The sequence below is a fragment of the Chitinimonas taiwanensis DSM 18899 genome, assembly GCF_900119825.1.
Lineage (GTDB): Bacteria > Pseudomonadota > Gammaproteobacteria > Burkholderiales > Chitinimonadaceae > Chitinimonas > Chitinimonas taiwanensis.
On sequence record NZ_FPKR01000013.1, the window covers coordinates 1,061 to 58,081 of the forward strand.

Annotated in this window: 54 protein-coding genes and 1 tRNA gene; 26 read left to right on the top strand and 29 right to left on the bottom strand. The window is 62.1% G+C overall.

The genetic code is table 11. The annotated features are described in order from the left end of the window. The 6 genes from BT173_RS15510 to BT173_RS15535 all read right to left on the bottom strand — a co-directional run. Positions 1–1,496: retention module-containing protein (locus BT173_RS15510; RefSeq protein ID WP_175545621.1), on the bottom strand; the 1,496-nt coding region annotated here is incomplete at its 3' end. A gap of 153 nt (positions 1,497–1,649) precedes the next feature. Continuing rightward, positions 1,650–2,276 carry a response regulator transcription factor gene (locus BT173_RS15515; RefSeq protein ID WP_072429588.1) on the bottom strand — a complete coding sequence of 209 codons (627 nt, stop codon included), beginning with the start codon at positions 2,274–2,276 and terminating at the stop codon, positions 1,650–1,652. Further along, a complete protein-coding gene (locus BT173_RS15520) occupies positions 2,273–3,682 on the bottom strand; it encodes an HlyD family type I secretion periplasmic adaptor subunit (protein WP_084658696.1) in 1,410 nt (469 codons plus the stop codon). The genes BT173_RS15515 and BT173_RS15520 overlap by 4 nt, the downstream gene beginning before the upstream one ends. After that, positions 3,682–5,874 carry a type I secretion system permease/ATPase gene (locus BT173_RS15525; protein WP_072429590.1) on the bottom strand — a complete coding sequence of 731 codons (2,193 nt, stop codon included), beginning with the start codon at positions 5,872–5,874 and terminating at the stop codon, positions 3,682–3,684. Before BT173_RS15525 ends, BT173_RS15520 begins: the two co-directional genes overlap by 1 nt. A 215-nt stretch (positions 5,875–6,089) precedes the next feature. Further along, on the bottom strand, positions 6,090–6,413 hold the full coding sequence (locus BT173_RS15530) for a hypothetical protein (RefSeq protein WP_072429591.1): 324 nt from the start codon (positions 6,411–6,413) through the stop codon (positions 6,090–6,092). A gap of 160 nt (positions 6,414–6,573) precedes the next feature. Then, positions 6,574–6,649 (bottom strand) — tRNA-Thr (locus tag BT173_RS15535). Between the two features lie 202 nt (positions 6,650–6,851). On the opposite strand from BT173_RS15535, the gene BT173_RS15540 reads away from it, so the two are divergent. From BT173_RS15540 to BT173_RS15560, 5 genes are all read left to right on the top strand, one after another. Next, a complete protein-coding gene (locus BT173_RS15540; RefSeq protein ID WP_308417587.1) occupies positions 6,852–8,942 on the top strand; it encodes a PhoX family protein in 2,091 nt (696 codons plus the stop codon). 165 nt (positions 8,943–9,107) lie between these two features. Next, positions 9,108–9,434 carry an FKBP-type peptidyl-prolyl cis-trans isomerase gene (locus BT173_RS15545; protein WP_072429592.1) on the top strand — a complete coding sequence of 109 codons (327 nt, stop codon included), beginning with the start codon at positions 9,108–9,110 and terminating at the stop codon, positions 9,432–9,434. An 87-nt stretch (positions 9,435–9,521) separates the two neighbouring features. Further along, positions 9,522–10,298, top strand: coding sequence for a DUF2189 domain-containing protein (locus tag BT173_RS15550; RefSeq protein WP_175545622.1), 777 nt, complete (start codon positions 9,522–9,524; stop codon positions 10,296–10,298). A 52-nt stretch (positions 10,299–10,350) separates the two neighbouring features. Then, on the top strand, positions 10,351–10,641 hold the full coding sequence (locus tag BT173_RS15555) for a hypothetical protein (protein WP_072429593.1): 291 nt from the start codon (positions 10,351–10,353) through the stop codon (positions 10,639–10,641). A gap of 138 nt (positions 10,642–10,779) precedes the next feature. Further along, complete coding sequence (locus tag BT173_RS15560; protein WP_072429594.1) at positions 10,780–11,733, top strand: D-2-hydroxyacid dehydrogenase; 954 nt, start codon at positions 10,780–10,782, stop codon at positions 11,731–11,733. Between the two features lie 16 nt (positions 11,734–11,749). Here the strand turns inward: BT173_RS15560 and ypfJ are convergent, their stop codons facing one another. Together ypfJ and BT173_RS15570 are read right to left on the bottom strand one after the other, a co-directional pair. Further along, positions 11,750–12,610, bottom strand: a complete 861-nt coding sequence (ypfJ, locus tag BT173_RS15565) for a KPN_02809 family neutral zinc metallopeptidase (RefSeq protein WP_072429595.1) — start codon at positions 12,608–12,610, stop codon at positions 11,750–11,752. A gap of 162 nt (positions 12,611–12,772) precedes the next feature. Next, a complete protein-coding gene (locus BT173_RS15570) occupies positions 12,773–13,405 on the bottom strand; it encodes a TetR family transcriptional regulator (protein ID WP_072429596.1) in 633 nt (210 codons plus the stop codon). Positions 13,406–13,671: 266 nt separating this feature from the next. Here BT173_RS15570 and BT173_RS15575 point away from each other — a divergent pair, with 266 nt between their 5' ends. From BT173_RS15575 to BT173_RS15585, 3 genes are read left to right on the top strand one after another with little or no spacing between them, the layout of a single operon-like run. After that, entirely contained in the window at positions 13,672–14,913 is a 1,242-nt protein-coding gene (locus BT173_RS15575; protein WP_072429597.1) for an efflux RND transporter periplasmic adaptor subunit, read from the top strand. 21 nt (positions 14,914–14,934) lie between these two features. Next, positions 14,935–18,105 (top strand): efflux RND transporter permease subunit, encoded by a 3,171-nt coding sequence (locus tag BT173_RS15580; protein WP_072429598.1) that lies wholly within the window; start codon positions 14,935–14,937, stop codon positions 18,103–18,105. After that, on the top strand, positions 18,095–19,507 hold the full coding sequence (locus BT173_RS15585; RefSeq protein ID WP_072429599.1) for an efflux transporter outer membrane subunit: 1,413 nt from the start codon (positions 18,095–18,097) through the stop codon (positions 19,505–19,507). The genes BT173_RS15580 and BT173_RS15585 overlap by 11 nt, the downstream gene beginning before the upstream one ends. A gap of 73 nt (positions 19,508–19,580) precedes the next feature. Here the strand turns inward: BT173_RS15585 and BT173_RS15590 are convergent, their stop codons facing one another. Next, positions 19,581–20,306: a substrate-binding periplasmic protein gene (locus BT173_RS15590; RefSeq protein ID WP_072429600.1), complete on the bottom strand. Its 726-nt coding sequence runs from the start codon at positions 20,304–20,306 to the stop codon at positions 19,581–19,583. Between the two features lie 69 nt (positions 20,307–20,375). Further along, positions 20,376–21,725: a metalloprotease PmbA gene (gene pmbA, locus BT173_RS15595; RefSeq protein ID WP_072429601.1), complete on the bottom strand. Its 1,350-nt coding sequence runs from the start codon at positions 21,723–21,725 to the stop codon at positions 20,376–20,378. A gap of 171 nt (positions 21,726–21,896) precedes the next feature. Between pmbA and yjgA the strand changes: the two genes are divergently transcribed. The 3 genes from yjgA (at position 21,897) to waaC (ending at position 24,196) form a co-directional block, all read left to right on the top strand. Next, positions 21,897–22,487, top strand: a complete 591-nt coding sequence (gene yjgA, locus BT173_RS15600) for a ribosome biogenesis factor YjgA (protein ID WP_072429602.1) — start codon at positions 21,897–21,899, stop codon at positions 22,485–22,487. After that, on the top strand, positions 22,468–23,055 hold the full coding sequence (gene mog, locus BT173_RS15605; RefSeq protein WP_217651491.1) for a molybdopterin adenylyltransferase: 588 nt from the start codon (positions 22,468–22,470) through the stop codon (positions 23,053–23,055). The genes yjgA and mog overlap by 20 nt, the downstream gene beginning before the upstream one ends. A 79-nt stretch (positions 23,056–23,134) precedes the next feature. Continuing rightward, a complete protein-coding gene (waaC, locus tag BT173_RS15610; protein WP_084658708.1) occupies positions 23,135–24,196 on the top strand; it encodes a lipopolysaccharide heptosyltransferase I in 1,062 nt (353 codons plus the stop codon). Here the strand turns inward: waaC and BT173_RS15615 are convergent. The 5 genes from BT173_RS15615 to BT173_RS15630 all read right to left on the bottom strand — a co-directional run bounded on the left by BT173_RS15615 (position 24,183) and on the right by BT173_RS15630 (position 27,696). Next, positions 24,183–24,770: an LOG family protein gene (locus BT173_RS15615; RefSeq protein ID WP_072429605.1), complete on the bottom strand. Its 588-nt coding sequence runs from the start codon at positions 24,768–24,770 to the stop codon at positions 24,183–24,185. The two genes, waaC and BT173_RS15615, sit on opposite strands and share 14 nt — an antisense overlap. 2 nt (positions 24,771–24,772) lie before the next feature. Then, entirely contained in the window at positions 24,773–25,153 is a 381-nt protein-coding gene (locus BT173_RS15620; RefSeq protein ID WP_072429606.1) for a nuclear transport factor 2 family protein, read from the bottom strand. Positions 25,154–25,155: 2 nt separating this feature from the next. After that, a complete protein-coding gene (gene pheA / locus BT173_RS15625; RefSeq protein WP_072429607.1) occupies positions 25,156–26,229 on the bottom strand; it encodes a prephenate dehydratase in 1,074 nt (357 codons plus the stop codon). A gap of 148 nt (positions 26,230–26,377) precedes the next feature. Then, entirely contained in the window at positions 26,378–26,500 is a 123-nt protein-coding gene (locus tag BT173_RS19960) for a hypothetical protein (RefSeq protein ID WP_281247379.1), read from the bottom strand. After that, the gene (locus tag BT173_RS15630; protein WP_072429608.1) at positions 26,497–27,696 is read right to left on the bottom strand and encodes an MFS transporter; all 1,200 of its coding nucleotides are present in this window, start codon (positions 27,694–27,696) and stop codon (positions 26,497–26,499) included. Before BT173_RS15630 ends, BT173_RS19960 begins: the two co-directional genes overlap by 4 nt. Before the next feature lie 188 nt (positions 27,697–27,884). On the opposite strand from BT173_RS15630, the gene BT173_RS15635 reads away from it, so the two are divergent. After that, entirely contained in the window at positions 27,885–28,853 is a 969-nt protein-coding gene (locus tag BT173_RS15635; RefSeq protein WP_072429609.1) for a GlxA family transcriptional regulator, read from the top strand. A gap of 75 nt (positions 28,854–28,928) precedes the next feature. On the opposite strand, the gene serC is transcribed toward BT173_RS15635, so the two are convergent. The 4 genes from serC to gyrA all read right to left on the bottom strand — a co-directional run bounded on the left by serC (position 28,929) and on the right by gyrA (position 33,690). After that, a complete protein-coding gene (gene serC, locus BT173_RS15640; RefSeq protein WP_072429610.1) occupies positions 28,929–30,014 on the bottom strand; it encodes a 3-phosphoserine/phosphohydroxythreonine transaminase in 1,086 nt (361 codons plus the stop codon). A 91-nt stretch (positions 30,015–30,105) separates the two neighbouring features. Continuing rightward, positions 30,106–30,537, bottom strand: a complete 432-nt coding sequence (locus BT173_RS15645) for a PaaI family thioesterase (RefSeq protein ID WP_072429611.1) — start codon at positions 30,535–30,537, stop codon at positions 30,106–30,108. 1 nt (position 30,538) lies between these two features. Beyond that, positions 30,539–31,015 (bottom strand): PaaI family thioesterase, encoded by a 477-nt coding sequence (locus BT173_RS15650; protein ID WP_072429612.1) that lies wholly within the window; start codon positions 31,013–31,015, stop codon positions 30,539–30,541. A gap of 47 nt (positions 31,016–31,062) precedes the next feature. Next, complete coding sequence (gyrA, locus tag BT173_RS15655) at positions 31,063–33,690, bottom strand: DNA gyrase subunit A (protein ID WP_072429613.1); 2,628 nt, start codon at positions 33,688–33,690, stop codon at positions 31,063–31,065. Positions 33,691–33,877: 187 nt separating this feature from the next. Between gyrA and BT173_RS15660 the strand changes: the two genes are divergently transcribed. From BT173_RS15660 to serS, 4 genes are all read left to right on the top strand, one after another. Further along, complete coding sequence (locus BT173_RS15660; RefSeq protein ID WP_072429614.1) at positions 33,878–34,588, top strand: OmpA family protein; 711 nt, start codon at positions 33,878–33,880, stop codon at positions 34,586–34,588. A gap of 136 nt (positions 34,589–34,724) precedes the next feature. Further along, positions 34,725–35,324, top strand: coding sequence for an outer membrane lipoprotein periplasmic chaperone LolA (gene lolA, locus BT173_RS15665; protein WP_072429615.1), 600 nt, complete (start codon positions 34,725–34,727; stop codon positions 35,322–35,324). 88 nt (positions 35,325–35,412) lie between these two features. Beyond that, a complete protein-coding gene (locus tag BT173_RS15670; RefSeq protein WP_072429616.1) occupies positions 35,413–36,738 on the top strand; it encodes a replication-associated recombination protein A in 1,326 nt (441 codons plus the stop codon). 101 nt (positions 36,739–36,839) lie between these two features. Further along, positions 36,840–38,120 (top strand): serine--tRNA ligase, encoded by a 1,281-nt coding sequence (serS, locus tag BT173_RS15675; protein ID WP_072429617.1) that lies wholly within the window; start codon positions 36,840–36,842, stop codon positions 38,118–38,120. 60 nt (positions 38,121–38,180) lie between these two features. Here serS and BT173_RS15680 read toward each other — a convergent pair whose 3' ends face one another. The 3 genes from BT173_RS15680 to BT173_RS15690 form a co-directional block, all read right to left on the bottom strand. Continuing rightward, entirely contained in the window at positions 38,181–38,384 is a 204-nt protein-coding gene (locus BT173_RS15680) for a DUF3460 family protein (RefSeq protein ID WP_072429618.1), read from the bottom strand. A gap of 105 nt (positions 38,385–38,489) precedes the next feature. Further along, complete coding sequence (locus BT173_RS15685) at positions 38,490–39,671, bottom strand: acetyl-CoA C-acetyltransferase (RefSeq protein ID WP_072429619.1); 1,182 nt, start codon at positions 39,669–39,671, stop codon at positions 38,490–38,492. A 119-nt stretch (positions 39,672–39,790) separates the two neighbouring features. Next, positions 39,791–41,542, bottom strand: a complete 1,752-nt coding sequence (locus tag BT173_RS15690) for a PHA/PHB synthase family protein (protein ID WP_245794195.1) — start codon at positions 41,540–41,542, stop codon at positions 39,791–39,793. Positions 41,543–41,854: 312 nt separating this feature from the next. Between BT173_RS15690 and BT173_RS15695 the strand changes: the two genes are divergently transcribed. The 3 genes from BT173_RS15695 (at position 41,855) to bfr (ending at position 43,845) form a co-directional block, all read left to right on the top strand. Beyond that, positions 41,855–42,907, top strand: a complete 1,053-nt coding sequence (locus BT173_RS15695) for a serine hydrolase (RefSeq protein WP_072429621.1) — start codon at positions 41,855–41,857, stop codon at positions 42,905–42,907. 137 nt (positions 42,908–43,044) lie between these two features. Beyond that, positions 43,045–43,257, top strand: coding sequence for a bacterioferritin-associated ferredoxin (locus tag BT173_RS15700; RefSeq protein ID WP_072429622.1), 213 nt, complete (start codon positions 43,045–43,047; stop codon positions 43,255–43,257). 108 nt (positions 43,258–43,365) lie between these two features. Beyond that, positions 43,366–43,845 carry a bacterioferritin gene (bfr, locus tag BT173_RS15705; RefSeq protein ID WP_072429623.1) on the top strand — a complete coding sequence of 160 codons (480 nt, stop codon included), beginning with the start codon at positions 43,366–43,368 and terminating at the stop codon, positions 43,843–43,845. A 70-nt stretch (positions 43,846–43,915) separates the two neighbouring features. On the opposite strand, the gene BT173_RS15710 is transcribed toward bfr, so the two are convergent. From BT173_RS15710 to BT173_RS15720, 3 genes are all read right to left on the bottom strand, one after another. Next, complete coding sequence (locus tag BT173_RS15710; protein WP_072429624.1) at positions 43,916–44,959, bottom strand: ABC transporter ATP-binding protein; 1,044 nt, start codon at positions 44,957–44,959, stop codon at positions 43,916–43,918. After that, a complete protein-coding gene (locus BT173_RS15715; protein WP_245794196.1) occupies positions 44,956–46,620 on the bottom strand; it encodes an ABC transporter permease in 1,665 nt (554 codons plus the stop codon). The genes BT173_RS15710 and BT173_RS15715 overlap by 4 nt, the downstream gene beginning before the upstream one ends. Positions 46,621–46,710: 90 nt before the next feature. Next, positions 46,711–47,703 (bottom strand): Fe(3+) ABC transporter substrate-binding protein, encoded by a 993-nt coding sequence (locus BT173_RS15720; RefSeq protein ID WP_072429626.1) that lies wholly within the window; start codon positions 47,701–47,703, stop codon positions 46,711–46,713. A gap of 163 nt (positions 47,704–47,866) precedes the next feature. On the opposite strand from BT173_RS15720, the gene BT173_RS15725 reads away from it, so the two are divergent. Together BT173_RS15725 and BT173_RS15730 are read left to right on the top strand one after the other, a co-directional pair. Beyond that, positions 47,867–48,874, top strand: coding sequence for a recombination-associated protein RdgC (locus BT173_RS15725; protein ID WP_072429627.1), 1,008 nt, complete (start codon positions 47,867–47,869; stop codon positions 48,872–48,874). A gap of 122 nt (positions 48,875–48,996) precedes the next feature. Then, positions 48,997–49,902, top strand: a complete 906-nt coding sequence (locus BT173_RS15730) for a hydroxymethylglutaryl-CoA lyase (RefSeq protein ID WP_072429628.1) — start codon at positions 48,997–48,999, stop codon at positions 49,900–49,902. Here BT173_RS15730 and BT173_RS19685 read toward each other — a convergent pair. Next, a complete protein-coding gene (locus tag BT173_RS19685; RefSeq protein WP_175545623.1) occupies positions 49,899–50,066 on the bottom strand; it encodes a hypothetical protein in 168 nt (55 codons plus the stop codon). The two genes, BT173_RS15730 and BT173_RS19685, sit on opposite strands and share 4 nt — an antisense overlap. A 132-nt stretch (positions 50,067–50,198) precedes the next feature. Next, positions 50,199–50,714, bottom strand: a complete 516-nt coding sequence (gene thpR / locus BT173_RS15735; RefSeq protein ID WP_072429629.1) for an RNA 2',3'-cyclic phosphodiesterase — start codon at positions 50,712–50,714, stop codon at positions 50,199–50,201. Between the two features lie 246 nt (positions 50,715–50,960). Here thpR and rlmD point away from each other — a divergent pair, with 246 nt between their 5' ends. Genes rlmD through BT173_RS19690 form a run of 3 tightly spaced genes read left to right on the top strand, consistent with a single transcriptional unit; the run spans position 50,961 to position 53,740 of the window. Then, entirely contained in the window at positions 50,961–52,280 is a 1,320-nt protein-coding gene (rlmD, locus tag BT173_RS15740) for a 23S rRNA (uracil(1939)-C(5))-methyltransferase RlmD (RefSeq protein ID WP_072429630.1), read from the top strand. Positions 52,281–52,304: 24 nt separating this feature from the next. Continuing rightward, a complete protein-coding gene (locus tag BT173_RS15745) occupies positions 52,305–53,546 on the top strand; it encodes a tyrosine-type recombinase/integrase (RefSeq protein WP_084658717.1) in 1,242 nt (413 codons plus the stop codon). Between the two features lie 56 nt (positions 53,547–53,602). Then, the gene (locus tag BT173_RS19690; RefSeq protein ID WP_175545625.1) at positions 53,603–53,740 is read left to right on the top strand and encodes a hypothetical protein; all 138 of its coding nucleotides are present in this window, start codon (positions 53,603–53,605) and stop codon (positions 53,738–53,740) included. A gap of 136 nt (positions 53,741–53,876) precedes the next feature. Here the strand turns inward: BT173_RS19690 and BT173_RS19420 are convergent, their stop codons facing one another. Together BT173_RS19420 and BT173_RS15750 are read right to left on the bottom strand one after the other, a co-directional pair. Further along, on the bottom strand, positions 53,877–54,473 hold the full coding sequence (locus BT173_RS19420; RefSeq protein ID WP_139256189.1) for a hypothetical protein: 597 nt from the start codon (positions 54,471–54,473) through the stop codon (positions 53,877–53,879). Between the two features lie 50 nt (positions 54,474–54,523). After that, positions 54,524–54,985 carry a thermonuclease family protein gene (locus BT173_RS15750; RefSeq protein WP_072429632.1) on the bottom strand — a complete coding sequence of 154 codons (462 nt, stop codon included), beginning with the start codon at positions 54,983–54,985 and terminating at the stop codon, positions 54,524–54,526. Between the two features lie 309 nt (positions 54,986–55,294). Between BT173_RS15750 and BT173_RS15755 the strand changes: the two genes are divergently transcribed. After that, positions 55,295–55,888 (top strand): recombinase family protein, encoded by a 594-nt coding sequence (locus BT173_RS15755; protein ID WP_308417588.1) that lies wholly within the window; start codon positions 55,295–55,297, stop codon positions 55,886–55,888. A 7-nt stretch (positions 55,889–55,895) separates the two neighbouring features. Then, positions 55,896–56,852, top strand: a complete 957-nt coding sequence (locus BT173_RS15760) for a hypothetical protein (protein WP_139256190.1) — start codon at positions 55,896–55,898, stop codon at positions 56,850–56,852. Positions 56,853–57,021 lie beyond the last annotated feature (169 nt).

Here is a 57,021-nt window from a genome sequence, read left to right on the forward strand (position 1 = left end):
GGCTTGAGTTCAGCTTGGCCATTGTCCACATCGGTGACCGTCAGCTTGCCGCTGCTGGTCAGGGTGGTGTCTTCGGTGACGGAGCCAGTGTTCGTGTCGCCGGCACCCGCGCCGATCACGGCGCCGTCGTTCGTGCCGGTCACATTGATGACGATCGTTCTGGTGCTACCGTCGTTCAGGGTGACGGTGAAGGTTTCCACGCGCGCTTCGTTGGCGGCCAGTTGCTCGGCGCGCGCGTCCAGCGTGTAGGTCCATTTGCCATCGCTGCCGATGCTGAGGCTGCCGTACTGGCCGGCCGGGTTGGCCGCCACGAAGCGCAGGTCGGGGTTGTCGACATCGCTGGCGCTGAGCGTACCGCTGGTGCTTGGCTGGCTGTCTTCCACCACGCTGCCTGCGCCGCTGCTGATGACCGGCAGATCGTCGACCGGCGTGACGCCGACATTGATGGTGACGGTATCGGTGCCGCCCTTGCCATCGCTGACCACGATGGTGAAGCTGTCCGGGCCGTTGTAATTGCTGTTCGGGGTATAGGTCCAGCTGCCGTCCGGGTTGACGGCTACGCTGCCGTGGCTGGGGTCACTGCCCTTGCCGTAGTTGAGTGGGTCGCCGTCCACATCGCTACCCGCCACGCTGCCGCTCAGCGGCGTGTCTTCCAGGGTGCTGACGTTCTGGCTGTTGCCGCCGTTGATGGTGGGTGCATCGTTGACCGGGTTGACGGTCACGCTGACCGTGGCGGTGCTGGTATTGCCGTTGGCATCCACCACCGTGTAGCTGATGGTGTCGCTGCCGTTGAAATTGCTATTCGGCACATAGCTGAGCGTGCCATCGGCATTGACACTGACGGTGCCATTGCCGGCGGTCGGCTGGCCCTGTACGCGCAGTCCGTCGCCATTGTCGTTGCCCAGCACATTGATGCTGACCGTACCGTCCTCGTCCACCGTGGCCTGGTCATTATTCGCCTGCGGGCCATTCGGCTCGATTTCCGCGGCTGCTGCGGCGGCAGTACCCTGGGTGAATTCGACCGTGTCCGCCTCCGCTGCACGGGCGCTGCTGGTCAGCTCGATCGGGCTGGTGTCTTCGCTGATGCGTAGCAGGCGTACGAAGCCGTGTGCATCGCCGCCCTCGCCGCCTGCCAGACCGGCAGCGGTCGGGTCGAGTTCCAGCGACAGGTCGCGTCCCTCGTTCAGGGCGGCGATCACCTGCTCGGCACCGGCGTTCAAATCGGCAATTGCCGCTTCGCTGGCATCCACTGGCGCGGTGCCGAGTAGATTGGCGTCGATCAACAGCGTGCGTTCAGCCGCCACAGCGACGCTCTGACCATTGGGCAGGCCCAGTTCCAGCTGGGTGCCGGCGGCGGTAATCAGCTGCTCGCCTTCCTGCACCGCATCACCCACGCGCAGCACGCGCTTATTGCCGTTGGCATCCACGGCCCAGGCCTGACCCTGCAGTTGAACCACAACACCACGGGCTTGGGCGGAAACTTGATTGGCGGCCATGAACGACTCCTGCGAAGACAATAAGGGCAATGTCCGGAATGCTAGCAAGCACAAGCCGGGGCCGATATTGTCCATCGGTACAGGGTGTGAGGCGGGGAAGCGGTCAAGCAGAGGGAACAGACCACCCAGCTGGCAGCCGGCCGGTGGAAAACCTTACTGGATGCCGTGTACGCGCAGTGCCAGCTGCAGGCGGTCGGTGATGCCGAGCTTGGCGAATGCGGCAGCCAGATGGGCTTTGACGGTGCGCTCGGTAATATTGCACTGGTTGGCGATATCGCGATTGGAAGCACCCTGCGCAACTAAGCGTGCCACTTCCTGCTCGCGCTCGGTCAGATCGCGCGCCCAATCGGGCTGGGCAGGTGCACGCACGGCCGCCGCGCGCTGCACGGTGGCCAGCAATTGCTGCATCAGCTCGCGCCCTACCCACACATTGCCGCTGGCCACCACATCCTGAATCTGGCGCAGCGTGTCAGCGTCGGCAAAGGCATGGCAGTACGCAGCACAGCCCTTTTCCAGCCAGGCCACGGCCGCATCGCGCTGCGGGTTCGCGCTAGCCAGCACCACGCGCGCATCAGCCAATAAGCTAACCCAGCGTGCATCGTCACCACGCGGCAGATCAGGCAGGTCGGCATCCAGCCAGACCACGCTACCAGCCTGCACCGACTGCTGATGCAAGTCGGCGAAGCTGCCCAGCAGACGCGCTGGCACATCGCTCAGCGCGGCCTGCCAGTGGCGGGCCAGGCCGGGGTCATGGCTTACCAGGATTACGGATACGCTCATCGTTCGGTCAGGGAGTTGGCCTTGGCACGCAGGATCGGCTTCAGCAGATAGGACAGGATGGTCTTCTTGCCGGTCAGGATGTCCACCTCGGCCACCATGCCAGGAATGATGGGTAGTTTCTGTGGCCCCAGGCTGCTCGACTTGGTACGCACGCGCACCAAGAAGAAGGCATTGCCGCGCTCATCGGTCACCGTGTCGGCGCTGATGTGTTCGAGCGTGGCATCCAGGCCACCATAGGTCGAGTAATCGTAGGCACTGAACTTGACCTGGGCCGACTGGCCAGGACGCAGGAAGGCGATGTCCTTAGGCAGGATGCGCGCTTCCAGCACCAGCGCATCATCGGTCGGCACCACTTCGACCAGGTCCTTGCCCGGCTGCACCACACCCCCCACGGTATTCACCAGCAGTTGCTTGATGGTGCCGCGCACCGGCGAGCGGATCTCGGTCTGCTTGACTCGGTCCTGCAGCGCCGCGCTGCCTTCCGACAGCGTGCTGAGCTTGGCATTGGTCTCGCTCAGCTCGGTGCGCGCCTGGTTGCGGAAGCTCAGCTCCACCTCCTGGATCTTGCGGCTGGCCTCGCTCATGGCAGCCTGGATGCGCGGAATATCAGCATTCGCGCTATCGCGCTCGCCACGCAGGCGCGACACCTCGCGCTCCAGGCGCAGCAGCTCCACATCCGACACCGCGCCGGTGCGGGCCAGCGGTCGAGTCAGTTCCAGCTCGCGCGCGGTTAGCTCATAGCCACGCGCCGCGCTCTCGCGCTTGGCACGCAGCGAGTTCAGCTCCTGGCTGCGCTGCGCGAGCTGTTCGCGCGCCACACCCACGCCAGCATCCAGCTCGGCGCGGCGCGATTCATAGAGCGCTCGCTCCTGCTCGGCCAAATCGGGCGCCTGCTGGCTGACTTCGGGCGGCGCCAGAAAAGGCTTGCCATCAGCCAGCGCCTGCAAGCGTGCGGCCTTGGCCAGCAGGGCCAGATACTGGACCTGATTTTCACGCAACGAGGACACCATGCGGGTCGGGTCCACCTTGAGCAGCAGATCGCCGGCCCGCACCGACTGGCCTTCGCGCACCAGAATCTGCGACACAATGCCGCCATCCAGGCTTTGCAGAATTTGCACCTGGCGCGAGGGAATCACCTTGCCTTCGCCACGCGTCACCTCATCAATCGGCGACAAGCCGGCCCAGACCAACAGAATCAGCGTGGCGCCCGCACTGATCCAGATCACCGCGCGCGAGCCGCGTGGCGTCTGCTCGGCAATCGCCCAGTCGGCGTTGTGATCGAAATCGTCATCATCGGCCTCGCCGGGCACGACAGCCTCGATGCCCTTGTCCAGCCATACCGAGACGCGTGCATACAACGCCTGCCAGCGCGCCAGCAGCTTTTGCCAGATCGTCTGCTTATCCATCAGCCTGCCCTGCCAATCCGGCCATGTTGCAGTGCTTCAACCACCTGGGCCTTGGGCCCGTCGGCCATGATCTGACCGCCGTCGATGACGATCAGCCGGTCGACCAGCTCCAGCAGTGAGGTGCGGTGGGTGACCAGCACCACGGTCTTGTGCGAGGCGAACTGACGCAGGCGCGCCTTGAGCGCCTCCTCGCTCTGGTGGTCCATCGCGCTGCTTGGTTCATCCAGCAGCAACATGGGCGGGTCGTTCAGCATGGCGCGGGCAATGCCCACCGCCTGGCGCTGCCCACCGGACAGCGACTCGCCGCGCTCGCCGATCTGCATATCAAACCCGCTCGGATGGCGGTCGGCGAATTCCTTCACCCCGGCCACATTCGCCGCAGCCAGGATCATCTGGTCGTCCGCAAACGGCGCGCCGAAGGCGATGTTTTCCTTCAACGATCCATAGAAAAGATTGATGTCCTGTGGCACAAAGCCAATCGCGCGGCGCAGCTCGGCCGGGTCGATCTGGCGCACATCGATGCCATCGATGAGCACCGCGCCATCGCTGGGCTGGTACAGGCCCAGAATCAGGCGCTGGATGGTGGACTTACCCGAGCCGACCCGGCCGATGATGCCCACCTTCTCGCCCGCGCGGATCTTGAACGAGACCTTGTTCAGCGCCGCATCCTCGCGGCCCGGATAGGCAAAGCTGACATTCTGGAATTCGATGCGCCCCTGAAAGCGCGTGCGATGCAGGAAGGCCGACTCGTCCGGCCGCTCGGTCTCGGCCTTCATATGGGTTTCCACGGCTGCAAGGCCGGCACGCGCGTTCTGGTACTGCATCAACAGGCCCGCTACCTGGCCAAACGGTGCCATGGCGCGGCCGGACAGCATCGAAGCGGCAATGATGGCACCCATGCTGATCTGGTTATCGATAAGCAGGTAGACACCCGCGATCACCACCGCAATCGACACCAGCTGGGTCACTGTCTGCGCGAGGTTCAGCGTGGTGGAGGACAGCAGCTTGAGCTTGGAGCCAGTCTGGGCCAGGAAGATGGTGGCCTGCTCCCAGCGACGCTGGAAGATGCTTTCCGCCACCATGAACTTGATCGTCTCAAGCCCCACCAGGCTCTCCACCAGGGTGGCATTGCGCTGGGCTGCGGCGCGCTGACTCACGTCCACCAGCTCCTGCATCTTCTGCTGGCTGAGCATGGACACGATGATCACGATGGCCATGCCCAAGAGCGGCGGCAGGATCAGCCAGGGGGAAATCCAGATCAGCACCAAGAGGAAGATCAGCACAAAGGGCAGATCGACCAGGGTGGTGACGGTGGCGGAGGCGATGAATTCACGCACCGATTCGAATGCGCGCAAATTGGCTGCAAAAGAGCCCACCGAGGCCGGCCGCGCCGACAGCTTGAGCCCCAGCACGCGTTCCATGATCAGCGAGGACAGCGTGACATCGATGCGTTTACCAGCGGTATCGATGATGTGCGCACGCAGGCCGCGCAGGATGAAATCGAACACCAGCATCAAGGAAGCGCCCAGCGCCAGCACCCACAGCGTTTCTTCGGCACGGTTGGGCACCACGCGGTCGTACACATTCATGGAAAACAACGGGATGGCCAGCGCGAACAGATTGATCAGCAACGCCGCGATCAGGGTGTCGCGATACAGGCGCCAGTTCTGCGCCACCACGCCCCAGAACCAGTGCCGGCTGCGCACCTGGCTGGTTTCCGGCGCACGGGCATCGAAATGGAATTTGGGGCGGATGAAGAACACCACGCCGGTATAGAGCGCTTCCAGTTCCTCCCGACTCAGCACATCGGCCGATTCGCCGCCCTCCGGATAGCGCACGCGCGCTTCGCCGGTAGGCAGCCATTCGAGCAGGATGCAGGCGAGCTTGCCCTTCAGCAGCAGGATGGCCGGCAGGAGGCCGGGGCGCAGCTCGGCCAGCGGGCGGCGCACGATGCGTGCCGTCATGCCGGCCCGTGCGGCTGCGCGCGGCAACAAGCCCGGCGTCAGGCGGTTGTCTTCCAGCGGCAGGCCGGCCGACAGCGATTCATGGGTGGTGGTGATGCCGAAGATGCGTGCGATCGAGACCACGCAGTCGAGCAGAGGATCAAAACGCGTCTGGTGTTCGCCAACATGCCAGGAAAAAGAATCGGCCAGGGCAGCATCAGCGGGGGTAGCAGGGTTCGACGTGCTCATAGATTCCAGATGGTCGTCCAGGGTCGGTGTGGAAGGCGGTGATACCAGCTTGAACTGGCCTCAAACCCCTGTGGCAGCAGGCATCGTGTACCCCGCCCTTCCAGCGCCGGGTGGCAAGCTTAATCGGGCTATTGGGGCAACGCCAAGCCTACACAAAACATTATCAAATGATGATTTTCCGCTCGACAACTTATCCACATAGGCCGCGTCAGCGCCTAGAGGATCATGCTGTCGTCGCCGAGCAGGTTCAAGGCACCGGCCAGCTTATTGCGCACGCCCTTGCGCGCATTGAGCTTCTTTTGCGCCGCCTCGGGCAGGTCGGTCAGTTTTATGACTTTGTTCTGAATCAGCGTATCGATCACATCTTCGATCACGCGCACGAAATCAGCGTCCAGCGCATTGAAATTGGCGCCATTGCGCCCTTCGGCCAGGAATTGCTGCACCTCGGGGTCGCTCTCGGCCAGCGGCAAGGCACCAGCCAGTTCCTGGCGCGACAGAGTTTGGATGGCGCCATCCGCGCCGCGTATTGCATACAGCATGCTGTTCTCCGCACCGGGCTGAGGCCGGCAGTCTGCAGGGATTATGGCCAGCCGGGGCCGGCAAGGCCAGCCGCGCACAGAATATAGATGGAGAGCAGGGACAGCGCCGCAGGCGCATAAAGAAAAAGCCCGCACAGAGCGGGCTTTTCATGCATCGGGGTGGTGCCGGAGATAGGAGTCGAACCTACGACCTTCGCATTACGAATGCGCTGCTCTACCAACTGAGCTACACCGGCTTTCCAGTACTTGCGTACAGCTTTACGACCGTGGCAGTGGCTGCCTGGGCGTAAAGAGGCGCGAATTATACTGAGCCACCTGGCCTTGGGCAATCACAGCGCGCCAGATTCTCGACTGCCTCCCCCTGCCGCAGCACGCGGCAGCGCCATTTATATATTGCCGGCTTTCCTCAGACCGCAACAAAACCGCCAAGAAGCTGTAATGCGCGGCCGGAATAATCGCGCCTTCTTCAACCCGACCGCCCTACTTCCCGAGGACAGCGCCATGAATTATCTGGATGACAGCGAGAACAGCTCCGTTAATCCTTCCCAAGCCGAACATTTCAACCAGCTGGTTGAGCGCGTGGTCACGCGCCGCGGCGTACTCAAGAGCGGCCTGGGCCTGGGCGCGCTGACCTTCCTGAGCGGCAGCCTGGCCGCCTGCGGCAGTGATGATGCCGCGCCGGCCGTGGTGACCCCGCCGGCCGCACCGATGATCAACTTCAAGGCCGTTGCCGCCAATAGCGGCAATGCCATCGTGGTGCCCGAAGGCTACAAGGCCGAAGCCTTCGTGCCCTGGGGCACACCGCTGGTCAAAGGTGCACCGGCCTGGAAGCCGGACGGCTCGAACACCGCTGCCGACCAGGCGCTGCAGATGGGTGACAACCACGACGGCATGCATTTCTTCCCAATGAGCGAAGGCAATAGCAACGAAGGCCTGCTGGTGATGAACCATGAGTACATCAACCCCGAGTACTTCTATGCCGCCGAAGCGGGCCAGACAGACATTTACGGCACCTGGACCCTGGACAAGGTGCGTAAGGCACAGCATGCACACGGCGTGTCGGTCGTGCATGTGAAGAAGGATGCCGCCGGCAAGTGGGGCGTGGTGGCTGATTCGGCTTACAACCGCCGCATCCACGGCAACACCGCCATGGCGATTACCGGTCCAGCCGCTGGCCACAGCCTGATGCAGACCAGCGCCGACCCCTTTGGCAGCTATGCCTTTGGCACCCTGAACAACTGCGGCAATGGCTGGACCCCGTGGGGCACCTACCTGACCTGCGAAGAAAACTTCAACAGCTACTTCAGCACCACCGTGGCTGGCGCAACCCGTACGGCGCTGATGTCGCGCTACGGCCTGGCCACCGGCAACACCCCATATCAATGGCACTTGCTCGACAATCGCTTCGACTGGGCCAAGGAGCCGAACGAGTCGAACCGCTTTGGCTGGATCGTGGAAATCGATCCCTTCGACCCGGCTTCGACGCCGAAGAAGCGCACTGCACTCGGCCGCATCAAGCACGAGAATGCCGCCTATGTACTGACCGACGACAAGCGCGTGGTCGTCTACATGGGCGACGACCAGGCCGATGAGTTCGTCTACAAATTCGTCTCGGACGGCAAGTTCGACCCGGCTAACCCGAATGCCAACAAGAACCTGCTCGACCACGGCAAGCTCTATGTGGCCAAGTTCGGCGATGGCACCACCAAGGGCGACAGCATGGGCACCGGCGAGTGGATTCTGCTCGACAAGGCAGCCAACCCCATCCTGGCCGCCAATGCCAGCTTCCCCGATCAAGCCACCGTGCTGATCAATACGCGTCAGGCAGCCACCGTGGTTGACGCCACCAAGATGGATCGCCCGGAATGGGTGACCGTGCATCCGAGCACCCGTGAGGTCTACCTGACCCTGACCAATAACTCGGGTCGCAACGACGCCACGCCGCTCAACGATGCCAACCCGCGTGCGAACAATGTCTACGGCCAGATCATCCGCTGGCGCGAGGCCGGCAATAACCCGGCCGCCACCACCTTCGAGTGGGATCACTTCGTGCTGGCTGGCAACCCGACGGCCAACCCGCTCAAGTCGGCCGGTTCGGCCAATATCACCGCCGACAACACCTTCAACAGCCCGGACGGCCTGGCTTTCGATCCGGAAGGCCGCCTGTGGATCCAGACCGACGGTGCCAATAGCAATACCGGCAACTACGCCGGTCAGGGCAATAACCAGATGCTGGTTGGCGACCCGAAGACCAAGGAAATCCGTCGCTTCCTGGTCGGACCGGATGGCTGTGAAGTCACCGGCATCACCTGGACACCGGATATGAAGACCATGTTCGTCAATATCCAGCACCCGGGCGAAGTAGGCAGCCACCCACGCAAGCCGACCATCCCGGCCGGCGTGAACCAGGATCTGTATCTGGCACAAAACCCGACTGCCTTCAGCAGCTGGCCGAATGCCGCTGGCGGCCGCCCGCGCTCGGCCACCGTGATCGTCACCAAGATCGACGGCGGTAAGATCGGCAGCTAAGGCTGTTGTTGACTTAGCCACAGCAGGGGCCAGCGCAAGCTGGCCCCTGCTGCTTTTACACGACGATCACGCTAGGCTGCGGGCAAGCCACTTCGGCGCAGGGCTCGCGTATCATCGCGCCAACGCGAATCGCGTCAGATCCATCCATCTCAACAGGACCTCAGCATGAGCAATCTGATCATTGAAGACATTACCGTCGGCGACGGCGCCGAAGCAAAGGCAGGCCAGGAAGTGACCGTGCATTACACCGGCTGGCTGCTGGACGGCCCGAAGTTCGATTCGAGCAAGGACCGCGGCATGCCGTTCAGCTTTCCGCTCGGCGCCGGCCATGTGATCAAGGGCTGGGACCAGGGCGTGCAAGGCATGAAGATCGGCGGCACACGCAAGCTGACCATTCCGGCTGAACTCGGTTACGGCGCACGTGGCGCCGGCGGGGTGATCCCGCCGAACGCCACCCTGGTGTTCGAAGTCGAGTTGCTCGGCCTGGAATAAGCACTACCCTGAATGGCGACCGCGAGGTCGCCATTTTCTTATCCGCAGTCCTACGTAACACCGCCCACAATAACGAGGAGACACCTTATGGCGGAAGCGATCGACGACAGCATCCCTGCACCGCTGAACCCGCGCGTGCGCGACCTGCCCTGGTATACGCCCTTCAGCTGGCTGAAGCTGGCACTCGGTGATATCCGCGCCACCCCCAGCGGCCTGCTGTTCTATGGCCTGGCTTTTGTGGCCATGGGCTGGTCCATCCGCGGCTTGTTTGGCTATGCGCCCGAACACACGATGACTCTAGTCACCGCCTTCCTGCTGGCCGGCCCCTTCATCTGTCTGGGCCTGTACGAAATCAGCCGCCGGCATGAAACCCTGCCGCGTGTGCAACTGCTGCCCACGCTGACCGCCCTGCGCATCAATGTGGCGGGCATCAGCCTGTTCGCCATCATCCTGGCGCTATTGGTAGCGGGCTGGATGCGTGTCTCGGTGGTGGTGTTCGCGCTGTTCTTCACCGAAAACCTACCCGATCTGAAGCTGATCCTCTCGCCAGCCTTTCTGGCCGAAGCGGACAATCTGACCTTTATGATCGTCTGGCTCAGCGCCGGGGCCTTCTTCTCCCTGCTGACCTTTGCCCTGTCGGTGGTGTCGATTCCCATCATGCTTGACCGCGATGCCGACACGCTGACCGCCATGTTCGCCAGCGTACGGGTGTGCCTGGCCAATCCGGCCTGCATGCTCACCTGGGGCGCCATCATCGTCCTGCTGGTCGTACTCGGCTTTGCGCTCTGGGGCGTGGGAGTGGCCTTCACCGTACCCTTGGTCGGCCATGCCACCTGGCATGCTTACCGGGCGCTGATCGAGTAAGCTGGCGGGCCAGCCGCCCCAGGGTGGCTGGCCTTCACGGAGCACACTCGCCATGTTGATGCGATCCACCCTTATCCTGAGCCTGGGATGCCTACTGGTCGGCTGCGCCAATCTCAATCCTGCCCAGGCCAAGCTCGAACAGCGGGCAGAGCGCGAAGACGCGCAAGCCACTTTCTGGCAACAGCACGGGCAAAGCAATGTGGCCTCAGGCCATTACCAGGCCGCCAAGCAGCTACGCGCGCAGAAGCCAGAGGCCCGCTATGGCTGGGGCGAGATGCTGGGCGATATCCTGCTCGGCGCGCTACTCGAACCCGCCCAGCGACCGAGCGTGCCGCAACCCTGAAGCAGCAAGTCAAACCGCCCTGGTCAGCACCATCGCGCCTAGGGACGTGCGCTGTAGCGTCAGCGGTGCGCCCGCCCACGCGAGTATCTCTAGTAGCTCAGCCCCTACACCCATCCTGCTCACTCACCTGAATCCATCATGCTCAATATCGTCTTCCTCGATCGCGCCAGCCTGCCGGTGGCCGTGCGCACGCCAGAACTGGCCCACCACTGGCAGGCCTTCGATGCCACCGCGCCGGAACAGCTGCTGGAACGTGCGCAAGAGGCAGATGTGCTGATCAGCAATAAGGTGGTGCTGGACGCCGCCAGCATCGCCGCCCTGCCGCGGCTCAAGCACATCGCCGTAGCGGCGACCGGGGTGAACAATATCGATCTGGCCGCTGCCCAGGCGCGCGGCATCACGGTCAGCCATATCCGTGGCTATGCAAACAGCACGGTGCCCGAACACGCGCTGATGCTGATGCTGGCGCTGATGCGCAATCTGCCCGCCTATCAGCGCGATCTGGCCCAGGGCCTGTGGCAACAATCGCCCTATTTCTGCCATTTCGGCGCGCCGGTGCGCGATCTGCACGGCCGCGAGCTGCTGATCATTGGCGGTGGCTCGCTCGGCCAGGGCACCGCCAGACTGGCGCGCGCATTTGGCATGCAGGTGCGCTTCGCCGCACGCAAGGGTGTGCAGCCGCAAGGCGAGGACTATGTGGGATTCGAAGCCGGCCTGCGCGCCGCCGATATCGTCAGCCTGCACTGCCCGCTGAATGCCGACACGCGCGGTCTGATCGGCGCGGCCGAGCTGGCGCTGATGAAGCCGGATGCGGTACTGATCAATACCGCGCGTGGTGGACTAGTGGATGAGGTGGCCTTGCTGGCTGCGCTGCGCGCGGGCCGGCTGGCGGGCGCAGGCTTTGATGTGCTGCATGAGGAACCGCCACGCCAGGGCAATCCGCTCCTGGAAGCCGGCCTGGCGAATCTGATCGTCACCCCGCATATCGGCTGGGCCAGCTTTGAGGCGATGAGCGGCCTGGCTGAACAACTGATAGCCAATATCGAGGCCTGGGCGCAGGGTCAGCCGCGCAATCTGGTTACGCCCGGCTGATCAGCCCCACGGACGATCAACCCTTCTGGAAGGTATTGCACTGCTGCGGATCGCCGGCCTGCATGCCGCGCTTGAACCAGTGCATGCGCTCGGCCGAGCTGCCATGGGTGAAGGCGTCGGGCACCACCTGCTGATTGGCGCCGCGCATCAGGCTATCGTCGCCCACCGCGCTGGCCGCCTGCAGCGCCTCTTCCAGATCGCCACTTTCCAATAGACCCGCCTGCGCGGCGGCATGGCCCCATACGCCGGCATAGCAGTCGGCCTGCAGCTCGAGCTTCACGCTCAAGGCATTCGCGGCGGCTTCACCAAGCTTTTGCTGCGCGGCATGCACCTTGCCACTGGTGCCGAGCAGATTCTGGATATGGTGGCCCACCTCATGCGCAATCACATAGGCGCGCGCGAAGTCGCCCCGCGCGCCCAGCTTGTTCTGTAGCGCGGTCAGGAAATCCAGATCGATGAATAGGCGGTTGTCGCCCGGGCAGTAGAAGGGGCCGACCGCGCTCTGCGCATAGCCGCAGGCACTGTCCACCCCGCCGCGAAACAGCACCAGGCGCGGCGGCTGGTATTGCTGGCCGGCCTGGCGAAAGTACGCACCCCAGACATCCTCGGTGCTGGCCAGCACCTTGCTGGCGAAGATCTTTTCCGGATCACGCGCATCGGGCGCGTTGCCCGTGCCAGCCGGGGCCGGCTGGATCAGGCCCTGGCCGCCTTCCACCAGACGCATAGCGGTGGAGAAATCCATGCCGGTGAAGTAGCTGAGCCCGCCTGCGATGATCAGGCCAATGATGCCCAGCCGCCCAAGGCCACCACCGCGCCGCGCGCCGCCGGCACGCTGGTCATCGACATAATCACTTTCACGCTGATCATCCAGGCGCATGGCGCTCTCCTGACAGAATGGCTAGATCGCCGCCCGGCGATTGGCAAGTAACGCTATCTGGCCAGGCCCAAGGGCAAACACTACTGACAATAGGTTGGCAGGAAGTGGCAGGCAAAGTAGCGCCTTCCCACTGGCGCGGAGCTTACGATGACCCCCTGCAGTTCACGCAGCATCCAGCGGCGGCGCATGACGCAGCCCCATATAGAAAGTCTGCATCAGCCATTCGGCGCGCTGGGCCAGATCAAACTCGCGCAGCTCCAGCCATTCGCGGATGCAGCCGATCAGGTAGCCATTCAGCGCAAAGGCGGCCAGATAGCAGTCCACATGGGCAGGAATCTGCCCCTTTTGCTGCGCGGCACGCAGGATGGTAGCCAGCTGGTTGCGGCAGGTGGCGGCGCGCTCGGCCTCTTCGGCCATCACCTCGGCCACCACCTCGCTCAGCTCGGTCTTGAACAGGATGATCTCGAATACGCGCAGGGTGCGCGGATCACTGGCCACCAGGCTGAGGATGCGTGCGCCATCGCTGGCCAGCTGCCCGAGCGGATCTTCGCCCGGGTCGGCCAGCTGCGCATCCAGCATCGCCTGCATGGGCAGCGTCACCCTGTCACACATGGCCGTGAAAATATCGGTCTTGTTCTTGAAGTGCCAATAGATGGCGCCGCGCGTCATGCCCGCATCGCGCGCAATGTCGTCCAGGGTGGCGCGTGCCACGCCCTTGGCATGGAACACCCGTTCCGCCGCATCCAGCAGTTGCTCGCGGGTTTCCGCCGCCTGTTCTTTGGTTCGTCTAGCCATAGTGCAATTTTATATCCGTGCGCCGGGCCTGTACTTAATAACCCTTGCGTCAGCAGTGTTTACAAACATACACGTATGTATCTAAAATCCGCTCCGAGGTCAAATCAGCATTGTCTTCTTTGACCCTGAAATCGATCGTCATTACCCGGCCCGGCATGCCATGGCAGCCATTTCCATGGTCTATGCTGGCCTTTTGCACTGCATCATGACCGGCCCTTCCGGCCGGCCTGAGCAACCGTCTTTTCGTATCGCGAGGATCTAATAACATGCCTGCAGCTCGCACTACTCTGCCCCGCACCCAAGCCCTGCGTCTGGCACCCGCGCTTATCCTGACTGGCCTTCTGGCTGCTTGCGGTCAGGGCCAGCCCCAAGGTGGCGGTGGTTTCCCACCGCCCATGGTCACTTATGAAGTCGTCGCCCCGCGCGATGTGCCAATTGATTTCGAATATGTCGGCCAGGCCGCCGGTTCACGCGAGGTGGAAATCCGCGCTCGCGTGAACGGCATCGTCGACAAGCGCCTGTATGAGGAAGGCGTACGCGTGAAAGCCGGTCAATCGCTATTCCGCATCGACCCGGCCCCGTTTGCCGCCGCTGCCGCCGCCGCCGAGGCAAATGTGGCCAGTGCTGACGCGGCACTGAAGAAGGCCGAGCGTGACTTTGCCCGCCTGAAGCCGCTGATCGAAGCCAAGGCCGTCAGCCAGCAGGAATTCGACAACGCCGCCTCGGCGCTCGATATCGCCCGCGCCAGCCTGAAGGCCGCCCAGGCCCAGGCACGCAGCGCAAATATCGATCTGGGCTACACCGATGTGCGCGCCCCGATCAGCGGCGTGGTCGGCCGTGCCCTGAAGGTGGAAGGCGCACTGGCCAGCGCCAGCGGCGACAGCCTGCTGGCCACCATGGCGCAGACCGATCCGATCCATGTGAACTTCGCCCTGTCGGAAGCCGACCGCGCCCGCGTGCAGCAGGAGGCCGCCGCAGGCAGCCTGAAGCTGCCGGCCAATGGCTACACCGTGAAGCTGAAGACTAGCGAAGGCCAGTGGCTGCAGAACACCGGCAAGCTCGACTTCAGCGACTACAAGGCCGATGAGACCACCGGCGCCTATGCCAGCCGTGCCGAATTCAGCAATGCCGACAACAGCCTGAGCCCAGGCCAGTTTGTGCGCGTGCTGCTGACCGGCGCCACCCGCCCGAATGCAATCAGCGTGCCGCAACGCGCGGTGCTCGACGGCCCGACCGGTAAGTTCGTCTACACCGTGGGTGCTGGCAAGGATGGCAAGCCCGCGGCCGTACCGGCCCCGGTCGTACCGGGTGAATGGGTACGTCTGGATGGCAAGGAGCCAAATGGCTGGGTGATCAAGCAAGGCCTGAAGGCCGGTGACAAGGTGATCGTCGATGGCATGGCGCGCATCTTCTACCCCTTCGCCCCTATCGTGCCGATGACGGCCGAAGAAGCCGCCGCCGCTGCCGCCAAGCAAGCTGCTGCAGCCGCCGCCCCGGCCGCCAAGTAGTCCTAACGGAGCAAAGCATCCATGTTTTCACGCTTCTTTATCGACAGGCCCATCTTCGCCTTCGTGATCTCGATCTTTATCGTGATCGCGGGTCTGGCGGCGATGCAGGCCCTGCCTATCGCGCAATACCCTGAAATCGCCCCGCCGGTGGTCACCGTGCGGGCGGCCTATCCAGGTGCCTCGGCGGAGACCATCGCCGAAACCGTGGCCGCACCGATTGAAAACGCCATCACCGGCGTGGAAGGCATGATGTATATGTCCTCCACCTCGACCTCGAACGGCGCGGTAGAAATCGCCGTCACCTTCGAGATCGGCACCGATGCGGACCAGGCGGCGGTGAACGTCAACAACCGCGTCAAACAGGCCGACGCCCGCCTGCCGGAAGAAGTCCGCCGGCAAGGTGTGAGTGTGGAGAAGGGCTCCTCGGCCTTCCTGCAGGTGCTCGCCTTCTACTCGCCGGAAAGCAAGTTCACCGACCTGTACACCTCGAACTACATCACGCTGAACGTGCTGGATTCGATCAAGAAGATCCCCGGCACCACCAGCGTGCAGATCTTCGGTGCCAAGGACTACGCGATGCGCATCTGGCTCAAGCCCGATGTGATGACCAAGCTCAAGGTAACCGTGCCGGAAGTGGCGGCCGCCCTGGGTGAGCAGAACGCGCAGTTCGCCGCCGGTAAGATCGGCCAGTCGCCCACCGGCGGTGGCCAGGAAATGGTCTACACGATCACCGCCAAGGGCCGCCTGGCCACGGTGGAGGAATTCGAGAACATCATCATCCGTTCCGATAGCCGTGGCAGTCAGCTGCGCCTGAAGGACATCGCGCGGGTGGAGCTGGGCTCGAAGGACAATGACTTCAATGGTACCTATAACGGCAAGCCGGCCGTGCTGATGGGCGTGTTCCTGCAACCGGGCGCCAATGCGTTGGAAGTGGGTGACGAGGTCAAGGCCACGGTGGCCAAGCTGGCCGAGCGTTTCCCCGAAGGCATGACCTATGCCATTCCTTACGACACCACCCGCTTCGTGGAAGTGTCGATCAAGGAAGTGGTGAAGACGCTGGGCGAGGCGATGATCCTGGTCTTCCTGGTGGTGTTCCTGTTCCTGCAGAACTGGCGTGCGACGCTGATCCCGACCCTGGCTGTGCCGGTGTCGCTGATCGGTACCTTCGCCGGCCTGCATATGCTCGGCTACTCGATCAACACCCTGACCCTGTTCGGCATGGTACTGGCCATCGGTATCGTGGTGGACGATGCGATCGTGGTGCTCGAAAACGTCGAGCGCATCATGCACGAGGAACATTTGCCGGCCCGCGAAGCGGCCATCCGCGCCATGCAGGAAGTGACCGGACCGGTGATCGCCATCGTGCTGGTGCTGTGCGCGGTATTCGTACCCATCGCCTTCCTGGGCGGCCTGACCGGCGAGCTGTACCGCCAGTTTGCCGTCACCATCTCGATTGCCGTCGTGCTGTCCGGCATCGTGGCGCTGACCATGACCCCGGCCCTGTGCGTGCTGATGCTCAAGCGCGAGCACAAGCAGACCGCCAAGTTCTTCCTGTGGTTCAACGACTGGTTCCACCGCATGACCGGCCACTATACGGCCGGGGTGACCTTCTTCATGAAGCGCTCCATCCTCGGCGTGGTGCTGTTCCTGGGCATGGTGGCCGTCACGGCCGGCCTGTTCAAGATCACCCCGAGCTCGCTGGTGCCGGATGAAGACCAGGGTTACTACATCGGCGCGGTCTTCCTGCCCGATGGTGCCTCGCTCGAACGTACTGACAAGGTGGTGAAGGAAGTGATCGCCGCCATCCAGTCCAACCCGGCCAACGAGCATGTGATGGCCTTCAGCGGTATGGACTTCATCGGCGGTGGCTTCAAGAACAATGCCGCCACCATCTTCGTCAGCCAGAAACACTGGGATGAGCGCAATGTGAGCACCCAGGAACTGGTGGGTGAGCTGTTCATGAAGACCGGCGGCATCAAGGAGGCGCTGGTACTGGCCTTCAACCCGCCCGCCATCTTCGGCCTGGGCAATACCGGTGGTTTCGAGGTCTATCTGCAGAACCGTGGTGAAGGTGGCGCACGCAAGCTTGCACAAGCCATGGGTCCGCTGATCGGCGCCTCGCATGCCGACCCGGTGCTGGCCGGCGGCGGTGGTCTGCAAACCCTGTGGAAGCCGAACGCACCGCAGCTGTATGTGGATGTGGACCGCGACCGCGCCAAGGCACTGGGCGTACCGCTTAACGATGCCTTCAACACCCTGGCCGGCACGCTGGGTACCTACTATGTGAACGACTTCAATAAATACGGTCGTGCCTGGCAGGTGCTGATGAGCGCGGATACCCAGTACCGCAAGCGTCCGGAAGACATCGGTCGCCTGTTCGTGAAGAACGACCAGGGCAAGATGGTGCCGCTGTCGGCCTTCGCCAAGGTCGAGTACAGCTCGGGTCCGGATACGGTGGACCGCTACAACAACCTGCCGGCAGTGAAGCTGCTTGGCAATGCCGGCCCTGGCTACTCCTCGGGTCAGGCGATTGCTGCTTTCGAAAACCTGGCCAAGACCCTGCCCGCCGATGTCGACTACGAGTGGACCGGTTCGGCCTTCCAGGAAAAGAAGGTCAGCAGCGCGGCGGCGATTGCCCTGGTGTTGGCGGCGGTGATGGTGTTCCTGATCCTGGCCGCCCAGTACGAGAAATGGTCGCTACCGTTCTCGGTGCTGCTGGCCATGCCCTTCGGCATGTTCGGTGCGCTGGCGGCGGTTTACCTGCGTGGCTTCAATAACGATGTGTACTTCCAGATCGGTCTGGTGACTCTCTTGGGTCTGGCAGCCAAGAACGCCATCCTGATCGTGGAGTTCGCGGTGATGAAGCATCACGAGGGCTATCCGGTTGCGGCGGCCGCCATTGAAGCTGCGCGTCTGCGCTTCCGCCCCATCATCATGACCTCGCTGGCCTTCATCCTCGGGGTGCTACCGCTGGCCATCAGCCATGGTGCGGGTGCCGGTGCACGGACCTCGGTAGGTACCGGTGTAGTGGGCGGTATGTTGGCCGCGACCTTCCTGGCCATCTTCCTGGTTCCGCTGTTCTACAAGCTGATTACCGACCGTACGCTGAAGACGCCGCCTGAAGAGCTGATTCCGCCCAAGGCGGAAACCGAGTACGGCATCGTTGAAGGAGAACATCGCGATGAAAAGTAAACTGATGCGCCCTACCCTGCTGGCGCTGCTGGTGGCAGCGGGCCTGGCCGGCTGCGCCACCACCACGCCACCCGCGCTGGAGCTGCCGACGCCGCAAGGCGAGACCGCCCCGGCCGAGCTCGGCCAGTGGTGGCAGAGCCTCAACGATCCGACCTTGAACGCGCTGATCGACGAGGCGCTGGCCCACAATGCCGATGTGCTGATCGCCATCGAGAGCGTCGGCCAGTCGCGCGCCACGCTGCGCCAGGCCAAGGTCGCCCTGCTGCCCGACGTGAATGCCACGCTGAACGCCACCCGCCGCAACCCGAGCGATGAAACCTCGCAGCCGGGCCAGGGCGGCACCAGCAATGTGTTCACTGGCGGCTTCAGCGTGTCCTACGAGATCGACCTATGGGGCCGGGTCTGGAAGGCCAAGGACGCCGCCCTGGCCAATCTGCTCGCCAGCCAATATGCGCGGGAATCGACGCGCAGCGCCGTGGCCGCGCAGACCGCGCGCAGCTACTTCGCCCTGTTGGCGCTGGATGCCGAGGAGGCGCTGCTGACCCAAACCCTGGCCACCCGCGATGAGGCCTATACCCTGCAGCAGAAGCGCTACAGCGCTGGCGCCGCGGGCGAATATGAGCTGAAGCTGGCCGAAGCCGAGCGCGCCAGCGTGGCGGCCGCCCTGCCGCAGACCGTGGCAGCACGGGAAAAGGCCGAAGCCGCCTTGGCCGTGCTGCTCGGTCGTTCGCCCAAGGCCGTGATCGAAGGCCATGTGGCTCGTGGCAACGGTCTGGCCGTACTGGCCAAGGCACCAGAGATTCCCGCCGGCCTGCCGGCTGATCTGTTGACCCGCCGCCCGGATGTGCGACAGGCCGAGGCCCAGCTGGCCTTCGCCGATGCCAGCCTGGATGAAGCCAAGCGCCGCTACTTCCCCAGCCTGACCCTGACCGGTTTCCTGGGTGGCGAAAGCCTGGAGCTCAGCGATCTGTTCAGCGCCCCGGCCCGTACCTGGAATATCGCCGGCCAGCTGCTGCAGCCCATCGTGGGCATGGCCAAGATCGACGCCCAGGTCGATTCGGCCAAGGCCAGCCGCAACCAGGCTGAGATCAGCTATGCGCAGACCGCACGGGCCGCCTATGGCGATGCCCGCTCGGCCCTGGCCACCCACCGTGGTGCACGCGAGGCACTGATCGCCACCGAGGCGCGCGCCGATGCGCAGAATAAGGTCAAGGAATTGGCCGACAAGCGCTACAAGGCCGGCGTCAGCAGCTATCTGGACCAGCTGAATGCCGAACGCGACCGGCTGGCCGCCGAGCGCGATCGGGTTAGTGCCCTGCAGGCCCGCCTGAATGCCCTGGTCGATGTGTACCAGGCACTGGGCGGCGGCTGGAGCAAGGAAGCCCTGGCCAAGGCAGACTGAAGTCCCACGTCGCCTTGCGTATGAAAAAGCCGCAGCGTTTTACACGCTGCGGCTTTTTTCTTGCCGATTGGGCTTAGCGCGCGCTCAGCAGGCGCTGGTAGCTGCCGTCCTCGCGCATCGCACGCAGGGCCTGGTTGAAACGCGCGACCAGCTCGGCCGAGCCGGCTTGCTGCTTAGCGGCAATCAGGGCCAGCTCCACCACCATCACCGGCTCGGCCGAGCGCTGGAACTGGCTGCTCAGGCCGACTTCCAGCAATACCTGCTCGGCAATCAGTTCCTGGGCGTTGAAAGCATCGGCACGGCCCAGGCGCACCATCTGCGCACAGGCGGCCAGATCAGCCGGGCGTTCCACCTGCATCGCGCCGCTATGGATGGCCGCCACCAAAATGGGGGACTGCGGCAAGGACCAACCAAGCGGCACACACAGCGAGCGGCCACGCAGGCCCGCTTCGCTGAGACTCAGCGTGCGTGTCTTCAGCGTGTACAGATAGCTCTTGCCGACGAAGATGGGCTCGGAGTAGTGGAACAGCGCCTCGCGCTCTGGGCTGTGGATGTAGGGGAAAGTAGCGGCATAGCGGCCTTCCAGGGTCAGCGCATAGCCACGCTTCCAGGGCAGCCAGTCGACGCGGATCGGCTCGCCCAGGCGCTCGAACACCGCACGCACGACGCGGGTGGCCAAGCCGCCGCCAGGCAGATCCTGATCAGCAAATGGCGCGTAATCATTGCCGCTGGTCAGCGCCAGCGGGGCAGCCTGGAGCGGGAGGCATAGCGCGAACAAAAGGTAGTACAGAAGGCGCACGGCAGGTCCGGGGCAAGGACGAGGCTTTCGTTGTAGCCGCTGCCCCGGGCCGCGGCAAGCCAGCGCCGCCTATTCGCCGGCCACCGTCATGCGTTCGAGCAGGATGGAGCCAACCCGCTTGCTGCCGCGGGTTTCGATATCGCTGCCGATGGCCACGATCTGCTGGTACATCTGCTTGAGATTGCCGGCGATGGTGATCTCTTCGACCGGATAGGCAATCTCGCCGTTCTCCACCCAGAAACCGGCGGCGCCGCGCGAATAATCGCCGGTAATGCCGTTCACGCCCTGCCCGAGCAGCTCGGTCACCAGGAGGCCGGTGCCCAGGCGCGCCAGCATGTCCGTAAAGCCACCTGCGGTGGGGGCGACCAGCAGATTATGACTGCCACCGGCATTGCCGGTGCTTTGCAGACCCAGCTTGCGCGCCGAATAGCTGCCGAGCAGATAGCCGCCCAGCACGCCGTCCTTGATCAGCTCGCGCCGCACACAGGCCACGCCCTCGGCATCGAAGGCCGAGCTGGCCATGCCGCGCTTGAGGAAGGGGTCTTCGACGATATTGACCAGCGGAGCAAACACCGGCTGGCCGATGGAATCGAGCAGGAAGCTAGCCTTGCGGTAGAGCGCACCGCCCGAGATCGCCGAGCTCAGATGGCCGATCAGGCCGGCCGCCATGCTGGGGTCGAACAGCACCGGGTAGTCGCCGGTCTTCAGGCGCCGCGCGCCAAGGCGGGCCAGCGCACGCTGGCCGGCTTTCAGGCCGATGGCGTCCGCCGCGTCCAGATCGCCGGCCGCGCGTGCGCTGCTGTACCAGTAGTCACGCTGCATGGCCTCGCCTTCCTGGGCAATCACCGCGCAGGAGATCGAATGCCGCGAGCTGCGCCCCGGGCCGATGAAACCGTGCGAGTTGCCATAGACCGATTGCCCGGTATGACTGGACACGGTGGCGCCTTCCGAGTTGCTGATGCGCGCATCCACACCGCGGGCAGCCGCTTCGCAGCGCTGGGCGAGCTCGATCGCCTCTTCAACGCTGAGCGCCCACGGGTGATACAGGTCGAGATCGGGGAATTCGGTGGCCAGCCGCTCGGGGTCGGCCAGGCCGGCGGCGCTGTCCTCGGCGGTATGCCGGGCAATCGCCAGTGCAGCGGCCACGGTCTGTTCGAGTGCGGCCGGGGAGAAATCCGAGCTGCTGGCGTGGCCCTTGCGCTGCCCCAGGTAGACGGTCACCCCCACGCCCTTGTCGCGGTTGTACTCGATGGTCTCCACCTCGCCCAGCCGCACGCTGACGTTCTGGCCCACGCCTTCCGAGATATCCACGTCACAGGCGGTGGCGCCGGCCTGCTTGGCATGGCGCAGCACCTGCTGCACCAGCTCGGTCAACTGGTCCTGGCTGAAGGAAAGCGTGGATTCTTTGGCTTGGCTCACGGGCAATCTCGCATCGGATGGCAGCCCTAGGCTGCCAGGGGAAAGGGGCTTGGGCCAAGGCTTTGCCGGCTAGCGGCGCGCTTGGCCCCTTCGCGCGCAGGGCGTTCATGCCTGCTTAGCGTCGAGGTGTCCGGTATCATAGCAGTCCAATATCTTCCCGGCCGATTCGCCATGTCCCGCAAGCCCCATACCGAACCCGACTTCGACACCGATTTTGACGGTGGCGAAGAGATCGAATACGTCAGCAAAAGCGCCATGAAGCGCGAGGTAGAAGCCTTGCAAGACCTGGGCGTGCAGCTGATCGCCCTGTCCAAGGGCCAGCTGAAGAAGCTGAACCTGCCCGATAATCTGCTGACCGCCATCAAGGATGCGCAGAAGATCACCGCCAATGGCGCGATCAAGCGCCAGCGCCAATACATCGGCCGCCTGATGCGCGATGTGGACCCGGCGCCCATCCAGGCCTTCCTCGATAGCCTGCGCGGCGATAACGAGCGCCTGAATGCCTGGTTCCATGAGCTGGAACGCCAGCGCGACGAGCTGGTGGCCAGCGATGAGGCGGTGGCCAAGCTGATCGCCGAGCACCGCGATATCGATATCCAGCAGCTGCGCACCATGGTGCGCAATGCGCGCGCCGAGCGGGCCGCCAACAAGCCACCCAAGCACTACCGTGCGCTGTATCAGTTCATCAAGAGCCTATCCACCGAGCCGGCGCTGATTGCCGCGGAAGTGGAGGACGAAGACGATGAGGACCACGATGCCTAAACCGGGCTTGAAGATCGGTCTGGTCTCGGTCAGCGACCGGGCCAGCCAGGGCGTGTATGAAGACAAGGGCCTGCCCGCGCTACAGGACTGGCTGGCCGCTGCGGTCAGTACGCCATTCAGCACGGTCAGCCGGCTGATTCCCGATGAACAGGCGCAGATCGAGGCCACGCTCAAGCAGCTGGTGGACGAGGAAGGTTGCGGCCTGGTGCTGACCACCGGCGGCACCGGCCCCGCCCCGCGCGACGTGACCCCGGATGCCACGCTGGCAGTCGCCGACCGCGAAATGCCTGGCTTTGGCGAGCAGATGCGCCAGATCAGCCTGAAGTTCGTCCCTACCGCCATTCTGTCGCGCCAGGTGGGCGTGTTGCGCAAGCAGGCGCTGATCCTCAATCTGCCCGGCCAGCCGAAGGCTATCAAGGAAACCCTGGAAGGCCTGAAGGATGGTGAAGGCAAGGTCGTGGTGCCCGGCATCTTCGCGGCTGTGCCCTACTGCCTGGACCTGATCGGCGCTGCCCATCTGGATACCCACGAAACGATCGTGAAAGCCTTCCGTCCTAAGGCGAAATAGCCTGTCGGCACTGTCACAGCGCGGCAAAACGCCGCCCCTAAGCTGACCGCTATTCCTGGTCAGCCTAGGGAGTGCCGCCATGGCGCTATTGAAGCTCGCAAGCGGGCAAGACCCAGCCCTTCTCCACCCCAACGCCTCAAACGGTGTGCTGGCGGCAGGCCAGACGCCGCGCCGTGTGCTGCTGGTCAAACTATCGGCCATGGGTGACCAGGTCTGCCTGGCTGCCGCGGTACGCGATATCCGCCGCCGCTGGCCTGCCGTCGAGATCGACTGGGCGGTGGACGAGCGCTTTGCCGATATCGCGCGCTTGCACCGCGATGTAAAGCAGGTGTTCGCGCTACCAATCAAACGCTGCCAGCGCGGCTGGCGCCTGCGCCAGAACCGCCGCGATCTGTTCCAGGCGCTGCTGGCGTTGCGTCGCCAGCACTACGATCTGGTGCTCGATGCGCAGGGCTTGTGGAAGAGCGCGCTGATTGCGCGCCTGGCGCGCAGCCCGCTACGGGTCGGCTTCCAACGCCAGGCCTGCGGCGAGCGCCCGGCCGCGCTGTTCTACACCCATCACCATCAACCTAGCCGCTCTGCGGCGGTGGCGCGCCTGCGCGATCTGGCCGCCTTTGCCCTGGGCAGCCAGCCCTATGCGCCGCTCGATTACGGCTTGGCCGCAATGCCGATGCCGGAGAACAGCACGCCCAGCCGGCGCATCGCACTCTGCCATGCGGCCTCGAAGGCGGAAAAGCGCTGGGAAGATGGGGAATGGGTCAAGCTCGGTCGGGCCCTGGCCGCGCGCGGCTTTCAGCTGGTGCTGCCCTGGGGTACGCAGGCGGAACAGCAACACGCCAAGGTGCTGGCCGACGCGATTGGCGCGCAATACTGCGAGATCCTGCCCTATACGCAGCTGGCGGACTGGCCGGCCGTGTTGGCCAGCTTACGCCTGCTGATCGGGGTGGACAGCGGCCTTCTGCATCTGGCGGCCGCGCACGGCCTGCCCACTGTGGGCATCTTCGTGAGCACCCATACCGATCTGTTCAGCCCACTGCCCGGCCGCGGCCTGGCCTTGGGGCTGCCTGGCCCGCTACCCGATAGCTCGGCGGTGCTGCAGGCGGCCAGCCGCTGGCTGCCCGCTGAGCTCAGCCCTGGCTGAACGCCACCTTGCTGGCCCAGTCGCCCTGCGGTGCCTGGTGGGCGCGCATCAGTGCGAGCAGGGTCTCGGGTGTATCGGCCACATGGAAAAGCTGGCGGTGCGCGCTGCGCACAAAGCCCTCCTCCTCGGCCTGCTTGATCCAGGCCAGCAGCGGATCGAAATAGCCGTTCACATTGAGCAGACCGATTGGCTTGGCATGGATATGCAGCTGCGCCCAGGTCATGATCTCGAACAGCTCGTCCAGCGTGCCAAAGCCGCCAGGCAGCGCGATAAAGCCATCAGCACGCTCGGCCATCAGCGCCTTGCGGCTATGCATGCTGTCCACTTCGATCAGCTCGGTGCTGTCCGGGTGGGCCAGCTCCTTTTCCACCATGAAGCTCGGGATCACGCCCAGGGTCTGGCCGCCGCGCGCCAGCACCGCATCGGCCACCACGCCCATCAGGCCGACCTTGCCGCCGCCCCAGACCAGCTCCAGCTGCTGCTCGGCTAGGGTATGGCCGAGCGCAGTGGCAGCCGCCTGATAGACGGGGCGATTACCGAAGGCGGCACCGCAAAATACACAGATGGCACGCATGACTACTCGCTGAAAGGCTGGACGAGATGACGCCGGTTGGCCGGCGCCGGATAGGGATCGGGCCAGAATTCGCGCTGGTGCACGATCTTGCCTGCACGCACCGTGCTGAAGGTAATGGCCCGCGCATGCTGCACGCCATCGCTGACGCGCACCTCGCTGACTGCCTGCTCGGCATCGCCCACGATGCGCAGCACCTCGAACTGCCAGCGCCCATGGGCGGGGTACTCGCGATTGAGCTGGGCAAAGCGGGCTGGCCCAAGCACCGATTCCTGCGATTGCGGCCAGTCGAGCCGGTAATCGTCGGCCAAGAGCTCGGCCGCGTAGGCAAAATCATTGCTCTGCATGCGCTGCCAGAAGGCGGCAACCAGCTCGACCGCGCCCATGCTTACAGCACCGCGACCGGATAGGCGCCAAGCACCTTCACGAAGGCGGCGCGCTCGCGCAGCGCCTCCAGCGTATTCTGTACGCGTGCCTCGCTGGTATGGCCTTCGATATCGACGAAGAACAGGTATTCCCACAGCCCGGTACGCGAAGGACGCGATTCGAACTTGGTCATCGAGACACCGTTCTCGGCCAAGGGGCTGAGCAGCTGGTGCACGGCGCCCGGCTTATTCTGGGCCGACATGACCAGGCTGGTCTTGTCGCGGCCGCTGGCATTGGTGTCGTGGTAGCCGAGCACCAGAAAGCGCGTGGTGTTATTCGGTTCATCTTCAATATTCTCGGCCAGCTTGTGCAGGCCGAAGCGCTCAGCCGCCGCATCACCAGCAATCGCCGCACAATGGGCATCCAGGCTGGCCAGACGCGCCGCCTCGGCATTCGAGGACACCGACACGCGCTCCACCTCGACCGGCAGATTGTCGTTCAGCCATTCATGGCACTGCGCGAGGCTCTGCGCATGCGAATACACGCGGCGTATGCCGGCCAGGCCCGCCTCGCGGCGCAGCAGATGGTGATGGATGCGCAGCTCGACCTCACCGCAAACCTTGAGCGGGGTGCTGACCATCAGGTCCAGCGTACGCCCCACCGCACCCTCGGTGGAGTTCTCCACCGGCGCCACCACATAATCGGCCGCGCCCGCTTCCACCACGCGGAAGGCCTCGTCGATAGACGCGCAGGCCTGAGTGACCGCGGCATGGCCGAACTGCTTGATGGCGGCCGACTGGCTGAAGGTGCCTTCCGGCCCCAGATAGGCAATGGTCAGCGGCCGCTCGATGGACAGGCAGGCGGACATGATTTCGCGGAACAGCTTGGCCACCGACTCATCGGGCAGCGGGCCGCTGTTCAGCTGCTTGATGCGCGCCAGCACCTGGGCCTCGCGCTCGGGCCGGTAGACGAGGCCACCGCCCTTCAGTTCGCCAATCGCGCGCGCGTGACCGGCGCGCTGATTCAGCATGGCAAGGATTTGTGCATCGAGCGCGTCGATGGCATCGCGATGGGATTTGAGGATTTCGTCAGACATGCTGGCCCGGTTTCGCTATGCGCCGAGACTGGCGCGGGGAGTGGCGAGCATAACATGGCTATTCAGGCCGCCTTTATGCCCGCTAACACTAAGCGTGGATGCGCTGGGTTTGCTGGGCGGTGGCCGGCACGCGGCACCCGTGCGGCGCTTAAAAGCCGCACAGCGCCCACAAATTGGCCAGCGTGACCTGGCTGGCCGGGCTCAGATAGGCCACGAACACCAGGCCAAGCACCAGGGCGATCAGCACGCCGCGCCACCAAGACGGTTTCATGCGAGCTGCACCGCCGGGCGGGCAATCGCGCGTTCCTGAATCGGCCAGTTGACCACAGCCGCCAGCACGCCAAGCGCAATCGAGATATACCAGACGATGTTGTAGGACCCCGTGTGGTCATACAACCAGCCGCCAAGCCAGACGCCGAGGAAGCTGCCGATCTGGTGCGAGAAGAACACGAAGCCCGACAACATGCCCAGATGCTTGACGCCGAAGATGGTGGCAATCACCCCATTGGTCAGCGGCACGGTGGACAGCCACAGAAAGCCCATCGCCGCGGCGAACAGCCACACGCTCCAGGCCGACAGCGGCGCGAGCAGGAAGAGCGTGATCGCCACGGCGCGGGCCAGGTAGATAAAGGACAGCAGGTATTTCTTGGTGAAACGCGCGCCAAGCTGGCCGGCCGTATAGGTGCCAAACACATTGAATAGGCCGATCAGGGCCAAGGCACCGGCCGCCACGCTAGCCGGTAGGCCGAAATCCTTCAGATAGGCGGGCAGGTGCACGCCGATGAACACCACCTGGAAGCCGCACACAAAGTAACCGGCCATCAGCATCTGGAAGCTCGGGTAGCGGAAGGCTTCGCGCGCGGCCGCCCACACGCTCTGGCTGCCGGCCGCGTGGGCGGGCAGCGGTGCCTCGCGCAGGCCGCGCGCGGCCGGAATGATCAGTAGCGACATGGCCGACAGGATCAGCAGGGCATTGATCCAGCCCACGCCGCCGATCAATTGCTGCTCGATCGGCACCATCAGAAACTGGCCGAAGCTGCCGGCCGCCGACGCGAGCCCCATCGCCTGCGAGCGCTGATTCTCTGGCACCGCGCGGCCGATGACGCCGAACACGATGCTATAGGTGGAACCGGACAGTGCGAGCCCCAGCAGCAGGCCGGCCGAGGCGGAGAACAGCAGACCGCTGCTGGATACCGTCATCAGCGCCAAGCCGGCCGCATACAGCAGCGCGCCCACCACCAGCACGCGCACCGCGCCAAAGCGGTCGGCCAGCGCGCCGGTAAACGGCTGGGCCAGGCCCCAGACCAGGTTCTGTAGGCCCAGGGCAAAGGCGAACACCTCGCGCGTCCAGCCGAAATCGGCCGTCATCGGCTGCAGAAAGAAACCGAAACCATGCCGTATGCCCATCGACAGGGACACGATAATGCCGGCGCACAGCAGCACACGGCGAACAGCGGGCGTATTCATGCGGGAAACTCCGTTGGGGATGGCTGCACTGTGCGCCGCCCGGCCGGGCGCGCCAAGAGACAGTCGGGGCCAAGCGCACCGTCACAGCACCGCGCGGGGCGGATTTGGCAGAAAATGACGCAAGATTGGCATTTCAGCCAAAGTAGCCGGCGGCAAGCTGGTCCAAGCCCACCCTCAGGAGCCCCATCATGTCTCACCGCCCGCCGCGCCATGTGCTGTTCATGCTTTGCGACAAAGTCAATGTGCTGGACGTGACCGGCCCCTTGGAGGTGCTGTCCCAGCCCTGCCGCCTACAAGCCGACGCACCGCCCTACCGGATCACAGTGGCCTCGCTACAGGGCGGGCTGATCACTACCTCGGCCGGCCTGCGCCTCGATACCGTGCCGATCGCCAGTGTCGAGATGCGCAGCGTGCACACGCTGATCCTGCCTGGCGGTGGCGCCGGCTATGTGCCGTTTGCACCGCAGGCGCTGGTGGACTGGATCAGCATGCACGCCAGCGGCATCGCACGCATCTGCTCGACCTGTACCGGCGCCTTCACCCTGGCGGCCACGGGTCTGTTGGCTGGGCGACGCGTGACCACCCACTGGCTGGCCGGCGCGAATCTGCTCGCGCTCGACCCCAGCCTGCAACTGGAGGCCGATGCGCTGTTCGTGGCCGACGGCAAATTCTGGACCGCGGCAGGCGTCTCGGCCGGCATCGATCTGGCCCTGGCCCTGCTGGAAAGCGACCTCGGCCACCAGACCGCCATGCAGGTGGCCCAACGCCTGGTGGTCTTCCTCAAGCGCCCGGGCGGCCAGTCACAGTTTAGCCAGGCACTGCGCCAGCAGAGCCAGGAAGGTGCACTGGCCGATTTGCATGGCTGGATGGCGGCCAATCTGCAGCGCGAGCTAAGCGTGGCCCAGCTGGCCGAGCAGGCTGGCATGAGCGTGCGCAGCTTCGCGCGCCACTACCAGCGCAAGGTCGGCATGACACCGGCCAAGGCCGTGGCCGCCATGCGTTTGGAAGCAGCCAGCCAGGCGCTGGCACATAGCAAGCGGCCGCTGAAGGCGATCGCCGCCGATTGCGGCTTTGGCGATGAGCAGGCCCTGCGACGCGCCTTTCAGCGCCAGTTTGGCATTGCACCGGCCAGCTACCGCGCGCGCTTCGCGGCCTAGCCCCCGGCAGTGCAGGCCGCGCCAAGCATGAAAAACGCCGCGCGAAGGCGGCGTTATCGGGCAGGCGCTCAGCGCTCAGCCATGGTTGCGGGCAAAGTCCTGCATGAAGCTGGTCAAGGCCTTCACGCCTTCCAAGGGCATGGCGTTGTAGATGCTGGCCCGCATGCCGCCGGTGACCCGGTGGCCCTTGATCTGCAGCAGATTGCGCGCGGCGGCCTGCTTGATGAAGTCCTCGTCCAGACGCTCGTCCGCCAGACGGAAGGGCACATTCATACGCGAACGGAACGGCTTTTCCACCGGGCAGTGGTAGAAGCCAGCCGAGGTATCGATGGTTTCGTACAGCAGCGCCGCCTTCTCGATATTGCGCTGCTCGATGGCCTTCAGCCCGCCCTGTCGCTGCATCCACTTGAACACCAGACCCGCCACATACATGGCGAAGGTCGGCGGGGTGTTGTACATCGAGTCGGCCTCGGCCAATACCTTGTAGTCGAACATGGTCGGGGTGCCCGGCAGCGCCTGGCCGAGCAGGTCTTCACGCACGATGACGATGGTCAGCCCGGCCGGGCCGATATTCTTCTGCGCACCGCCGTAGATCAGGCCGAACTGGCTGACATCGACCGGGCGGGACAGGAAGTTGGACGACATATCACAGACCAGCGGTACATCGCCGGTATGCGGAACGAAGGGGAACTCCACCCCGCTCAGCGTCTCGTTCGAGGTGTAGTGCACATAGGCAGCCTGCGGGTCGAGCTGCCAGTCGCTTTCCGCCGGCACCGCGTTATAGCCTTGCGCTTCACCACTGGCCGCGACGCGCACCTGACCGTATTTGCGCGCTTCCTTCATGGCCAGCTTCGACCAATGGCCGGTCTCGATGAAATCGATGCTGGTTTTCCCACGCAGCAGATTCATCGGCACCATGGCGAACTGGCTGGTGGCGCCGCCTTGCAGGAAGAGCACGCGGTAATTGGCCGGGATGCCCATCACCGCGCGCAGGTCTTCCTCCGCCTCGGCGGCGATCTGCATGAACTCGCGCCCGCGGTGGCTCATCTCCATCACCGACATGCCGCTACCGTGCCAGTCGAGCAGTTCCTTCTGCACTTCCAGCAAGACTTCACGGGGTAACACGGCAGGGCCGGCGCTGAAATTGAACACGGGGGTCATGGGAGCTCCAGAGCGTTGAGACAGTATTCAGACAAGGCGCACGCCGGCGAGTTTGGCCGCCACGGCGGCCAATATTCACACCGGCATGGCCTCAGGACAGCAGAAAATGCGCGCGCGCCACGGCGACTGGCTTGCTTTCGTCTTCCTGCCAGGCCGTCATGCGCACATTCGCCACCCGCTTACCCTGCTTGGTGATATCGCAGCGCGCGTACAGGCTCTGAGCCTTACCCGAACGCAGGAAGTCGAGCGAGAAATCGATGGTACGCGGCACCTCACTCGATTCACGCGCCCACACCAGATGCAGGAGCGCGGCGTTTTCCAGGAAACCGCCGATGGCTCCGCCATGCAGGGCGGGCAGATGTTCATTGCCGATATTGTGCTGGCTGAAGGGCAGCTCGAACAAAGGCTGGCCCTGATCTTCGCGCATCACCACGCCCAGCAGCTGGGCATAGGGAATCTGCTCGATCAGGCGTGAGTAATCGCCCGATTCCTTGGCAGCCTGCAGGTTTTCCAGTTGCACCATCTCAGCCTCCCTTCTTCGAGCCCAGCTGGGCCTGGCTGGATTCACGCATAAAGGTGCCGACGCCATGGGCAATCGGCTGATCGTTACCTTCCTGATAGGCGGTCGCGCGGGTAAAGGCGATCTGGCGACCCAGGCGATAGCACTCGGCCGTGCAATACACGGGCTGGCCCGGCGTGGCGCCGCGCAGATAGTCGATACGCAGGTCCAGCGTGGCAATCGCCTCACGCTCGGCCAGCAGGGAGAACACCGACAGCGCGCTGGTGGTGTCGATCAGGGAAGTCATCACCCCGCCATGCAGCACACCGGTGCGCGGGTTGCCCACCAGGGCGGTGTTGTACGGCAGGCGCAGCGTGGCACGCCCGCGCTCACCGTTCACGAACTCCAGGCCGATGGTAGCCGAATGCGGAATCTGGCAGAACCAGCGCGCCACATCATCGAACAGGGCCGGATTGAGTACCGGCAAGGGTAGGTTTTGCATCTCAAGCGCTTTCCACGGGCTGCCCTCGCAGGCAGCCCCTATCAAAATCAGGCCGCTTCGCCGCCACCGCCATCGGTGGCTGCTGCGTCACCCAACTCCTCCACGCCTTCTTGTTGTTCTGCTTCTTCTTCGTCATCGGCATCCGCCACCTTGACGATGCCCGACAGGGTTTCACCCGCATCCAGATTGATCAGACGCACACCCTGGGCGCTACGGCCGGTTTCGCGCACTTCCTTGACCGCGGTACGGATCAGCACGCCGCCGGTGGTGATCAGCATCAGCCCGTCTGCCTCGGTCACCAGACTGGCCGCCACCAGCTTGAAGCCGGTCTTCTCGGTCAGGTCCATGGCGATCACGCCCTGAGTGCCGCGGCTGGTGTGGCGGAATTCGCTGATCTGGGTGCGCTTGCCATAACCGCCATCGCTGGCAGTCAGCACCTGCCAGTCTTCCGAATCGGCCACCAAGAGCGAGATCACGTCCTGGCCATCGGCCAGGGTCATACCGCGCACACCACGGGTATCGCGGCCCATCGGGCGCACATCGTTCTCGTCAAAGCGCACGGCCTTGCCGCCCGAGGAGAACAGCATGACCTGATGACTGCCGGCTGTGATCGCCACGCCAACCAGCTGATCGCCCTCATCCAGTGCCACGGCGATGATGCCGAGCTTACGCGGGTTGGAGAAGGCCGACAGCGGGGTCTTCTTCACCGTGCCACGCTGGGTGGCCATGAACACGTAGTGGTCGTCGGAGAATTCCTTCACCGGCAGGATGGCATTGATCTTCTCGCCGTCCTGCAGCGGCAGCAGGTTGACGATGGGACGACCGCGCGAGGCACGCCCACCCTGGGGTACGTCATACACCTTCATCCAGTACACACGCCCCAGCGAGCTGAAGCACAGGATGTAATCGTGGGTATTGGCCACGAACAGATTGTCGATAAAGTCGTCTTCCTTGGTCGCCGCCGCCTGCTTGCCGCGCCCGCCGCGCTTTTGCGCGCGGTATTCGTCCAGCGGCTGGGCCTTCATATAGCCGGTGTGCGACAGGGTGACCACCATCTCCTGCGGAGTGATCAGGTCCTCGAGGCTGATATCTTCGCCAAACGGCACGATCTCGGACTTGCGCGCGTCACCGAACTGGAGCTTCAGCTCGTTCAGCTCATTGGCAATGATCTCGGTGATGCGCTCGGCGCGGGCCAGGATGTCAAGCAGGTCGACGATCTTGTCCATGATTTCGCGGTACTCGGCTTCGAGCTTGTCCTGCTCAAGGCCGGTCAGGCGCTGCAGGCGCATATCCAGAATCGCCTGGGCCTGAGCGTCGGACAGGCGATAGCCATTGCCCTTCAGGCCAAATTCCTTGGACAGCCACTCCGGACGTGCTTCATCGCTGGCCACGCGGGACAGCAGCTCTTCCACCAGGGTCGAGCGCCATTCGCGCGACATCAGCGCCACCTTGGCCTCGGGCGGCGTGGCCGCAGCCTTGATCAGGGCGATCACTTCGTCCACGTTCGACAACGCCACCGCCAGGCCTTCCAGCGTATGGGCACGATCGCGCGCCTTCTTCAGCTCGAACACCGTGCGCCGGGTCACCACTTCGCGGCGGTGACGCAGGAAGGCTTCCAGAATCTGCTTGAGGTTCAGGAGGCGCGGCTGGCCATCGACCAGGGCCACCATATTCATGCCAAAGCTCGACTGCAGCTCAGTCTGCTTGTACAGATGGTTGAGCACCACCTCGGGCAGCTCATTGCGCTTGAGCTCTATATAGATACGCATGCCCGACTTGTCGGACTCGTCGCGCAGATCGGCAATGCCCTCGATCTGCTTATTGCGCACCAGATCGGCAATCTTCTCGATCAGGGTCTTCTTGTTCACCTGATAAGGCAGCTCATCGACGATGATGGCCTGCTTGTCGCGGCTCACCTCTTCGATATGGGTGCGCGCACGCATCACCACGCGGCCACGGCCGGTGCGATAGCCTTCGCGCACGCCGGCAATGCCATAGATGATGCCGGCGGTGGGGAAGTCAGGCGCCGGAATCAGATCGATCAGCTCGTCGATGCTGAGCTCGCTATTGGCCAGCAGGGCCAGTGCGCCATTCACCACTTCGCTCAAATTGTGCGGCGGGATATTGGTGGCCATGCCCACGGCGATACCGGTCGAACCGTTGACCAGCAGATTGGGCAGGCGGGTCGGCAGTACCGAGGGCTCGAGCTCCTTGCCGTCGTAGTTGGGCACGAAATCGACGGTTTCCTTGTCGATATCCGCCAGCAGCTCGACCGAGATCTTGTCCATGCGGCACTCGGTGTAACGCATGGCCGCCGCGCTATCGCCGTCGATCGAGCCGAAGTTGCCCTGCCCATCCACCAGCGTGTAACGCAGCGAGAAGTCCTGCGCCATCCGAACCAGAGTGTCGTAAATCGCGCTATCACCGTGCGGGTGATACTTACCCATCACGTCACCCACGATGCGCGCGCACTTCACATAAGGCCGGTTCCAGACGTTATTGGCCTCCTGCATGGCGAACAAAACCCGGCGATGTACCGGCTTCAAACCATCCCGAACGTCCGGTAGCGCGCGGCCCACGATCACGCTCATGGCGTAATCGAGGTAGGAGCGGCGCATTTCCTCTTCCAAGCTAACCGGAATCGTCTCTTTGGCAAATTGTTGCAAATCGGTCATTTTTTACCGTCTAGGCAGGCGAATTAAGCAAAAATTTTACCACGTGGCGACGCATGGCTCCAATTAAGGCGCAATTGTCATATTCTCCTGATTGCGGCGCATTGAAAGCGTCAAGTAAACTCGGCTCCGATGTGGCACCGGTAATTGTCTGAAGCAAATTCCAATCTCTACCCCATGGAGAATAACTATGAAGATGAAACATACCCTGATTCAGTCGGCCGTTCTGGCCGTGCTCGGTTTCGCTGCAGTTTCCGCCTCGGCCGCCAATGACGGCTACGCCACCGACACCCGCTCGCCTGTCGTGCGCAGCGGCACCGGCCTGTGCTGGCACACCAGCTCCTTCAGCAAGGAAAAGGCCATCGAGGAATGCGATCCGGATCTGGTGCCGAAGAAGGCCGCTCCGGTAGCTGCACCGGCCCCGGCCCCGGTTGTTGAAGCACCGGCCCCGGTCGTGGTGCCCGCTCCGGCTCCTGTCAAGCTGGCTACCCCGAAGAAGCTGGAAACCCTGACCCTGAACGCCGCCGCCCTGTTCGACTTCGGCAAGGCCACCCTGAAGCAGGAAGGTGTTGACGCACTGAACGCCGTGGCAGCCGTGCTGCTCGAGCGCAAGTACGATCCGGCCAAGACCAAGATCGAAGTGGAAGGCCATACCGACCGCATCGGCAAGGCTGAAACCAACCAGAAGCTGTCCGAAGCTCGTGCCAATGCTGCCCGTCAGCAACTGGTCGACAAGGGCGTGCCGGCCGAGATGATCGTGGCCAAGGGCCTGGGTCTGACCGAACCGGTTACCCAACCGGCCGACTGCAAGAAGGTTGCCAAGAACCGCAAGAAGCTGGTCGAGTGCTACGCACCTGACCGTCGCGTCGAAGTGGAAATCTACGCCACCGTCGAGCAGTAAGTCGCACGCCAGCGTGTTGTTCCTCAAAGCCCCGCCCCGTGCGGGGCTTTGTCTTTTGTGCCAGCGCGCGCATTCAGAGGGCATTCAGGCCCCCATGCTAGACTGATGGCCATTCTCCCATGCCGACTTTGCCATCATGCGCCACCTTCTGCTCCTTGCCCTTAGCCTGCCCAGCTTTGCCGGCGGCCTCGATCAGCTCAACCAGTTCCTCGAACAGACCAAGAGTTTCACCGCCGACTTCCAGCAGACCGTCACCCAGAAAGCTGGCAAGCAGCAGCAGGCCGGCGGCAGCATGGCCATCCTACGCCCAGGCCGTTTCGACTGGCGCTACACCAAGCCTTATGAGCAGCGCGTGGTCGGCGATGGCAAGCAGTTGTGGATTCATGACCCAGATCTGAACCAGGTAACCCGCAAGCAACTGGACCGCGCGCTGGGCGACAGCCCGGCGGCCCTCTTGGCCGGCAGCAATGAGCTGAGCAAGTCCTACCAGCTCAGCGAAGCCGGTAAGCGCGATGGGCTGGAATGGGTGGAAGCCACCCCTAAGCAGCGCGACACCGGTTTCGAGCGCGTGCGCATCGGCTTCAAGGAAGCCCAGCCCATGGCGATGGAGCTGGCCGACAGCTTTGGCCAGACCACGCTGATTCGCTTTAGCAAGGTGGTACGCAATCCCAAGCTGGGCGCCGATCGCTTCCAGTTCAGCCCGCCGGCGGGTGCCGACGTAGTCTCGGCCGATTAAGGCGCACATCAGCCTGCAGCAGGCAGCTCGCCTGCTGCACGGCGCCGCCTTCCGTTAAACTGGCGACCTGATTCGTTGTTTGGCCGCCATGTCCGACCTGTTCAAGCAAGACCCGATTCCACCGCTGGCTGAAGCACTGCGCCCGAAAACACTCGATGAAGTGATCGGGCAGCGCCATCTGCTGGGCGAAGGCAAGCCGCTACGACTGGCCTTTCAGTCCGGCAAGCCGCATTCGATGATCCTGTGGGGGCCGCCCGGCGTCGGCAAGACCACGCTGGCGCGGCTGACGGCAAACGCCTTCGACTGCGAATTCATCGCGCTCTCGGCCGTATTCTCCGGCGTCAAGGATATCCGCGGCGCCATGGAGATGGCCGAGCAGAACCTCGCGCAGGGCCATCACACCATCCTGTTCGTGGATGAAATCCACCGCTTCAACAAATCGCAGCAGGATGCGCTGCTGCCCTATGCCGAATCGGGCCTGGTCACCTTTATCGGCGCCACCACCGAAAACCCGTCCTTCGAGGTTAACTCGGCACTGCTGTCACGCGCCCAGGTCTATGTGCTGAAGTCGTTGGATGAGACCGAGCTGCGTCAGCTACTGGCGCGCGCCCAGGCCAGCACGCTGGCCCACCTGAGCTTCGACGAGGTGGCCGTGGACACCCTGGTCGGCTATGCGGACGGCGATGCACGGCGCTTCCTGAACCTACTCGAACAGACGCAGACCGCTGCCATGGCGGCCAAGACCACGCGCATCGATGCGGATTTCGTACAGAACGCGCTGACTCTGAACGCGCGCCGCTTCGACAAGGGCGGCGACAATTTTTACGACCAGATCTCGGCCCTGCACAAATCGGTGCGTGGCTCGAACCCGGATGCCGCGCTGTACTGGCTGACGCGTATGTTGGATGGTGGCGCGGATGCGCGCTATCTGGCGCGGCGCATCGTGCGCATGGCCTGGGAGGACATTGGCCTCGCGGACCCGCGCGCGATGCAGATCGCTAACGATGCCGCCAACACCTATGAAAGACTGGGTTCGCCCGAGGGTGAGCTGGCGCTCGGTCAGGCGGTCATCTACCTCGCCGTCGCCGCCAAGAGCAATGCCGGTTACAAGGCCTATAACCAGGCACGCGCCTTCGTGAAGCAGGACAAATCACGCGAGGTGCCCGTGCATCTGCGCAACGCCCCGACCAAGCTGATGAAGGAACTCGGCTATGGGCATGAATACCGCTATGCCCATGACGAGCCGCATGCTTACGCGGCTGGTGAGCACTATCTGCCGGAGGGCATGGCCGAACCGGGCTGGTACGAGCCGGTCGCGCGCGGCCTGGAGCTCAAGATCGCCGAAAAGCTGCACTTTTTGCGCCAACTGGATGAAGAAGCGCGATCTCGCCAGGACAGCCGCCAGGGCAAATAAGGCTTGGCGCTGTCCGTCCCCTGCCATGGCGGTTAAAATCCGCCCACTTTGCGCACCGCGCCCTTCGCGTCGTACCCACTATTCAGAAAAACAGGTTCGCCATGCTCGATATCCAACAACTTCGCAACGACCTCGACGGCGTTGCCGCACGCCTTGCCCAGCGCGGCTTTGCGCTTGATACGGAAACTTTTGCTGCACTGGAGCAGGAGCGCAAGGCCCTGCAAACGCGTACCCAGGACCTGCAGGCCGAACGCAATGCCAAGTCCAAGGCGATTGGCCAGGCCAAGGCCAAGGGCGAAGATGTCGCCCCCATCATGGCCAGCGTGGCCCATCTCGGCGATGAACTCAAGGCGGCCGAACAGAACCTGGCCGTGCTGCAGGACAAGCTCAACGATATGCTGCTGCGCATCCCCAATCTGCCGCACGAATCGGTGCCGGTGGGCCGCGATGAGAGCGGCAATGTCGAATTGCACCGCTGGGGCACGCCACGCAGCTTCGACTTCACCGTCAAGGACCACGTCGATATCGGCACCCCGCTGGGTCTGGATTTCGAGACAGGCGCCAAGCTGTCCGGCGCACGCTTTACCGTGCTCAAGGGCCAGATTGCCAAGCTGCACCGTGCGCTCGCCCAGTTCATGCTCGATGTACAGACCAATGAGCATGGTTATACCGAGTGCTACACGCCCTATATCGTCAACCCGGAAGTGCTGTTCGGTACCGGCCAGCTGCCCAAATTCGCCGAGGATATGTTCCGCGTCGAGCGCGGCGGTGAGGATGGCCAAACCCAGTACCTGATCTCGACCTCGGAAATCTCGCTGACCAATACCGTGCGCGACAGCGTGCTGCGCCATGACGAGCTGCCGATCAAGCTGACCGCCCACTCGCCCTGCTTCCGCTCGGAAGCTGGCAGCTACGGGCGTGATACGCGCGGCATGATCCGCCAGCACCAGTTCGACAAGGTGGAAATGGTGCAGATTGTGGCGCCGGAACAGTCCTACGCCACGCTGGAGGCGATGCGCGAGCACGCCGAGAACGTGCTGCAAAAGCTTGGCCTGCCCTACCGCGTGGTCACGCTGTGCACGGGTGATATGGGCTTTGGTGCCAGCAAGACCTATGACCTGGAAGTGTGGCTGCCTGCGCAGAACACCTATCGCGAGATCAGCTCGGTTTCCAACTGCGAAGCCTTCCAGGCGCGCCGCATGCAGACCCGCGTCAAGAATGAAGCCGGCAAGAACGAGCTCGTGCACACACTCAATGGCTCGGGTCTGGCCGTAGGCCGCACCCTGGTGGCGGTACTGGAGAACTACCAGAACGCCGATGGTTCGGTCACGGTGCCGGAAGTCCTGCGCCCCTACCTAGGTGGCATCGACAAGCTGGCCTGAGTACCGGTCCGACATGAAAAAAGCGACCCGCAGGTCGCTTTTTTCATGCTTGCTAACAGCTTACTCAGGCTGATAGACATAGGGTTTTTGCTTGACGCGTGCCGCCTCGGCTTCCTGCTGTTGAGCGCGGTCGATTTGCTTATCCCACAGCAGCGCGCGGCCTTCCACCTGGCCCTTGGCAACATCCGGGTTCTTGTCCAGGAATTCACGCAGGAATTGGGTGGTTTCGGAAACGTAGGTAGTGTCTTTGAACAACAAGGCCATGCTGATTACTCCGGCAGATTCAGTGGCGCGATTATACGCATGCGCGCAGTGCGGCAGAAATGAAAAGGCCGGGCACAGGCCCGGCCAAAACACGCCGCCTGCGGCTTAGACGCGTTCGACGCAGAGTGCCACGCCCATGCCACCACCAATACACAGGGTGGCCAGGCCCTTCTTGGCATCGCGGCGGGCCATCTCATGCAGCAGGGTCACCAGCACGCGTGCACCCGAAGCACCGATCGGGTGGCCAAGGGCAATCGCACCGCCATTCACGTTCACCTTGTTCCAGTCCCACTTCAGCTCGCGCGCCACGCCCAGCGCCTGGGCGGCGAAGGCCTCATTGGCTTCGATCAGATCAACCTGGTCCAGAGTCCAGCCCGCACGGGCCAGCGCACGCAGGGTGGCCGGCACCGGGCCCATGCCCATGATGCTCGGTTCCACGCCGCTGGAGGCATAGCCAGCGATACGGGCCAGCGGCTTCAGGCCCAGTTCCTTGGCCTTTTCGGCGCTCATCAGCATCACGGCAGCCGCACCGTCATTCAGGCCCGAGGCATTGCCGGCAGTGACCGAACCCTCTTTGTTGAAGGCTGGGCGCAGCTTCTGCAGCGCGTCCATGGTGGTGCCAGCCTTGATGTACTCATCCGCGGCAAACGCGACCGGGTCGCCCTTACGCTGCGGAATCAGCACCGGCACGATCTCATCGGCGAACTTGCCGGCCTTCTGCGCAGCCTCGGCCTTGTTCTGCGAAGCCAGCGCCAGCTCATCCTGCTCCTGACGGCTGATGCCGTACTTGGCGGCGATATTCTCGGCCGTGACGCCCATGTGGTAGTTGTTGTACACATCGGTCAGACCATCGGCCACCATGCTGTCCACCAGCGTGCCATTGCCCATGCGGATGCCATCACGGCTGTTCATCAATAGGTGCGGGGCCAGCGACATGTTTTCCTGACCGCCAGCGATCACGATGTCGGCATCGCCCGCCAGAATCGACTGCACGGCCAGATGGGTGGCTTTCAGACCCGAGCCGCAGACCTGGTTGATGGTCAGGGCCGGCACGGAGACCGGAATACCGGCCTTGATCAGCGCCTGACGGGCCGGGTTCTGCCCGAGACCGGCCTGCAGCACATTACCCAGAATCACTTCACTGATCTGATCGGCGGCCACGCCGGTCTTTTCCAGCAAGGCCTTGATCACGGTGGCACCAAGCTCGGGCGCGGACACTTTGGCCAGGCTGCCACCGAAAGCACCAATGGCAGTACGCTGGGCTGCAACGATAACGACTTCGGACATGGGACTACTCCTGCTAGGGTGGGGAGGATCGCACCGCGGGCCGGCCAATGCCGGCTCCGGGTGTGATTCGCTTTATTGCACCCCGCAAAAACGGGGTGGCCGGGTTGAAGGGTTGGAGATCAGGCCGCGCCGGCGCCGACCTTGGCTTTCACATAGCTGCCTGGCGCCGCTTCGATGGCCTTGTACTTGGTGTTGCCGGGCTTCTTGGGCGCGGCAATCTGCTTGCCGGATTTCGGAATCAGCCACTGGTCCCAATCCTGCCACCAGCTGCCCGGCCGGCTTTCCGCCTCGGCCAGCCAGGTGTCGGGATCGGCCGGGTAGGCATCATTGACCCAGTAGTTGCGCTTGCCTGGGCCGACCGGGTTGATCGAGCCGGCAATATGACCCGAGGCCCCCAGCACATAGCGCAGCTGCTTGCTACCCAGCAGCTGCGTGCCGCGATAGGCCGACTGCCAGGGCACGATATGGTCCTCGCGCGCGGCAAAGATATAGATGGGCCAATCGTACTCGCGTACATCGACCGGCACGCCACAAACCTGCATCGCACCTGGCTTGGCCAGATTGTTTTCCAGATACATCTGGCGCAGGAAGAAGGTATGCATGGGCAGCGGCAGATTGGCCGAGTCGTTGTTCCAGTACAGGAGATCGAAGGGTGGCGGAGTTTTGCCCTTCAAGTAGTTGTTCACCACATAGTTCCAGATCAGGTCATTGGCACGCAGCATGGCGAAGGCGCGCGCCAACTCCTTGCCACTGATCACGCCACCTTCGGCCAGCTTGGCCTCGCGCGACTTGACCAGGTCCTCATCCACGAACTGCTTGATCTCGCCCGGCTCGGTATGGTCAATCAGCGAGGTCATGAAGGTGACGCTCTCGAACCAGTCCAGCCCGCGCGCCTTCATCACCGCCAGGGTGGTGGTCAGAATCACCCCGCCAATGCAGAAGCCGAGCACATTGAGTTTGTCCTGCTTGCTGATCTCGCGCACCACCTCGGCGGCCTTGATCACACCGTGTTCCACGTAGTCATCCCAAGTGGTCTGGCCGAGCTCTGGGGTGATGCTGCGCCAGGACACCATGAACACCGTGTAACCCTGGGCCACGAAATGGCGCACCATCGAGTTCTCGGGCTGCAGATCCATCAGGTAGTACTTGTTCACTGCCGGCGGTACGAACAGCAGGGGGCGCTCGTAAACCTTCTCGGTGGTTGGCGTGTACTGGATCAGCTGGAACAACTCGCTCTGGAACACCACCGTACCCGGGGTAATCGCCAGATTCTCGCCCACCGCGAACTTCGTCTCATCGGTCATCGAGATATGGCCCTTGGCCATATCTTCCGACAGCTTGCGCATGCCCTCGGCCAGGCTCTCGCCCTTGGTATCGATGGCCAGCTTGATCACTTCCGGATTGGTGAGCGCGAAATTGGAGGGCGACATCGCGTCGATGAACTGCTGGGTGTAGAAACCCACTTTCTCGCGCGTAGCCTCATCCATGGGCACACCATCAACCAGCTCATTCAGCCATTTGGCGCTGAGCAGATAGTGCTGCTTCATGTAATCGAAGAACGGATACTGCGCCCACTCGGGTGCCGCAAAACGCCGATCGCCGCGCGCAGCTGGCTCGGCGGGCTTACTCTGTACACCAAGCAAGCCACTCCACAGATTCATCTGCTGCTGGTAGTAGCTGCTCTGCATGCCCAGGAGTTGCTGGGTATTGCCCATCAGCCCCTGCATGAATTGATCGATTGGCGCCGAAGAAGCGCTATTCGCGACGGGCTGCAAGCCAGCCACGAAGCGTTCAAACAGCTTGCGGTTGCTCTCCGTCAGCGATTGCATGAAATCGTCAAAACGGATCGTGTCGCTATTGGACTGGCTCAATGCTGTCTCCATCTGTCGTTGCGGACCGGATGCGATTTGCTGCAATGCAACAATTCAATCGCGTCCGCATTTTAGACACGCCATGCACAGCCACACAAGCCCGGATTAGTGCTTTACCTCTAGGCGGATTTTCCTCAGGCAAATAACAGAATTGGTTAATATTTTGCATTGCCTCACAAGCTAAGTGCCTAAAAATTAAGCACTCTTTAGAATGCATCTGACAAATCCATGGTTACCCTATGATTTGTATGGATATTCCGGAATCGCCCATGTATTATTTTTGCATTCACTGCCTCTGAACCGAGACGCCGCATGTTGTTACGCCTATCCGCGCTTCTCAGTGCACTTATCGCCGCCAGCCTCGTCGTTCTGCCCATGCAGGTCGAGGCCGCTCAGTCCGCCAAGAAAACAGCCAGCAGCCAGAGCAAGGCGAAGAAAAAGGCAGTGCGTACCAAGCAGGTACGCAAGCAGATCGCCAAGGCCAAGTCCAGCAAGACCCGTATCGTGCGCAAGGGCAAGGCCCGCGAGCTTGCTTATGCGCACAAGCGTGTCAGCAAGATGCGCATCGCCCGCGTGTCCGCACAGCCGTCGACCATGGATGAGCTGGCCTTGTTCTCCAGCGCCGCCGTGGTGGTGAATGCTTTGTCCGGCGAGCGCATCTTCGAGAAGAACGCCCGTGCCGTCGCACCGATTGCCTCGATCACCAAGCTGATGACGGCCATCGTGGCATTGGACATGCATCTGCCACTACATGAGCCGATCACCATCACGGAAGAAGACGTCGATACGCTGAAAAACTCCAGCTCGCGCCTCTTGGTCGGTACGACGCTCACGCGCGGCGAAGTCATGCACCTCGCGCTCATGTCATCTGAAAACCGCGCCGCACATGCCCTGGCACGCACAGCCCCTGGCGGCACCGCCGCCTTCATCGCCCGCATGAACCGCACCGCGCAGTCGTTGGGCATGCAGAACACCCGCTTCCTTGACCCGACCGGGCTCAATAGTGGCAATGTGGCCACGGCGGAAGACCTGATCCGCCTGGTGCAGGCCTCCAATCACTATCCGGAAATCCGCGCCTACTCGACCAGCGAAACCTATAGCTTTATTTCCAGCGTGAACGGGCGCGAGTACCAGTTCAATAACACCAATCCACTGGTGAAGAACAGCACCTGGGAAATCGGCGTCTCCAAGACCGGCTATATCTCGGAAGCTGGCAAATGCTTGGTCATGCAAGCCGTCATCAATGACACGCCTGTCGTCATCGTGTTGCTCGATTCAGCCGGTAAGCTGACCCGTATCGGTGACGCCAACCGGATCAAACGCTGGCTGGAAACCAGCCCGGCCGCCATCTTGCGCGCGGGCTGATTTAGCCCAAACACTATGCAACACCCGCTGCGGCGGGTGTTGTCGTTTATGGATGCCAAGCGGCGCTCAATTAGTACTTGCAGGAAAGAATGAGAATTCATATTATTCGATAAGTATTCTCATTCATGAATCATCCCATGTACGTGTGCATTTGCAACGCCGTTACCGATAAGCAGATCCGCCGCGCCGTGCACAACGGCTGCGACAGTATGCGTGAGCTGCGCATGGAGCTCGGTGTGGCCGCCTGCTGTGGCAAGTGCGCGCCCGATGCCCGCGCGCTGCTGCTCGATAGCAAACGTGAACAGATGACTGCCAGCCCAGGAAACTACATCAGCCTGATCCCTGCCTGAGATCACCGCCTAGAATCGGCACTTGCCGTTACGCACACCCTTAACTAAGTTAATGGGATACGTAGCGGCTTTGCCGCTTTCTGCGCTTGAATCGGCAAGGAGGCCATCATGAAGGGCGATAAGAAAGTCATCAGCTATCTGAACGCAGCACTGAAAAATGAGCTGACCGCCATCAACCAGTATTTCCTGCATGCGCGCATGTTCAAGAACTGGGGCTTCAAGGAACTCAACGAGCACGAGTACCACGAGTCGATCGATGAGATGAAGCACGCTGACCGCTTGATCGAGCGCATCCTGTTCCTGGAAGGGCTGCCCAATCTGCAGGAACTGGGCAAGATCTATATCGGCGAGGATGTGAAGGAGGCACTGCAGTGTGACCTGAAGCTGGAGCTTGAGGCGCTGCCACCACTCAAGGAAGGCATCGCCTACTGCGAGAAAGTGCAGGACTATGTAACACGTGATCTGTTCAAGGACATTCTGGCCAGCGAAGAAGAGCATATCGACTGGCTGGAAACCAATCTGGGCCTGATCGAGCAGATTGGCTACCAGAACTATCTGCAGTCGCAGCTGGGTGAGAGCAGCTCCTAAGACCGCTAAGGCCTTATGGCATCGCCAAACAAAAAGCCACCCTCGCGGTGGCTTTTTGTTTGGCCTCGTCTCAGGAAAATGCGATCAGGTGATCGATTTCCAGGCGGATGCCGATCAATTCGCCAATCGCATGGTCATGGTGGCTGGGCACCAGGCTGAGCACAGTAGCGCCGGATGGCAAGGCCAGGGTGTAGAGAAACTGCGCGCCACGAAAGGCTTTCTTGACCACCCGCGCCTGCAAGGCGCTGTGATCGTCGTGCAGCACATCATCCGGGCGCAGCAGCACTTGCAGGGTCTGCCCCGGCCGACCTTCCTGAGTGGCCAGGTAAGGCCCCTGCCCCAGCTCGAAACTCAACTCTCCTGGCGCAATCACCGTGGCAGGCAGGAAAGCACCCTCGCCGACAAAGTCAGCCACAAAGCGGTCGGCCGGCTCATGGTAAAGCGCATAGGCCCTATCCCATTGGCGCAGTTGACCACCATCCATCACGCCAATCCGATCCGCCAGCGCGAAAGCCTCGTGCTGATCGTGAGTAACCAGCAGCGCCGTCATACCACGCGCCTTGAGGATATCGCGCACCTCCTGCGACAGGCGCTCGCGCAGCTCGACATCCAGATTGGAAAACGGCTCATCCAGCAGCAGCAGACGTGGCTCGGGCGCCAGCGCGCGCGCCAGCGCCACGCGCTGCTGCTGGCCGCCCGACAAGGCATGGGTGTAATCATTGGCATGCGCAGCCAAACCCACCACCTCAAGCAGTTCAGCCACCTTGGCGGCGCGCGCGCCTTTATCCAAGGCGCCCAGGCCAAAGCCCACATTACCGGCCACGGTCAGGTGCGGAAATAGCGCGTAATCCTGAAACACCATGCCGATGCCGCGCCGCTGCGGCGGCCAATGACCATCGGCACCGGCAATCACATCGCCATTCAGGCGAATACGACCGGCACGTATTGTTTCGAACCCAGCGATCGCGCGCAGGGCCGTGGTCTTGCCGCAGCCCGATGGCCCAAGCAGACAACCGATCTCGCCCGGCGCCAGGGCAAAAGACAGGTCGCGCAGCACGGTCTTGTCGCCGTAGCCGACTTCGACCTGATCGAGGTTGAGCAAGCTTGCACTCATGCTTGTTTCTCCGTATGCAGGGCCAGCAGGATGACCGGAATCAGGCCGGCCAGCACAATGGCGACGGCCGGCAGGGCCGCCATCTCCCACTGCCCCTCGCTAGTCATTTCGAATACGCGCACCGAGAGCGTGTCCCAGCCAAATGGACGGGTCATCAGCGTGATCGGCATTTCCTTCATCACATCCACGAACACCATCAAGGCCGCGGTAAACAAGCCGCCACGCAACATGGGCAGATGGATGCGGCGCAGTACCGCGCGTCGGCCCAGGCCCATCGAGGCCGCCGCCTCCTCCTGACTGGCGGTAATGCGCTGCATGGCTGACTGGGTGGGCTCGAACGCCACAGCTAGAAAGCGGGCGATATAGGCGAGCAGCATGACAGCCAGCGTGCCCTTGATCAGCTGGGTGGGCTCGCCCCAGCCCAGCGTGCGTACCGTCTCAATCAGGCGGTTATCCAGCCAGGCAATGGGAATGAACACCCCGACGGCTAGCACGGTGCCTGGCACGGCATAGCCGAGCGTGGCAAGCCGCGCCGCCAGGCGCACTCCCAGGCCGCTTTTGCGTCGCACCGCATAAGCCAGCGCCAAGGCGATCAGCACCACCAGGCCGGCCGCGCCGGCCGATAACAGGAGCGAGCGGCCAATGAAGCCAAAATAGCGCAGGTCCAGCTGCTCGGCCGCCACCGACTGCGCCCACCACAGCAGCTGCACCAAGGGAATCAGGAAGGCAAGGCCCAGCACCAGCAGGCAGGCACACACCGCCAACGCGGCGCGCCAGCCGCGCAGGCGTTCCGGGCGCATCTGGGATAGGCGCCCGGCCGAGGTGTAGCGCTTGTCGCCGCGCACATGCTGTTCGAGCAAGGCCAGCACCAGCACGGCCAGCACCAGCAAGGAAGCCAGCTGCGAAGCGGCGGTCAGATTGAACAGGCTGAACCAGGCCTTGTAGATGGCGGTGGTGAAGGTGTCGTAATTGAAGGTCGCCACTGTGCCGAAGTCAGCCAGGCACTCCATCAGCGCCAAAGTCACACCGCCCACCAACCAGGGGCGGGCCATGGGCAGGGCCACACGCCAAAAGCCCTGCCGGCGGCTCAGGCCCAGCGAGGCAGCAGCTTCAAGGGCGCGCCGCCCCTGGGTCTGGAAGGCATTGCGCGCCAACAGATAGACATAGGGGTAAAGCGCCAAGGTCAGCGTCAGGATGACGCCAGCGCGCGAACGTATCGCCGGCACCCAGCGCGAATCGCCCCAGAGCTCGCGGATCAGCGTCTGCAGGGGGCCGGTGAAGTCGTACAGACCAATTTGCACGAAAGCCAGCACATAGGCCGGCATGGCCAGCGGCAGCGCGAGCGCCCAACCAAAGTGTTTACGGCCAGGAAAGTCATAGATCGCCGTCAGCCAGGCTAGCGATACGCCCAGCAACAGGCTACCCACGCCCACACCCAACAGGAGCCACACCGTATTTAGCAGCAGATCGGGCAGCACGAAGGCCGTCAGGTGTGCCCAGATGTCGGTCTGCGGCTGCAGCAGGCTGACCAGCACCACGGCCAAGGGCAGCAAGGTGATCGCGGCAATCAGCCAGGCCAGCAGGTTTTCATCCCAATGGCGGCGAACAGCGTGGCGAACGGGCGCCATGGGCAGGGAGGTGGACTGGATTTCAGCACTCATATCGTCAAATATGGCCAACGGCCGCAAAGCGGCCGTTGACAGGGGAACAGCGATTTGCCACTAGCCCGCGGGCTGCGGCACAGGGCTAGCTTAGCGGTAACCGGCACGGTCCATCAATTTCACTGCGGCGGCCTGTAGCTCGCCCGCCTTGGCGACATTGATGTAGTCATGCTTGAAATCACCCCAGGCAGCGACCTTGGCATCCGGCTTCACCTTGGGGTTGACCGGGTATTCCATATTCACGTCGGCATAGAGATTCTGCGCCTTCTCGCTCGACAGCCATTCCAGCAGCTTGACGGCGCCCTTCTCGTTTTTGGCGTGACGGGTCACGCCAGCCCCCGAGATATTCACGTGCACGCCATTGCTCTTCTGATTCGGCCAGAACACCGCCAGTGGCAGCTTGGGTTCCTTCTCCATCAGGCGGCCGAAGTAATAGGTATTGGCGATGCCAACATCGCATTGGCCAGCGGCAATCGCCTTCAGCATCATGGTGTCGTCAGCAAACGGGTCGGTAGCCAGATTGGCCACCCAGCCACGCACGATCTGTTCGGTTTTGGCCTCGCCCAGGCGAGCGATCATGGTGCCGACCAGCGACTGGTTATAGACCTTCTTCGAGGTGCGCAGGCAGAGCTTGCCCTTCCACTTCGGGTCGGCCAGGTCCTCATAGCTGGACAGCTGGCCCGGCTTCACTGTGGTCGTGTTGTAGAACATGGTGCGAGCGCGCACCGACAGGCCGAACCATTCGCCCTTCGGGTCGCGCAGATGCGCCGGCACATTCGCTTCCAGCACGGCCGACTTGACCGGCTTGAGCAGGCCCAGTTGATCAGCCTGCCACAGATTGCCGGCATCCACGGTCAGCAGGATATCGGCCGGCGTATTGGCGCCCTCGGCCTTCAGCCGCTCCATCAGCGGGCCTTCCTTGTCGGTCACGAACTTGACCTGCACACCGGTTTCCTTGGTGTAGGCATCGAACAGCGGCTTGATCAGCGCCTCGATACGGGCCGAGTAGACAGTCACTTCTTCAGCCATGACGGGCACGGCGGCGGCAAAAGCAGCTGCAATCAACAGGGGGCGAAACTTCATGAGGTAAAGCTCCTTCAAGCCGGTAGGAAACGTAGTTCGCAATTGTAGCAATAATGAGAATGCTTATCAAAATGACCCACTTGCCTATTGCTTAGTTCCGTCCGACGTCAGGCAAGGAATGCTCTACAATCCGCGCCCAAGTCTTATCGCCGGAATTCGCATCATGTGGTTCAAGAATCTACAGCTTTATCGCATTACCGATTTGAGCAAGCTCAAGCCAGATCAACTCGAGGCCGAGCTACAGAAGCGCGCCTTCGTGCCGCTGGGCAGCAGCGATCGCATGGCCGCGGGCTGGGTGCCGCCTGCCAGCCATGCGCCCGAGGTATTTGCCTATGCGAATTCGGGCGCGATGCTGATTGCGCTGAAGACCGAGGAAAAGCTGCTGCCATCCAGTGTGGTCAAGGAGATGGCCGAGGAGCGCATTGCCGAGATCCAGGACAAGGAAGTGCGCAAGATCGGCAAGAAGGAAGCCAAGGAGATACGCGAGCGCATCGAAGAAGAGCTGATGCCACGCGCCTTCAGCCGCTCGCGCGTGCTGCGCGCGCTGATCGACTTCGAAGCCGGCTGGATCTGGGTGGACACCTCGGCCCAGGCCAAGGCGGAACTCCTGACCCAGCTGCTGCGCGAAACCCTGGGCAGCCTGCCCACCAAGCTCGTGCAAACCCAGCTCGACCCAGTGACCGCCATGACCACCTGGCTGGAGCACGAAGCCCCAGACAACTTCACCCTGGATGCCGATTGCACGCTGAAGGCGCCCGGTGATGATGGCGCCCAGGTCACCTGCCGCCGCCACGATCTGAACGCCGAAGAAGTGAAGCTGCACCTGAAGAGTGGCAAGCTGGTTACCCAGCTGGCACTGAGTTGGGCCGACCGCTTGTCCTTCGTGCTGAACGACAAGTTGCAGATCAAACGCCTGGCTTTCCTGGATCTGATCGAAGACCAGATCAAGGAATCGGACGCCGAAGATGCGGCCGCCATGTATGACACCAATCTGACCCTGCTGGTGCAGGAAGGTCGTCAGCTGGTGAATGCGGTGATCGAGGCGCTCGGTGGCGAGCTAGGCGAAAGTGCCGCCACCCCGCTGCTTGCCAGCGCCCCGGCCCCAGCGCCGGCAGCCAAGGCCGATGCCCCTGCCAGTAAGGATGCCGGCACGGTCGACGTGCCCTGGTAAGCAGTGCAAGCCGGCTCAGGCCGGCTTTTCTGCATCGAATGAGTGACGTTTACGTTAGCGGAATAGCAATCCGACGCGCTATGCTGGATGGCCGTCGATAAACCCAGCCAGGAGACCCGCGCATGCCCATGCCCCAACGCGTCAAGATCGTCGAAGTCGGCCCACGCGACGGCCTGCAGAACGAGAAGACACCGATTCCCACCGCAGCCAAGCTGGCCTTCATCGATCAATTGGCTGATGCCGGCCTGCAGGTGATCGAGGCCACCGCGTTTGTGTCGCCCAAATGGGTGCCGCAGATGGCCGACCATAGCGAGATCATGCAGGGTCTGCAGCGTCGCCCCGGTGTGCGTTACCCGGTGCTGGTGCCCAATATGCAAGGCTATCTGGCCGCCAAGGCGGCCGGCACGGATGAGATTGCCGTGTTCGCTGCGGCCTCGGAAGCGTTTTCGCAGAAGAACATCAACTGCAGCATCGCCGAGAGCCTGGCTCGCTTCGAGCCGGTGCTGGCAGCCGCCAAGGCCGATGGTATTGCGGTGCGCGGTTATGTGTCCTGCGTGCTCGGTTGCCCCTATCAGGGTGAAGTACCGGTGACGGACGTGGTGCGCGTTGCCAAGGCGCTGCACGATATGGGCTGCTACGAAATTTCGCTGGGCGACACGATAGGCGTGGGCACGCCAGCCAAGGCGCGCGCCATGGTGACGGCGGTGGCCGAGGTGATACCGGTTAGCCAGCTGGCCGCGCATTTCCACGACACCTGGGGACAGGCCCTGGCGAACATCTACGCGGTGTTGGAACTAGGTGTGGCCACCTTCGACAGCTCGGCAGCGGGCCTCGGCGGCTGCCCCTACGCAAAGGGAGCGAGCGGCAATGTGGCGACCGAGGATGTGGTGTATCTGCTGAACGGACTCGGTATCGAGACCGGGGTGGACTTGGAAAAACTGGCCGCGGCTGGCCGCTTTATCAGCGGCCAACTGGGCAAGGTTGCCGCATCCAAGGCCGCAGCGGCCCTGGCTGCGCGGCTGGCTTAAGGCGTGGGCGCGCGGCGCTGTTCGCTGGCGCGCGCCTCATCCACGGTTAACAGGCGCAACTGCACGGCGGGAGAGTTGAACTCGGTCGAGCTCGGCTCGATTTGCTTGGCCGGCAGTTCGCTCGGCTCAGCGTGGCCAGAGGCCATATCGAAGACGGTGATCATCTTGCTTCCTTCCTGCGCACATGGCGCATGCTGATCAATCGGCTTGCAAGCTGAATATCGGTATTTTCTGAATAAACTTCAATAGGCAACCCGCCTTGACGGGACAAAACGTCGGCTCACGGCGACAGTCGGTTAGGCAAAGCGCGCCAGCTCACGGTATTGCACGCCTTGCGGACCGGGCTGCGATGCAAATAGGCAAAATTCACGCACCATCCAAATCAGCTGCGCGGGCGCAGGCCAAGCAGCAGGTCGGCGCGCGCGGCGTATCAAGGTGATATGTGGGCGAAACGCTTTGCGATCAAAGCGAAAGCCGTGCTCATCCAACAGATCGCGCAGGCCCACTGCCAGCGCCATCAGCGCATCACATGGCTGTCTGGGTGCCAGCCATGCAATACCCGGCAGCCAGAAGCCCCATTCACCCAGCGCCAGGCGGAGCGTCGGTACTGGTAACTCCGCCAGGGCCGCCTGCAGCTCGGCCATGCGCTCGACCGGCACCGGGCCGAGGAAAGCCAGCGTCAGGTGCAGATGATCGGGCGGCGTACACCGCCCGCCTGTATGCGGTTGCAGCCGGGCCACCAGATCAGCCAGCTGCGCACGCAGTGCTGGGGTGATAAGGCGAGGAAAAGCCGTGTATCCGTCATCACGCACTCCGGCCAGGAAGACGATTCGACAGACGGTCAGGGCTCAGCTTGCAATCAAATGCCCGGCCGCTATAACCAGATTCAGCCCGCGTAGCGCCCTGCGCTCACGGGTCCCATCTCCCTCGAAGGCGGACTAGCGCCGCCTGACTTACAGGCCGACACCTCACCGTGCCGGCCTCGTTTTTTGCATTTTCCCACATAGTCTCAAGCGCTTATAATCGCCGGCTTTTCTCGCTTCCCGCTAGTAGCCGCCATGACCGAACCGCGCCGTAATCCCATTGCCACCGTTGAATCGCTTGATTACGAAGGGCATGGCGTCGCCCATGTGGACGGCAAGACGATTTTCCTCGATGGCGCCCTGCCCTTCGAGACCGTCGAATACTCGAGCTACCGCAAGAAGCCAACCTTCGAAAACGCACAGGTCACCGCCGTGCTGACCGAGAGTTTTATGCGCACCAAGCCCAAGTGCGTGCACTTTGGCGTGTGTGGTGGTTGCTCGCTCCAGCATGCCGAGGCCGGCGCCCAGGTGGCGGCCAAGCAACGCGTGATGGAGGAAAACCTCGCGCGCATAGGGGAAGTGAAGCCGGAAACCCTGCTCACGCCCATCTATGGCCCGACCTGGGGCTACCGCCACCGCGCGCGCCTGTCGGCCCGCTTTGTGGCCAAGAAGGGCACGGTGCTGGTCGGCTTTCATGAAAAGCGTTCGAGCTTTATCGCCGATATGCGCTCCTGCGAGATCCTGCCAAAGAAGATTTCCGATCTTCTAGTGCCTTTGCGCGAGCTGGTCATGCAACTAAGCATCCGCGAGCGCATGCCGCAGATCGAGCTGGCGCTCGGTGAGCATGTCGATGTGCTGGTGCTGCGCATCATGGACCCGATTTCGCCCGCCGATGAGGAGCTGCTGAAGGCCTTCGCCGACCAGCACACCGTGCAGTTCTGGCTGCAGCCGAAGGGCCCGGACACCGCTTACCCCTTCTACCCGCTCGACGCGCCGCAGCTCAGCTACAGCCTGCCAGAGTTCGGCATTGTCATGCCCTACAAGCCGACCGAATTCACCCAGGTCAACCCACATATCAACCGTGTGCTGGTGGGCCGCGCAATTCGCCTGCTCGATCCACAACCCGGCGAGCGGATTGCCGACCTGTTCTGCGGCCTGGGCAACTTCACCCTGCCGATCGCACGGCGTGGTGCGACCGTGGTCGGCATCGAGGGCAGCCAGCAGCTGGTGGAGCGCGCCATCGAGAACGCGGGCAAGAATGGCCTGGCCGATAAGACCGAATTCTCGGTCGCCAATCTGTTCGAGATGACCCCGGAAATCATGGCCGACCTCGGTCATTTCGACCGCATGCTGATCGACCCGCCGCGCGATGGCGCGATGGAAGTTTGCAAATCGATCGACCCCGAGCATGGCCCCAAGCGCATCGTCTATGTGAGCTGCAACCCGGCAACGCTGGCGCGCGACGCGAATGTGCTGGTCAATGTGAAGGGCTACAAGATGAAGACGGCTGGCGTGGTGAATATGTTTCCGCACACCGGCCATGTGGAATCGATGGCCTGGTTCGAGAAGGAATAAAATTCAATGAGTTAGCCACCTCTCATGGCTCACCAGCTTTCAATCATGACCGTGAAAACTGGTGAATTTCCGAACGCAATATGCACCAGGAATGCACCAATGAGAATGAAGCTAACCGAAGCCGCGGTTCGTCGCTTACCCACGCCTATTGCAGGCTCGCGATACGAAGTTACTGACCTGGCAATGCCCGGTCTCACCGTACGGGTCGGCGCCCGAACCAAAGCGTTTTACTACCGCAGTGGTGCTGGGGGAAAAACCAGAACCGTCAGAATTGGCGGGAGCCCTAGCACCACGCTTGAACAAGCCAGAGCTGCGGTCATTCAGCTTCAAGCGGGAAATCAACCCGCATCAATTCACACCAAGCAGGACGGCCCCAAGCGAGCGGGACATGGCGTCCCTACGCTGTCCGAGGCGTTTTCTGAGTATTGTCGGCTGCGCAAGCTCCGCGACAGCACCCTAGCCACCTACCGGAAGCAGTTCCGGCTCTATCTCCCTTCCCTTGCAGCACGCCCGGTCACTCACATCACTGCGGATGATGTCCTGGCCATCTACAAGGGCCTGCTGGTCGAGAAGAGCGCAGCCAAGGCCAACGGCGTCCTTGGGCTCCTCAAAGCGGTCTTGAAGTTCATCTCAGCGGTTCACAAGTTACCGGTCACAGACATAAGCAGCATGATTAAGGCGACAGGCGTCAAAGAACCGACACCAGCTCGCCGACGCCTGATTCGGGAAGAACAGGCGGCAAAGTGGTACCAAGGGATTTGCGCAATGCCCCCACACTATCGCGCGCCCATTTTGACCGCAGCCCTAACCGGCCTACGCATTTCGGAAATTACGGGACTCAAATGGGCTGACGTTGACTTCACTGAGGGCCTTCTGACGGTCCGCAAGACCAAGAACGGGCGGGACCATACGCTGCCATTTGGTAACTTCCTAGGTGCCCTTCTGAGGGAGTGGCGGGCTACTGAAACGCAGTATCCGAACGACTGCGTGTTTCATCCGAGGGCTGACCGTTTTTTCTGGCTAACCAAGCAACGAATCGGCATTGACTTCTCACCGCATGACCTGCGGAGGACCTTCGCCACTCAGGCAACTCGTCTGGATATCAATGCATTTGTACTGAAAGCGCTGCTGAACCACCAATCACGGTCTGACGTCACCCAGTCTAGCTACGTCCACCTTGAACCCAGTGACCTACGCAAAGCGATGATGCAAATCGAACATAACCTCCTTTCCCTGTGGGGGGGCGTTTCAGGCACGGCTGCTTAATGCGGATTATCTTGCCAGCAGTTGACATAGGATATTGCTGAGCTTGGGGGCAGCAGATGACCAGCAAGAAAGCCGGTATTGAAGGCAATCAAGGACAGAAGCTGACCCACTTAGGCCGCATGTTCATGGTCTTTGATGAGTTGCTGGATTTGAGAAGTCAGGGATGTGTTGTCGTTGATTACTTGTTGAACTAGATTCATAAAGAAAATACCCACGGTGGTTAATCGTGGGTATTTAGATGTCGATTATTCTATATTTCAAATATATGACACACTAAAGCCAAGCCAGATGAAGTATCTATCAAATTAGACAGAAAACAAATTTTTCCGTCTAACTTGAACCAATTTTTTTAAGCTTAGAGTTATAGGGGTCCGTTTTATATTTCAATCTGAATTCCGAATCACGCTCCCGCTTAGTAAATGCATACTCTATTGCATGAGCACTAAGCTCATCCTCTGACATGTATGCCGCCACCCCCCTATCCGCCCATTTAATCACGGGTCTCATTTCATCATCGTAATATTTCTCGTATTTCTTACCAAATTTCGAAATCAATTTTTTAACATTAACCCCCTCATCTGGCATCCATCGCACCCATTGCACTTCAAGAGCTTCTTCATCTTCAGCATTAGCTGCATGATTGAAGATGGCAATACTGGGAGAATCAGGATTTTTTTCAGCGAGTTCACGAAACATAGGTCTGGAGTCTTCATACTTAATGACTATGGCACCAGAAATTCCGACGCCTCTCATAACCATTAAGGCATCTTTCTCTGTCGCCCAAGCAGGTTCCAACCTTTCCAACTCAGCATTAGGGTATTTTTTCAGTATATCGCCATACTTATCAAGAGGTCTTATTTTTCCAAAAATTTCAGCATTAGCCAATGCCGACAACAACAAAAATAAAAAGAACCAAATTACTTTCACAGCGCCCTTTCAAATATTAAATGAAACTATGAACCCACGACTAAATCTAGTCACCTTTCACCCTTGCGCCACTTGCTAGGTTCAATCGGGTTTTTATCGACCCATAAACCCACCTTCCCAGTCCTAGCAACATCTTCAGCGTCAAAGTATGACTGGTCGTGTGCGTACTTGTCATAGACCCATGCCATTCCTCGCTTCACTTGAAGAAGATTCACGTCAGTTGACCCATCCATAACCGTGGCGACGGTTCTTCCATATCGGTCAGTCGTCTCCACCTTTAAGGTGACGTTCTTGTTGAATGAAAGGTCTGATAACGATTCTTTCGAACGTTGACCGATTGGCTGTGCCTTCTCAGGTGCGTCTATCTGTGCGAGACGTACCTTGATTTGCTCATTGGAGCCGGTTAGGCAGGTCAACGTGTCCCCATCGGTCACACCTACCACCCGGCAACTGATGTCATCCGCATGGGCCGCTAACACGGCAAAGCCAATGGCTAGTAGTTGGATGCGCAAGGTGATGGACTGGGTTGATTGATGGGCCGCGGAAGATGCCGCTTGGTGATGGCCGGGTCAACTACTTGCCGTTGCATGTATACGACTGTTCGGCGTGAACATCTGGTATCGCACCAGTCGATGCGAGTTCCCCATCATGCGGTTGAGTAACCCCGGCGTATCTCTAGTACGCCGCTCTGGCCCACGCGTCACAAAGTGAATCCTTTTTGACACCTGTTCGGCGAGTGTCAAAAAGATAGCCTTACATTTTTCTGACACCCACCTTATAATTGACACCACTTTCTGACACAGGTGGTGATGATGTCTCGAATGTTTGCATATGCTCGCGTCTCTACTGCCGAGCAAACCAACTCAAACCAGCGCCAAGAGATTGAGGCAGCCGGTTACGCCATCGCACCACAGCGATTCATCGAAGAGCACATCAGCGGCAGTGTCCAAGCTGGTCAACGCCCGGCATTTGCGAAGCTGCTCGACCGCCTTGAAAGTGGCGACTTGTTGGTCGTCACCAAAATTGACCGGATTGGTCGGGACAGCATTGATGTTCAACAGACCATTTCACAGCTCAAGGAGCGGGGCGTCCGGCTGGTCGTTCTGCAACTGGGCAATCTCGACTTGACCAGCCCAATGGGTGAACTGGTTTTGAAGGTCATGGCCGCATTTGCCGACTTTGAACGTGAGCTCATCGTTGAACGCACGTTGGCAGGTCAGGCTCGGGCGCGAGCCGAAGGTAAGCATATGGGCCGGCCCTCAAAAACCACCCAGGAAGCACGCGATGACATTCTGGCTAGGCTGCTAGCCGGAGAGTCCGTCAGTGCCCTGGCAAAGCACTACAAGGTCAGCAGAGGCACCATTATCAACATCCGCGAGCAGCAACGCCCTACGGTTGCTACTCAGCCCCTCTAGAACAATCATGCCCATCGATTACGCAGCATTCAGATACGAAGCCGTCTTTGACTTCATCGAGCTAGACATACAACTCCATCGAGCCAGCAATCACCAGACCGTCAGTAAGGCATTGGGGGCATCGTATGTGATACCACTGGACCCACACTCAGGTGGTCCTCTTATCAAGAACGAAGCCGGTCATTACCCCAACGGAGGAAGCACGAATCGATTCGGCGTCCGCATTCAAGACCCCGCAAGTCAGCGCGATGTGCAGGCGCGTCTTCGTCCGCTCGAGGAAAGTCACGGCATCGCTCATCCGGTGGGCATCCGGGTGCTTGAAGTAGCATTCGATGCCTATGCTCCGCCAGACGCACAGCACTCACTGGTAGACATGGCATTCCACTTCAACCGAGGTCTTGCACCGCGAGTCAGCAATGACCTTGAGTTCAACTTCTTTACCGCAATCAGGAAAAAGGTAGGGAACGATGGGGTGGCTGACCTACGTTTTCCAATGGAGCGCTTCGAAACTGAACGACAAGTAAAGCAGCTGCTTCAGCAGGGTCGAACCATCAAAATTGGCGAAAACGGCAGTGGTCACACACAACGCATCTACGTTAAAACCAGCGACACAGCCCCCGACCTCTCCGATGGGCGAGTACCCCTCCCAGCGTCCCAGCACCGTGCTCGATTCGAAAATACGTTCAGTGGCAGCAAGCTACCCTTCACCCTGCTCGACGACATGGTAAGTGACTCATTTGTGGAGAAGTTATCGCCCTTCTTTGCTTGGCGACTCGTACCGCAAGAGTCACCGCTCACGCTCCGTCAGCTAACGATTGGGGCTCGTGAGCTACGCCCTCGGATATCCAATGGCAGGGTAAAGGGAACCAGAGAGTTCAGTCGGAACACAAGGGCTGACGATGCGCTGAATCGGAGGGCATACGACGCGCTGCGGGCGCTGTCGAAGAGGTGGCGGCTTGGCTAATCACCTGGAAGCAGCCGGGCGTTCTGCCCGGTTTTTCCGGAAAGCACACACACCATCAGCACTCATAACTTATTGACTATCAAGAGTGTCGTCACCGAATCCGTGTGTAAAACCAAGGCAACTCTAAGAACTATATTGTTACCCTCTCCACAGTTGAACCCTCTCTCCC

Excerpts from the sequence above, each read along its gene's own strand:
- BT173_RS15515 (WP_072429588.1), bottom strand. The coding sequence starts at position 2,276 with ATGAGCGTATCCGTAATCCTGGTAAGCCATGACCCCGGCCTGGCCCGC.
- BT173_RS15520 (WP_084658696.1), bottom strand. The coding sequence starts at position 3,682 with ATGGATAAGCAGACGATCTGGCAAAAGCTGCTGGCGCGCTGGCAGGCG.
- BT173_RS15525 (WP_072429590.1), bottom strand. The coding sequence starts at position 5,874 with ATGAGCACGTCGAACCCTGCTACCCCCGCTGATGCTGCCCTGGCCGAT.
- BT173_RS15530 (WP_072429591.1), bottom strand. The coding sequence starts at position 6,413 with ATGCTGTATGCAATACGCGGCGCGGATGGCGCCATCCAAACTCTGTCG.
- BT173_RS15540 (WP_308417587.1), top strand. The coding sequence starts at position 6,852 with ATGCGCGGCCGGAATAATCGCGCCTTCTTCAACCCGACCGCCCTACTT.
- BT173_RS15545 (WP_072429592.1), top strand. The coding sequence starts at position 9,108 with ATGAGCAATCTGATCATTGAAGACATTACCGTCGGCGACGGCGCCGAA.
- BT173_RS15550 (WP_175545622.1), top strand. The coding sequence starts at position 9,522 with ATGGCGGAAGCGATCGACGACAGCATCCCTGCACCGCTGAACCCGCGC.
- BT173_RS15555 (WP_072429593.1), top strand. The coding sequence starts at position 10,351 with ATGTTGATGCGATCCACCCTTATCCTGAGCCTGGGATGCCTACTGGTC.
- BT173_RS15560 (WP_072429594.1), top strand. The coding sequence starts at position 10,780 with ATGCTCAATATCGTCTTCCTCGATCGCGCCAGCCTGCCGGTGGCCGTG.
- ypfJ (WP_072429595.1), bottom strand. The coding sequence starts at position 12,610 with ATGCGCCTGGATGATCAGCGTGAAAGTGATTATGTCGATGACCAGCGT.
- BT173_RS15570 (WP_072429596.1), bottom strand. The coding sequence starts at position 13,405 with ATGGCTAGACGAACCAAAGAACAGGCGGCGGAAACCCGCGAGCAACTG.
- BT173_RS15575 (WP_072429597.1), top strand. The coding sequence starts at position 13,672 with ATGCCTGCAGCTCGCACTACTCTGCCCCGCACCCAAGCCCTGCGTCTG.
- BT173_RS15580 (WP_072429598.1), top strand. The coding sequence starts at position 14,935 with ATGTTTTCACGCTTCTTTATCGACAGGCCCATCTTCGCCTTCGTGATC.
- BT173_RS15585 (WP_072429599.1), top strand. The coding sequence starts at position 18,095 with ATGAAAAGTAAACTGATGCGCCCTACCCTGCTGGCGCTGCTGGTGGCA.
- yjgA (WP_072429602.1), top strand. The coding sequence starts at position 21,897 with ATGTCCCGCAAGCCCCATACCGAACCCGACTTCGACACCGATTTTGAC.
- mog (WP_217651491.1), top strand. The coding sequence starts at position 22,468 with ATGAGGACCACGATGCCTAAACCGGGCTTGAAGATCGGTCTGGTCTCG.
- waaC (WP_084658708.1), top strand. The coding sequence starts at position 23,135 with ATGGCGCTATTGAAGCTCGCAAGCGGGCAAGACCCAGCCCTTCTCCAC.
- BT173_RS15615 (WP_072429605.1), bottom strand. The coding sequence starts at position 24,770 with ATGCGTGCCATCTGTGTATTTTGCGGTGCCGCCTTCGGTAATCGCCCC.
- BT173_RS15620 (WP_072429606.1), bottom strand. The coding sequence starts at position 25,153 with ATGGGCGCGGTCGAGCTGGTTGCCGCCTTCTGGCAGCGCATGCAGAGC.
- pheA (WP_072429607.1), bottom strand. The coding sequence starts at position 26,229 with ATGTCTGACGAAATCCTCAAATCCCATCGCGATGCCATCGACGCGCTC.
- BT173_RS19960 (WP_281247379.1), bottom strand. The coding sequence starts at position 26,500 with ATGAAACCGTCTTGGTGGCGCGGCGTGCTGATCGCCCTGGTGCTTGGC.
- BT173_RS15630 (WP_072429608.1), bottom strand. The coding sequence starts at position 27,696 with ATGAATACGCCCGCTGTTCGCCGTGTGCTGCTGTGCGCCGGCATTATC.
- BT173_RS15635 (WP_072429609.1), top strand. The coding sequence starts at position 27,885 with ATGTCTCACCGCCCGCCGCGCCATGTGCTGTTCATGCTTTGCGACAAA.
- serC (WP_072429610.1), bottom strand. The coding sequence starts at position 30,014 with ATGACCCCCGTGTTCAATTTCAGCGCCGGCCCTGCCGTGTTACCCCGT.
- BT173_RS15645 (WP_072429611.1), bottom strand. The coding sequence starts at position 30,537 with ATGGTGCAACTGGAAAACCTGCAGGCTGCCAAGGAATCGGGCGATTAC.
- BT173_RS15650 (WP_072429612.1), bottom strand. The coding sequence starts at position 31,015 with ATGCAAAACCTACCCTTGCCGGTACTCAATCCGGCCCTGTTCGATGAT.
- gyrA (WP_072429613.1), bottom strand. The coding sequence starts at position 33,690 with ATGACCGATTTGCAACAATTTGCCAAAGAGACGATTCCGGTTAGCTTG.
- BT173_RS15660 (WP_072429614.1), top strand. The coding sequence starts at position 33,878 with ATGAAGATGAAACATACCCTGATTCAGTCGGCCGTTCTGGCCGTGCTC.
- lolA (WP_072429615.1), top strand. The coding sequence starts at position 34,725 with ATGCGCCACCTTCTGCTCCTTGCCCTTAGCCTGCCCAGCTTTGCCGGC.
- BT173_RS15670 (WP_072429616.1), top strand. The coding sequence starts at position 35,413 with ATGTCCGACCTGTTCAAGCAAGACCCGATTCCACCGCTGGCTGAAGCA.
- serS (WP_072429617.1), top strand. The coding sequence starts at position 36,840 with ATGCTCGATATCCAACAACTTCGCAACGACCTCGACGGCGTTGCCGCA.
- BT173_RS15680 (WP_072429618.1), bottom strand. The coding sequence starts at position 38,384 with ATGGCCTTGTTGTTCAAAGACACTACCTACGTTTCCGAAACCACCCAA.
- BT173_RS15685 (WP_072429619.1), bottom strand. The coding sequence starts at position 39,671 with ATGTCCGAAGTCGTTATCGTTGCAGCCCAGCGTACTGCCATTGGTGCT.
- BT173_RS15695 (WP_072429621.1), top strand. The coding sequence starts at position 41,855 with ATGTTGTTACGCCTATCCGCGCTTCTCAGTGCACTTATCGCCGCCAGC.
- BT173_RS15700 (WP_072429622.1), top strand. The coding sequence starts at position 43,045 with ATGTACGTGTGCATTTGCAACGCCGTTACCGATAAGCAGATCCGCCGC.
- bfr (WP_072429623.1), top strand. The coding sequence starts at position 43,366 with ATGAAGGGCGATAAGAAAGTCATCAGCTATCTGAACGCAGCACTGAAA.
- BT173_RS15710 (WP_072429624.1), bottom strand. The coding sequence starts at position 44,959 with ATGAGTGCAAGCTTGCTCAACCTCGATCAGGTCGAAGTCGGCTACGGC.
- BT173_RS15715 (WP_245794196.1), bottom strand. The coding sequence starts at position 46,620 with ATGAGTGCTGAAATCCAGTCCACCTCCCTGCCCATGGCGCCCGTTCGC.
- BT173_RS15720 (WP_072429626.1), bottom strand. The coding sequence starts at position 47,703 with ATGAAGTTTCGCCCCCTGTTGATTGCAGCTGCTTTTGCCGCCGCCGTG.
- BT173_RS15725 (WP_072429627.1), top strand. The coding sequence starts at position 47,867 with ATGTGGTTCAAGAATCTACAGCTTTATCGCATTACCGATTTGAGCAAG.
- BT173_RS15730 (WP_072429628.1), top strand. The coding sequence starts at position 48,997 with ATGCCCATGCCCCAACGCGTCAAGATCGTCGAAGTCGGCCCACGCGAC.
- BT173_RS19685 (WP_175545623.1), bottom strand. The coding sequence starts at position 50,066 with ATGATCACCGTCTTCGATATGGCCTCTGGCCACGCTGAGCCGAGCGAA.
- rlmD (WP_072429630.1), top strand. The coding sequence starts at position 50,961 with ATGACCGAACCGCGCCGTAATCCCATTGCCACCGTTGAATCGCTTGAT.
- BT173_RS15745 (WP_084658717.1), top strand. The coding sequence starts at position 52,305 with ATGGCTCACCAGCTTTCAATCATGACCGTGAAAACTGGTGAATTTCCG.
- BT173_RS19690 (WP_175545625.1), top strand. The coding sequence starts at position 53,603 with ATGACCAGCAAGAAAGCCGGTATTGAAGGCAATCAAGGACAGAAGCTG.
- BT173_RS15755 (WP_308417588.1), top strand. The coding sequence starts at position 55,295 with ATGTTTGCATATGCTCGCGTCTCTACTGCCGAGCAAACCAACTCAAAC.
- BT173_RS15760 (WP_139256190.1), top strand. The coding sequence starts at position 55,896 with ATGCCCATCGATTACGCAGCATTCAGATACGAAGCCGTCTTTGACTTC.